This window comes from Microbispora sp. NPDC046973, assembly GCF_040644495.1.
Classification (GTDB): Bacteria; Actinomycetota; Actinomycetes; order Streptosporangiales; family Streptosporangiaceae; genus Microbispora.
In genome coordinates, this window is the sequence record NZ_JBEYWQ010000043.1 from 1 (window position 1) to 52,253 (window position 52,253).

At 72.1% G+C, this 52,253-nt stretch carries 49 protein-coding genes and 1 pseudogene; 32 read left to right on the forward strand and 18 right to left on the reverse strand.

The window, feature by feature from the left end:
* The first annotated feature begins 76 nt into the window (after positions 1-76).
* The 3 genes from ABZ860_RS39250 to ABZ860_RS39260 all read left to right on the forward strand — a co-directional run bounded on the left by ABZ860_RS39250 (position 77) and on the right by ABZ860_RS39260 (position 3,225).
* Complete coding sequence (locus ABZ860_RS39250; RefSeq protein ID WP_357230607.1) at positions 77-763, forward strand: hypothetical protein; 687 nt, start codon at positions 77-79, stop codon at positions 761-763.
* A 69-nt stretch (positions 764-832) separates the two neighbouring features.
* A complete protein-coding gene (pafA, locus tag ABZ860_RS39255) occupies positions 833-2,191 on the forward strand; it encodes a Pup--protein ligase (RefSeq protein ID WP_357230610.1) in 1,359 nt (452 codons plus the stop codon).
* A gap of 71 nt (positions 2,192-2,262) precedes the next feature.
* Positions 2,263-3,225 (forward strand): FKBP-type peptidyl-prolyl cis-trans isomerase, encoded by a 963-nt coding sequence (locus ABZ860_RS39260; RefSeq protein WP_357230613.1) that lies wholly within the window; start codon positions 2,263-2,265, stop codon positions 3,223-3,225.
* 66 nt (positions 3,226-3,291) lie between these two features.
* On the opposite strand, the gene ABZ860_RS39265 is transcribed toward ABZ860_RS39260, so the two are convergent.
* Positions 3,292-4,158: a chitosanase gene (locus ABZ860_RS39265; RefSeq protein ID WP_357230616.1), complete on the reverse strand. Its 867-nt coding sequence runs from the start codon at positions 4,156-4,158 to the stop codon at positions 3,292-3,294.
* Positions 4,159-4,350: 192 nt separating this feature from the next.
* Here ABZ860_RS39265 and ABZ860_RS39270 point away from each other — a divergent pair, with 192 nt between their 5' ends.
* Together ABZ860_RS39270 and ABZ860_RS39275 are read left to right on the forward strand one after the other, a co-directional pair.
* Positions 4,351-5,007 carry a transcriptional regulator gene (locus ABZ860_RS39270; protein ID WP_357230619.1) on the forward strand — a complete coding sequence of 219 codons (657 nt, stop codon included), beginning with the start codon at positions 4,351-4,353 and terminating at the stop codon, positions 5,005-5,007.
* 14 nt (positions 5,008-5,021) lie between these two features.
* Positions 5,022-5,498, forward strand: coding sequence for a DUF3291 domain-containing protein (locus ABZ860_RS39275; protein ID WP_357230622.1), 477 nt, complete (start codon positions 5,022-5,024; stop codon positions 5,496-5,498).
* Here the strand turns inward: ABZ860_RS39275 and ABZ860_RS39280 are convergent.
* A complete protein-coding gene (locus ABZ860_RS39280; RefSeq protein ID WP_357230625.1) occupies positions 5,444-6,511 on the reverse strand; it encodes a DUF3866 family protein in 1,068 nt (355 codons plus the stop codon). The genes ABZ860_RS39275 and ABZ860_RS39280 overlap by 55 nt on opposite strands.
* 39 nt (positions 6,512-6,550) lie before the next feature.
* Between ABZ860_RS39280 and ABZ860_RS39285 the strand changes: the two genes are divergently transcribed.
* The 7 genes from ABZ860_RS39285 to ABZ860_RS39315 all read left to right on the forward strand — a co-directional run bounded on the left by ABZ860_RS39285 (position 6,551) and on the right by ABZ860_RS39315 (position 13,724).
* Positions 6,551-7,492 (forward strand): WYL domain-containing protein, encoded by a 942-nt coding sequence (locus ABZ860_RS39285; RefSeq protein ID WP_357230628.1) that lies wholly within the window; start codon positions 6,551-6,553, stop codon positions 7,490-7,492.
* Positions 7,489-8,439, forward strand: a complete 951-nt coding sequence (locus ABZ860_RS39290; RefSeq protein ID WP_357230631.1) for a WYL domain-containing protein — start codon at positions 7,489-7,491, stop codon at positions 8,437-8,439. The genes ABZ860_RS39285 and ABZ860_RS39290 overlap by 4 nt, the downstream gene beginning before the upstream one ends.
* A 16-nt stretch (positions 8,440-8,455) precedes the next feature.
* Positions 8,456-8,599 (forward strand): hypothetical protein, encoded by a 144-nt coding sequence (locus ABZ860_RS39295; RefSeq protein ID WP_357230634.1) that lies wholly within the window; start codon positions 8,456-8,458, stop codon positions 8,597-8,599.
* 114 nt (positions 8,600-8,713) lie between these two features.
* A complete protein-coding gene (gene tatA, locus ABZ860_RS39300) occupies positions 8,714-9,037 on the forward strand; it encodes a Sec-independent protein translocase subunit TatA (RefSeq protein WP_357230637.1) in 324 nt (107 codons plus the stop codon).
* Between the two features lie 34 nt (positions 9,038-9,071).
* Positions 9,072-9,941 (forward strand): twin-arginine translocase subunit TatC, encoded by an 870-nt coding sequence (tatC, locus tag ABZ860_RS39305; RefSeq protein WP_357230640.1) that lies wholly within the window; start codon positions 9,072-9,074, stop codon positions 9,939-9,941.
* 48 nt (positions 9,942-9,989) lie between these two features.
* A complete protein-coding gene (locus tag ABZ860_RS39310) occupies positions 9,990-10,901 on the forward strand; it encodes a YegS/Rv2252/BmrU family lipid kinase (RefSeq protein ID WP_357230643.1) in 912 nt (303 codons plus the stop codon).
* Between the two features lie 105 nt (positions 10,902-11,006).
* On the forward strand, positions 11,007-13,724 hold the full coding sequence (locus tag ABZ860_RS39315; protein ID WP_357230646.1) for a DEAD/DEAH box helicase: 2,718 nt from the start codon (positions 11,007-11,009) through the stop codon (positions 13,722-13,724).
* Positions 13,725-13,746: 22 nt separating this feature from the next.
* Here ABZ860_RS39315 and ABZ860_RS39320 read toward each other — a convergent pair whose 3' ends face one another.
* From ABZ860_RS39320 to ABZ860_RS39335, 4 genes are all read right to left on the reverse strand, one after another.
* On the reverse strand, positions 13,747-14,226 hold the full coding sequence (locus ABZ860_RS39320) for a hypothetical protein (protein ID WP_357230649.1): 480 nt from the start codon (positions 14,224-14,226) through the stop codon (positions 13,747-13,749).
* Between the two features lie 93 nt (positions 14,227-14,319).
* Entirely contained in the window at positions 14,320-15,747 is a 1,428-nt protein-coding gene (locus tag ABZ860_RS39325; RefSeq protein ID WP_357230652.1) for an RNB domain-containing ribonuclease, read from the reverse strand.
* A 48-nt stretch (positions 15,748-15,795) separates the two neighbouring features.
* The gene (locus ABZ860_RS39330) at positions 15,796-16,686 is read right to left on the reverse strand and encodes a 5'-3' exonuclease (RefSeq protein WP_357230747.1); all 891 of its coding nucleotides are present in this window, start codon (positions 16,684-16,686) and stop codon (positions 15,796-15,798) included.
* Between the two features lie 25 nt (positions 16,687-16,711).
* Positions 16,712-17,614: a PP2C family protein-serine/threonine phosphatase gene (locus ABZ860_RS39335; RefSeq protein WP_357230655.1), complete on the reverse strand. Its 903-nt coding sequence runs from the start codon at positions 17,612-17,614 to the stop codon at positions 16,712-16,714.
* 230 nt (positions 17,615-17,844) lie between these two features.
* On the opposite strand from ABZ860_RS39335, the gene ABZ860_RS39340 reads away from it, so the two are divergent.
* The 7 genes from ABZ860_RS39340 to ABZ860_RS39370 all read left to right on the forward strand — a co-directional run bounded on the left by ABZ860_RS39340 (position 17,845) and on the right by ABZ860_RS39370 (position 25,797).
* Positions 17,845-18,963, forward strand: a complete 1,119-nt coding sequence (locus ABZ860_RS39340) for a Xaa-Pro peptidase family protein (RefSeq protein WP_357230750.1) — start codon at positions 17,845-17,847, stop codon at positions 18,961-18,963.
* 66 nt (positions 18,964-19,029) lie between these two features.
* Complete coding sequence (locus tag ABZ860_RS39345) at positions 19,030-20,805, forward strand: tetratricopeptide repeat protein (protein ID WP_357230658.1); 1,776 nt, start codon at positions 19,030-19,032, stop codon at positions 20,803-20,805.
* Between the two features lie 64 nt (positions 20,806-20,869).
* Positions 20,870-21,817 carry an STM4015 family protein gene (locus tag ABZ860_RS39350; protein ID WP_357230660.1) on the forward strand — a complete coding sequence of 316 codons (948 nt, stop codon included), beginning with the start codon at positions 20,870-20,872 and terminating at the stop codon, positions 21,815-21,817.
* On the forward strand, positions 21,814-22,863 hold the full coding sequence (locus tag ABZ860_RS39355; protein ID WP_357230663.1) for an STM4014 family protein: 1,050 nt from the start codon (positions 21,814-21,816) through the stop codon (positions 22,861-22,863). Before ABZ860_RS39350 ends, ABZ860_RS39355 begins: the two co-directional genes overlap by 4 nt.
* A complete protein-coding gene (locus tag ABZ860_RS39360; RefSeq protein WP_357230666.1) occupies positions 22,860-23,651 on the forward strand; it encodes an STM4013/SEN3800 family hydrolase in 792 nt (263 codons plus the stop codon). Before ABZ860_RS39355 ends, ABZ860_RS39360 begins: the two co-directional genes overlap by 4 nt.
* Positions 23,648-24,937 (forward strand): STM4012 family radical SAM protein, encoded by a 1,290-nt coding sequence (locus ABZ860_RS39365; protein WP_357230669.1) that lies wholly within the window; start codon positions 23,648-23,650, stop codon positions 24,935-24,937. The genes ABZ860_RS39360 and ABZ860_RS39365 overlap by 4 nt, the downstream gene beginning before the upstream one ends.
* Positions 24,931-25,797, forward strand: a complete 867-nt coding sequence (locus ABZ860_RS39370; RefSeq protein WP_357230672.1) for an STM4011 family radical SAM protein — start codon at positions 24,931-24,933, stop codon at positions 25,795-25,797. Before ABZ860_RS39365 ends, ABZ860_RS39370 begins: the two co-directional genes overlap by 7 nt.
* Here the strand turns inward: ABZ860_RS39370 and ABZ860_RS39375 are convergent.
* Both ABZ860_RS39375 and ABZ860_RS39380 read right to left on the reverse strand, forming a co-directional pair.
* Positions 25,773-26,852: a DUF6745 domain-containing protein gene (locus ABZ860_RS39375; RefSeq protein WP_357230675.1), complete on the reverse strand. Its 1,080-nt coding sequence runs from the start codon at positions 26,850-26,852 to the stop codon at positions 25,773-25,775. The genes ABZ860_RS39370 and ABZ860_RS39375 overlap by 25 nt on opposite strands.
* A complete protein-coding gene (locus ABZ860_RS39380; RefSeq protein WP_357230678.1) occupies positions 26,852-27,130 on the reverse strand; it encodes a hypothetical protein in 279 nt (92 codons plus the stop codon). The genes ABZ860_RS39375 and ABZ860_RS39380 overlap by 1 nt, the downstream gene beginning before the upstream one ends.
* Before the next feature lie 141 nt (positions 27,131-27,271).
* Here ABZ860_RS39380 and ABZ860_RS39385 point away from each other — a divergent pair, with 141 nt between their 5' ends.
* The 3 genes from ABZ860_RS39385 to ABZ860_RS39395 all read left to right on the forward strand — a co-directional run bounded on the left by ABZ860_RS39385 (position 27,272) and on the right by ABZ860_RS39395 (position 30,021).
* Positions 27,272-27,742, forward strand: a complete 471-nt coding sequence (locus tag ABZ860_RS39385; RefSeq protein WP_357230681.1) for an Lrp/AsnC family transcriptional regulator — start codon at positions 27,272-27,274, stop codon at positions 27,740-27,742.
* A gap of 141 nt (positions 27,743-27,883) precedes the next feature.
* Positions 27,884-29,098, forward strand: a complete 1,215-nt coding sequence (locus ABZ860_RS39390) for a S8 family serine peptidase (protein WP_357230684.1) — start codon at positions 27,884-27,886, stop codon at positions 29,096-29,098.
* Between the two features lie 140 nt (positions 29,099-29,238).
* Positions 29,239-30,021, forward strand: coding sequence for a trypsin-like serine protease (locus tag ABZ860_RS39395; RefSeq protein WP_357230687.1), 783 nt, complete (start codon positions 29,239-29,241; stop codon positions 30,019-30,021).
* Between the two features lie 40 nt (positions 30,022-30,061).
* Here the strand turns inward: ABZ860_RS39395 and ABZ860_RS39400 are convergent, their stop codons facing one another.
* Genes ABZ860_RS39400 through ABZ860_RS39425 form a run of 6 tightly spaced genes read right to left on the reverse strand, consistent with a single transcriptional unit; the run spans position 30,062 to position 36,642 of the window.
* Positions 30,062-31,072 carry a BadF/BadG/BcrA/BcrD ATPase family protein gene (locus ABZ860_RS39400; protein WP_357230691.1) on the reverse strand — a complete coding sequence of 337 codons (1,011 nt, stop codon included), beginning with the start codon at positions 31,070-31,072 and terminating at the stop codon, positions 30,062-30,064.
* Positions 31,069-32,331 (reverse strand): 6-phospho-beta-glucosidase, encoded by a 1,263-nt coding sequence (locus ABZ860_RS39405; protein ID WP_357230694.1) that lies wholly within the window; start codon positions 32,329-32,331, stop codon positions 31,069-31,071. Before ABZ860_RS39405 ends, ABZ860_RS39400 begins: the two co-directional genes overlap by 4 nt.
* Positions 32,328-33,152, reverse strand: a complete 825-nt coding sequence (locus ABZ860_RS39410; protein WP_357230697.1) for a carbohydrate ABC transporter permease — start codon at positions 33,150-33,152, stop codon at positions 32,328-32,330. Before ABZ860_RS39410 ends, ABZ860_RS39405 begins: the two co-directional genes overlap by 4 nt.
* Positions 33,149-34,066: a sugar ABC transporter permease gene (locus ABZ860_RS39415; RefSeq protein ID WP_357230700.1), complete on the reverse strand. Its 918-nt coding sequence runs from the start codon at positions 34,064-34,066 to the stop codon at positions 33,149-33,151. The genes ABZ860_RS39410 and ABZ860_RS39415 overlap by 4 nt, the downstream gene beginning before the upstream one ends.
* Before the next feature lie 7 nt (positions 34,067-34,073).
* The gene (locus tag ABZ860_RS39420; RefSeq protein ID WP_357230703.1) at positions 34,074-35,411 is read right to left on the reverse strand and encodes an ABC transporter substrate-binding protein; all 1,338 of its coding nucleotides are present in this window, start codon (positions 35,409-35,411) and stop codon (positions 34,074-34,076) included.
* A 13-nt stretch (positions 35,412-35,424) separates the two neighbouring features.
* Complete coding sequence (locus tag ABZ860_RS39425; RefSeq protein WP_357230706.1) at positions 35,425-36,642, reverse strand: ROK family transcriptional regulator; 1,218 nt, start codon at positions 36,640-36,642, stop codon at positions 35,425-35,427.
* Positions 36,643-36,806: 164 nt separating this feature from the next.
* On the opposite strand from ABZ860_RS39425, the gene ABZ860_RS39430 reads away from it, so the two are divergent.
* The 4 genes from ABZ860_RS39430 (at position 36,807) to ABZ860_RS39445 (ending at position 42,445) form a co-directional block, all read left to right on the forward strand.
* The gene (locus ABZ860_RS39430) at positions 36,807-39,101 is read left to right on the forward strand and encodes a PhoH family protein (protein ID WP_357230709.1); all 2,295 of its coding nucleotides are present in this window, start codon (positions 36,807-36,809) and stop codon (positions 39,099-39,101) included.
* A gap of 466 nt (positions 39,102-39,567) precedes the next feature.
* Positions 39,568-41,124, forward strand: a complete 1,557-nt coding sequence (lnt, locus tag ABZ860_RS39435) for an apolipoprotein N-acyltransferase (RefSeq protein ID WP_357230712.1) — start codon at positions 39,568-39,570, stop codon at positions 41,122-41,124.
* On the forward strand, positions 41,124-41,867 hold the full coding sequence (locus ABZ860_RS39440) for a polyprenol monophosphomannose synthase (protein WP_357230714.1): 744 nt from the start codon (positions 41,124-41,126) through the stop codon (positions 41,865-41,867). Before lnt ends, ABZ860_RS39440 begins: the two co-directional genes overlap by 1 nt.
* Positions 41,868-41,932: 65 nt before the next feature.
* Complete coding sequence (locus ABZ860_RS39445) at positions 41,933-42,445, forward strand: FxsA family protein (RefSeq protein ID WP_357230717.1); 513 nt, start codon at positions 41,933-41,935, stop codon at positions 42,443-42,445.
* 120 nt (positions 42,446-42,565) lie between these two features.
* On the opposite strand, the gene ABZ860_RS39450 is transcribed toward ABZ860_RS39445, so the two are convergent.
* The gene (locus ABZ860_RS39450) at positions 42,566-43,351 is read right to left on the reverse strand and encodes a PRC-barrel domain-containing protein (RefSeq protein WP_357230720.1); all 786 of its coding nucleotides are present in this window, start codon (positions 43,349-43,351) and stop codon (positions 42,566-42,568) included.
* A gap of 434 nt (positions 43,352-43,785) precedes the next feature.
* Here ABZ860_RS39450 and ABZ860_RS39455 point away from each other — a divergent pair, with 434 nt between their 5' ends.
* Both ABZ860_RS39455 and ABZ860_RS39460 read left to right on the forward strand, forming a co-directional pair.
* A complete protein-coding gene (locus tag ABZ860_RS39455; RefSeq protein WP_357230723.1) occupies positions 43,786-44,028 on the forward strand; it encodes a hypothetical protein in 243 nt (80 codons plus the stop codon).
* Between the two features lie 373 nt (positions 44,029-44,401).
* Positions 44,402-46,462: a DUF222 domain-containing protein gene (locus ABZ860_RS39460; protein ID WP_357230726.1), complete on the forward strand. Its 2,061-nt coding sequence runs from the start codon at positions 44,402-44,404 to the stop codon at positions 46,460-46,462.
* Between the two features lie 15 nt (positions 46,463-46,477).
* Here the strand turns inward: ABZ860_RS39460 and ABZ860_RS39465 are convergent, their stop codons facing one another.
* On the reverse strand, positions 46,478-47,179 hold the full coding sequence (locus tag ABZ860_RS39465) for a CBS domain-containing protein (RefSeq protein WP_357230729.1): 702 nt from the start codon (positions 47,177-47,179) through the stop codon (positions 46,478-46,480).
* A gap of 233 nt (positions 47,180-47,412) precedes the next feature.
* On the opposite strand from ABZ860_RS39465, the gene ABZ860_RS39470 reads away from it, so the two are divergent.
* The 4 genes from ABZ860_RS39470 to ABZ860_RS39485 all read left to right on the forward strand — a co-directional run bounded on the left by ABZ860_RS39470 (position 47,413) and on the right by ABZ860_RS39485 (position 51,603).
* The gene (locus ABZ860_RS39470; RefSeq protein WP_357230732.1) at positions 47,413-48,072 is read left to right on the forward strand and encodes a CBS domain-containing protein; all 660 of its coding nucleotides are present in this window, start codon (positions 47,413-47,415) and stop codon (positions 48,070-48,072) included.
* A gap of 31 nt (positions 48,073-48,103) precedes the next feature.
* Positions 48,104-49,093 (forward strand): hypothetical protein, encoded by a 990-nt coding sequence (locus ABZ860_RS39475; RefSeq protein ID WP_357230735.1) that lies wholly within the window; start codon positions 48,104-48,106, stop codon positions 49,091-49,093.
* 130 nt (positions 49,094-49,223) lie between these two features.
* On the forward strand, positions 49,224-49,835 hold the full coding sequence (locus ABZ860_RS39480; RefSeq protein ID WP_357230738.1) for a hypothetical protein: 612 nt from the start codon (positions 49,224-49,226) through the stop codon (positions 49,833-49,835).
* 55 nt (positions 49,836-49,890) lie between these two features.
* Positions 49,891-51,603 (forward strand): GAF domain-containing protein, encoded by a 1,713-nt coding sequence (locus tag ABZ860_RS39485; RefSeq protein ID WP_357230741.1) that lies wholly within the window; start codon positions 49,891-49,893, stop codon positions 51,601-51,603.
* On the opposite strand, the gene ABZ860_RS39490 is transcribed toward ABZ860_RS39485, so the two are convergent.
* Both ABZ860_RS39490 and ABZ860_RS39495 read right to left on the reverse strand, forming a co-directional pair.
* Positions 51,604-52,035 (reverse strand): hypothetical protein, encoded by a 432-nt coding sequence (locus tag ABZ860_RS39490; protein WP_357230744.1) that lies wholly within the window; start codon positions 52,033-52,035, stop codon positions 51,604-51,606.
* 103 nt (positions 52,036-52,138) lie between these two features.
* Positions 52,139-52,253 (reverse strand): annotated as a pseudogene (locus ABZ860_RS39495) (DNA-binding response regulator); the annotation flags it as partial.

Genomic DNA, 52,253 nt, shown 5'->3' on the forward strand with positions numbered 1-52,253 from the left:
GCCGGCACGCAGCGCACCGCCGAGCACTTCCGCCTGGACGGCGGCAAGATCGTCTCGATCATGCTCTCATCCGGTTATGACGACTATTGATCTCTTTCGGCGCGCGGGCGTTCCGGCCGTCGCCGTCGCCCTCCTGTCGCTGACCGCATGCTCCGGAGCCTCCGGCACCTCGGCATCGCCCACCGTGACGGCCACCGTGACGGTGACGGCCCCGGCGTCGCCCGCGGAGCCGTCCGCCGACCCGGCGGCCTCCGGCACCCCGGCGGCGGACACGCCCACCGACCCGGCCACGACCGCGCCGACGCGGAAGCCGGGCAAGGCCGGGCCGCCGATCACCGGCAAGACGCCGGCCCCCTTCGGCGGGACCATCCAGTCGGACCCCGGGCACGACTTCACCAAGGGGCTCAGCCCCAGCAGGGACGGCGTGGTACGCGGCCAGCTGGTCGCCATGCACGACGAGAACGTGGCGGAGTACCGGCCCGTCAAGTTCGTCAAGGAGTACGGCGGCAGCACCAGCGGCCACTTCGAGGGCCCGCCGGAGGGAGACGGGACCGCCTTCGCCGCGCCGATCGCGAAGAACGTCGTGTTCCTCAGCGCGGTCGGCTGCGACGGCAAGGACCAGACCATCGACAGCGACTACCTCGGCACCCAGCGCTGCTCGCGGGACAAGCTGATCCTGCGGGCCGACAAGGGCGACCTGCGGGCGCTCATCACCGTCCAGGGCGGGCAGATCGTCAAGGTGACGGAGATTTACGCCGCCTGACCGCTGCTTCTCGGCATTCCACCGCCTGATCACTGTTCGGCCGCCGGTTTATGGGAATAGTGTGAGGTGATGGATCGACGCATATTCGGGCTGGAGAACGAGTACGGCGTCACCTGCACGTTCCGCGGGCAGCGGAGGCTGTCGCCGGACGAGGTGGCGCGGTACCTGTTCCGGCGAGTGGTGTCCTGGGGCCGATCGAGCAACGTCTTCCTGCGCAACGGCGCACGTCTCTACCTGGACGTGGGCAGCCATCCCGAGTACGCCACCCCTGAGTGCGACAACGTCGTGGAGCTGGTCACCCACGACAAGGCAGGGGAGCGGATTCTCGAGGGTCTCCTCGTGGACGCCGAGAAGCGGCTCCGCGAGGAGGGCATCGCGGGAGACATCTACCTGTTCAAGAACAACACCGACTCGGCCGGCAACTCCTACGGCTGCCACGAGAACTACCTCGTGGGCCGGCACGGGGAGTTCGGGCGGCTGGCCGACGTCCTGATCCCTTATCTGGTGACGCGCCAGATCATCTGCGGCGCGGGCAAGGTGCTGCAGACCCCGCGAGGAGCCGTCTACTGCGTCTCGCAGCGGGCCGAGCACATCTGGGAGGGCGTCTCGTCGGCGACCACCCGGTCCCGCCCGATCATCAACACCCGCGACGAGCCGCACGCCGACGCCGAGCGGTTCCGCCGGCTGCACGTCATCGTGGGCGACTCGAACATGAGCGAGACCACGATGCTGCTCAAGGTCGGCGCCACCGACCTGGTGCTGCGCATGATCGAGGCCGGTGTGGTGATGCGCGACCTTTCCCTGGAGAACCCCATCAGGGCGATCCGGGAGGTGTCCCACGACATGACGGGCCGGCGCAGGGTGCGCCTGGCCAACGGCCGCGAGGCCTCGTCACTGGAGATCCAGCAGGAGTACCTGACCAAGGCGCAGGACTTCGTCGACCGGCGCGGCGGGGACGCCACCGCCAAGCGGGTGCTGGAGCTGTGGGAGCGCACGCTCCGGGCGGTCGACACGGGCGACCTCGACCTCGTCTCGCGGGAGATCGACTGGGTCACCAAGTACCAGATGATTGAACGTTACAGACAGAAGTACGACCTGCCGCTGTCGTCGCCGCGCGTCGCGCAGCTCGACCTGGCCTACCACGACGTCCACCGCAAGCGCGGGCTGTTCTACCTCCTGCAGAAGCGGGGGGCCGTCGAGAGGGTGGCCGACGACGTCCGCATCTTCGAGGCCAAGTCGGTTCCGCCGCAGACCACACGGGCCAAGCTGCGCGGGGAGTTCATCCGCAAGGCCCAGGAGAAGCGGCGCGACTTCACCGTCGACTGGGTCCACCTGAAGCTCAACGACCAGGCCCAGCGGACGGTGCTGTGCAAGGATCCGTTCCGCAGCGTGGACGAGAGAGTCGAGAAGCTCATCGCGGGCATGTGATCTCTTACACCGCTCTGACGGCGGGTTCGGGTAGCCTGGCCCGGACCCGCTGTCTGTTTGAGGATTCCCATATGCGCCGTAGTACGGCACTCGTCGCCGCCCTACCCTTGTTGCTCGCCGCCGCCTGCGGAACCGCGCAGAAGACCGCGTCCAGCGCGAGCCCCGCCTCCAGTGGCCAGGCCGCCGCCTCGGCCATCAAGGTGACGGGAGAGGTCGGCAAGAAGCCCACCCTGACCTTCCCGGCGGGCAAGCCCTCGCTCACCTCCGCCTCCATCAAGGTCGTCGAGGGTCAGGGCACCCCGGCCAAGGACGGCGACGTCCTCACCGCCAACGTCACCGTCTACAACTGGGACGGCAAGGAGAACAAGGCGGCCGGCTCCGACTACGACCAGGGCAAGTCGGAGTTCGTCTCGGTCAGCCCGCAGCTGCCCAAGGCGCTGCACGAGGCGCTGGTCGGCGCCAAGCCGGGCGGCCGGGTGATGGCCGTGGTCGCCAAGGACAACCTGAGCACGGAGCAGGTCGACCAGGCCAAGCAGCAGGGCCAGGACTTCAACACCACGTCCCAGGTGCTGGTCATCGACGTGCTGTCGGCCGCGATGAAGTCCGTCCAGGGCACCGCCGTCGACCCGGGCGTCACCGGCGTGAAGGTCGAGAACGCCAGTGGCGACAAGGCCCCGACGCTGACCACCAAGACCAGCGAGAAGGCGCCCAAGAAGCTGGTCGTCAAGACCGTGATCAAGGGCGGCGGCCCGGAGGTGAAGGCCGGTCAGACGGTCCTCGCCCACTATGTCGGCAAGATCTGGGGCACCGACAAGAAGTTCGACTCCAGCTGGGATCGCGGCCAGCCCGCGACGTTCGCCCTCGACCAGGTCGTCAAGGGCTGGGCGCAGGGCCTGACCGGCGTCCCGGTCGGCAGCCGCGTCCTGATGACGATCCCGCCGGACCTCGGCTACGGCAAGGAGGGCAACGCGCAGGGCGGCATCAAGGGCACCGACACGCTCGTGTTCGTCGTGGACGTCCTCGGCGCGGCCTGAGGGCCATGGACGGACAGCAGGGGCCCCTCTCACCGGACGGTGGGAGGGGCCCCTGCCGTACGGGCGTCAGCCGAGGATCTGGTAGCTGTCGCCGTAGACCTTCCAGCGCAGCGGCGGGTCGAGGTCGAGGTTGCCGTTCTTGAGGAACACCCGCTGCGCGGTGTCGACCCTGCTGGTGTCGCTGTGCGCCTCCTCGGTCTTCATCGCGGCCTTGCGGGCGTCGAGGAACGCGTTGAGGTAGGCGACCTCGTCGCCGCCCTGCGCCGGAGTCCTCGCCTTCTTCATGGCCGTCTTGCGGATGCCCCCGAAGCTGACCGGGTCGGTGCCGGGGCCGTGCATCACCATGGCGTCGTAGTAGACGAACTGCCCGAGCGCGCGCAGCCCGTCGGCCTTGGCCTGGGCCACGGCGGGGTTGAAGTAGACCCGGTCGCGCTCGTCGTTCTGCGCCTGCTGGAACACGGGATCGGCGGCGGCGGCGCGCCAGTCCTTGGGGAAGCTGGGGTCCAGCCCCTGGTGCGAGTCGGTGCCGTTCACCTTGCGCAGCGCGGGCAGATACCTGGCCAGCACGTTCCCGGGCTTGCGCGCGGTGTAGAGCTCGACCAGGTCGAGCATGTCGCCCGTGCCCGAGCAGAAGCCGATGATCCCGGCGGTGTAGCCGCGCCCGTCGTCGATGTCCTCGATGTACTTGTACTGGGCCTTCCAGTCGAGCGAGGAGTTCTCCGCGCTGGAGACGAGCTCCATCGCGATCTCCTTCTTCTTCGGCTCGGTGAGGTCGACCGGCGCCGCCTTGACCGTCACCTTCACGGTCTCCCCGGTGGCGGCCGGGCCGCCGGCGGCCGCTCCCGCGGCGTTCGCGGGGAGTACGGCCGCGGCGGCGGCCACGAGCAGCGCAGCCGCGCGCCGGGAAGTGCGCCTGGTCAGCGGATCTTTCACGTGCGTCGCTCCGTTCTCCGCCCGCGGCCGTGCGTCGTGGCGGGAAGGGGGCGCGGGGCGGGGGTGAGCCCTCCGTGAGGGGGTTTAGTTAGGAAGGTTTCCTAATGAAAGCAGCACTCCGCGGCGGTGTCAACAACTCCCTTGACCGGCCGTCTCGACCGGCGTCCGGCCGCCCCGGCCTAGACTCCGGCTGTGACGAGCGACGACCTGGAGTCGATGAGCGTGCTCGGCGATCCCGTGCGGCGGGCGCTGTACCGGTTTGTGGCCGAGCAGGGGCGGGACGTGGGCCGCAACGAGGCGGCCGAGGCGGCCGGCGTCCAGCGCACGCTGGCGGCCCACCACCTGGACAAACTGGTGGACGCGGGGTTGCTGGAGGCGGGCTTCCGGCGGCTCAGCGGCAGGGCCGGCCCCGGCGGCGGCCGCCCGGCGAAGGTCTACCGGCGGGTGCGCGAGGAGCGGACCGTGAGCCTGCCGCCCCGCGACTACCGCACGCTCGCGCTCGTGCTGGCGGAGACCGTCGACCTGCTGGGCGGCGAGGAGAAGGCCGAGGAGGCCGCCCGGCGGGCGGGGGAGCGTCTGGCCGCCTCCGATTCCGCCTCCGGCGATCTCCTGGAGGTGCTGCGTGCGCGCGGCTACGAGCCGTACGAGGAGGACGGGCGGGTGCGGCTGCGCAACTGCCCCTTCCATGTGCTGGCCGACAGTCATCCGCTGCTCGTGTGCTCGATGAACCTCGCGCTGTGCGAGGGACTGCTGGCCGGTCTGGGCGAGACCGGGGTCGCCGCGACACTTGACCCGAGACCCGAGGAGTGCTGTGTCGCTTTCAAGCCTTCTAAAAACAACGTAGATTGACTTAGAATCGGAGCATGCATCTCGCCCAGCTCAACGTCGCCCATCTCAGGGAACCCCTCGACTCCCCCGCGCTGACCGACTTCCTCGCCGCCCTGGCGCCGATCTACCAGGTGTCGGACGCCGCGCCCGGCTTCGTCTGGCGCATGAAGGAGAGCGACGAGCCCACGGAGTTGATCCAGCACGACTACGGACCGATGCTGGTCGTGAACCTGTCGGTCTGGGAGTCCCGCGAGACGTTGTGGAACTTCGTCTACCGCAGCGCTCACCTGGAGGTGATGCGGCGCCGCCGGGAGTGGTTCCATCGGATCGCCGAGCCGTACACCGTGATGTGGTGGGTGCCCGAAGGCCACCTGCCGCCGCTCGACGAGGCCACGGCCCGTCTGGACCTGCTCCGGGCTCAGGGACCGGGCCCGGAGGCGTTCACGTTCAAGGATTTCTACGACAGCAGTGACGCCGCGTGCCTCCCGGCGGCGGCGGAGGTCACGAAGTAGGCCAGGTCCTCCTCCAGGCCGCGGCCCATGGTGGACAGCCGCACCGGGGACGCCTTCAGCGCCTCGTGCAGGCCCTCCACCGGCACGGTCACGATCTCGTGACGCGTGGCCAGGGCCGCGGCCTGCTCGCGCACCGTCGCCCCGAACGCGCCGGGCAGGTCCGGCACGGCGACCTGGGCCGGGGCCAGCGCGACCCGGCCGTACGCCGTGAGCGAGTGGTGCGACACCCCGACATGCCGCTCGCGGCGATCGCCCTCGCTGACCCGCAGCGCGGCCACGGGCCGCCCGGCCAGCACGGCGGCGGCGTTCACGGCCTCGCCCGCGGCCACGCCGGAAAATCCCCAGCGGGTGCCGGTGCCGAGGTTGCCCGGCCCCTGCGCGACGACGGCGACGTCGGCGCCGAGCACGTGGCGGGCGGCCAGCAGGCCGGTGTGGAGCGTGACCGCCTCGACGTCCCCGCCGAAGGACTGCCCGGTCGTCACCACCCCGCACAGCCAGTCGCGCTCACGCAGCGTCGCGCACGACATCGAGAACCAGGCCGGCAGCGCCCCGCCGTCCTGCATCACGTACGCCACCCTGATCCCCGGGAAGTCCGCGTACAGGCCACACAGGATCGCGGGCAGGGCGGAGTGCAGGTCGGCCACCACGACGGGCATCCCGTCGACCGAGTCGGCCTCCCGCAGCGCCTCGTGGTGCGGGGACCCCTGCTCGTCCGCGCCGAGCACGGTGGCCTGCAACGGGGTGTAGCGTGCTTTAACCAGGTGGCCGGGGCCGGAAGGATCTTGCGGTAAACGGTCCGGGACGGCCACCACCATGGCGTACCCTCCCGTACCGAGACCCATGGCGAGGGCGGTCGTGTTCAGCAGCACGGTGTCGCCCACTTCAGGGCGTCCCACCAGCGGGGGATAGGCGAGTGCCCGGCACTCGCCCTCGGCGACGGCGACGTCGAGCTCCACCGCCCCCGGCCACTCGCGCCGGACCCGCACCACTTCGCCCTTGCGCCATCTGATCACGCCGAAAAGGGTAGCGTTCTCCACTGGAAGGGAGGCCCGATGTCGCGGCGGAAGACCGAGCGGCTGCTCAACCTGGTGATCTGCCTGCTCGCGACGCGGCGGCCGTTGAGCGCGGAGCAGATCCGGCAGGCCGTCCCCGGGTACGACCCGGACAACGACGAGGCCTTCCAGCGCATGTTCGAGCGCGACAAGAACGAGTTGCGCGAGATCGGCATCCCCATCGAGGTCCACAAGGACCCCTGGGAGGACGACCCCGGCTACCGGATCGTGCGCGAGGCGTACGAGCTGCCCGAGATCACCCTGGAGCCCGACGAGGCCGCCGTCATCGGCCTGGCGGCGCAGGTGTGGCAGCGGGCGAGCCTCGCCGAGGCGGCCGGCGGGGCGCTGCTGAAGCTGACCGCGGGCGGCGTGCACGCCGGCCTCGCGGAGAGCCCGCTGGAGTTGCGGGTGGACACCCGCGACCCCGCGTTCCCCGCGCTGTGGGAGGCCGTGCGGGACCGGCGCGCGGTCGCCTTCGACTACCGGTCGGCCGGCAGCGAGTCGGTGCTGCGGCGGACGGTCGAGCCGTGGGGGGTCGTCAGCCGGCGCGGCCGGTGGTACCTGGTCGGGCACGATCGCGACCGCGGCGCCGCCCGGGTCTTCCGGCTGAGCCGGATCACCGGGGCCGTGTCCACGCTCGGGCGGCCGGGGGCGTTCACCGTGCCCGAGGGGCTGGACCTGCGCGCCATGGTGGGCTACCAGGAGCTGCCGAACGAGCGGGTCGCCCTGGTGCGCGTGCGCAAGGGCACCTGCCTCGGCCTGCGGCACGCCGCCCAGGCCGTGCGGAGCGGGCCGGGAGAGTGGGACGAGGCCGAGGTGACCTTCGCCGACGCCGAACGGCTCGCCGGGTGGCTGGCCAGCCTCGGCCAGGACGCCGTCGTGCTGGACCCGCCGGACGCGCGCGAGGCCGTGATCCGCCGTCTGAAGGGGGCGTTGCAGTGAGCTCGGACCGGCTGCCGCGGCTGCTGGCGCTCGTGCCGTACCTGATGTCGCATCCGGGCGCGCAGGTGCCCGAGGTGGCGCGCCTGTTCGGACTGACGGAAAAGCAGCTCATCGACGACCTCCAGCTCGTCTGGATGTGCGGCCTGCCGGGGCACACGCCCGGCGACCTGATCGACGTCTCGTGGGACGGCGGCGAGATCCTCATCGACAACGCCGAGGCGATCGCCCGGCCGCTCAAGCTCGGCGTGGACGAGGCGAGCGCGTTGCTCGTCGCGCTGCGCATGCTCGACGAGCTGCCCGAGTTCCAGGGCCGCGACGTGCTCGGCCGGGTCATCGCCAAGCTGGAGCAGGCGGCGGGCGAGGGCGCGGCCACGGTGAGCAGCCAGGTCCAGGTGGAGATCGGCGCGGCCCCGGACGCCCACGCCGTCATCACCGACGCCGCCCGCAGGGGCCGCAGGCTGTCGCTGCGCTACTACGTGCCGGGGCGCGACGAGATCACCCCCAGGGAGGTCGACCCGCTGCGGGTCGTGCTCGTGGACGGGCGGCACTACCTGGAGGGCTGGTGCTACCGCGCCGAGGCGATGCGGATGTTCCGCGTCGACCGGATCCTGGACGTCGAGATCCTCGACGTGCCGGTGGACCCCCCGGCCGGGGCCGAGCCGATGGACGTCACGCAGGGCGTGTTCCGGCCGTCGGACAGCGACGAGCTGGTGGAGCTGGAGCTGACCCCGGCGGGCCGCTGGGTGGCGGAGTACTACCCCTGCGAGGAGGTCGCCGAGCTGGGCGAGGGCCGCCTGCGCGTCTCGCTGCGGGCGCGTGACCAGTCCTGGCTGGTACGGCTCGCGCTCCGGCTGGGCGACAGCGGCCGGGTGCTGTCGCCGTCGTCCCTCGCCGAGCGGGTCACGGCCACCGCGAAGCAGGCGCTGGCCAACTACGAGACCGTCTAGCCCGCGGGAGCCCGGCATGACATGGATCTTCGCCCTGTCCACGATTGCCGTGGCCGGGCTCGCCGTCCTCGCGTGGCCGGCCGCCCGGGTGCTCGCCGCGGCGCGGGACCTGCACGCGGAGGTCAAGCGGGCCAGGGGGCGGCTCAGGGTGCCCGAATAGAGGACTTTGCCCACGATTGATGTGATTTTGAGGCCCGAGGACAGGTGAACTTTGGCGCGTGGTGCGCGTACGATCGGGGAGTAGTACCCACGGCCCTCGCGGTAAGGACACGACATGCCCAACCTCGGACCCATGGAATGGATTCTGATCCTCCTGGTTCTGATCCTTCTCTTCGGCGCCAAGAAGCTCCCGGACACCGCCAGGGCCCTTGGGCAGTCGCTGCGCATGTTCAAGAAGGAAACCAGCAAGATGAACGAGGAGGACGAGGAGCGGCAGACGGTCAAGGCGCAGGCCGAGCCCGTCGCTCCGCCGGCGGCGCAGATCCCGCCGGCCACCCCGTCCGTCGAGGAGCGGCTGCGTCTCCTGGAGGAGGAGAACCGGAAGCTGCGGGAGAGCCAGCAGCCGGTGAGCTCGCAGAACGAGCAGCGCTCCAACTAGGCGCCACACCCCCACTGACCCCAGGACGAGCTAGATGGCCCTGCTGAAACGGTCGACTCCCGCCGCCACGGCGGACGACGGGCGGATGACGCTCATGGAGCACATCCGCGAGCTGCGCAACCGGCTGATCAAGGCCATCCTGGCGGTGGTCGTCGGGACCGCCGTCGGGTTCATCTACTTCGAACCCATCTGGAACTTCCTGAAGCAGCCCTACTGCCGGCTGCCGCAGGCCCATCAGTTCAACAAGGACCAGTGCCTGCTGGTGGTGAACGGGGTCTTCGACTCGTTCTTCGTCAACCTCAAGGTCGCCGTGATCTTCGGCGTGGTGGTCTCGGCCGTGTTCTGGATCTACCAGATCTGGGCGTTCGTGACCCCGGGCCTATACCAGAACGAGCGCCGCTACACCATGGCGTTCCTCGGGCTCTCCGTCCCGCTGTTCACCGCGGGCTCGGCCCTGGCCTACGTCACTATGGACAAGGGCCTGTCCCTGCTGCTCAGCTTCGCGCCCGAGGGCACGCTGACGCTGGTGAGCATCAACGAGTACCTCAGCTTCGCGCTCGCGATGCTGATCATCTTCGGCGTCTCCTTCCTGATGCCGTTGCTGCTGGTGTTCCTCAACGTCATCGGGGTGCTGCGGTTCAAGACGGTGTCCAAGCACACCCGCATGGTCGTGTTCCTGATGTTCGTCTTCGCGGCCGTCGCGACGCCGAGCCAGGACCCCGTCACCATGCTGGCGCTGGCACTGCCGATGGTCGCGCTGTTCTTCGTCGCGGAGGCGTTCATGTACTTCCACGACAAGAAGCGCGACGCCGCCGACGCGGCGCACGCACGGGCCATCGAGGAGGAGCTCGACGGGCCGTCCGCCGCCGAGGGCACGGCGGACTCGGTCGATGTGAGGGACTGACCGAACATCCCTCTGGTGTCGCATGGTGGGCGGCGGTAGGTTCCGCGTATGGCCGATGAGATCGTCGTCCTGGTGAATCCCGCCGCCCGCGGCGGTCGTACGCTGCGCCTGCTCGACCCGGTGCTGCGACGGCTGCGGACGGGCGGCCGCCCGGTCTCGGTGATCGTCGGGACCTCGGCGGCGGACGCCCTGGGCCGGGCCCGCGAGGCCGTCGCCGCCGGTCCCGCCGCGCTCGTCGCCTTCGGCGGCGACGGTCTGGTCCACCTGGCCGTGCAGGCCGTGGCAGGGACGGCGGTGCCGCTCGGGATCGTGCCGGCCGGGACCGGCAACGACATCGCCGACGCCCTCGGCATCCCGCGCAAGGATCCGCTCGCCGCCGCGGACATCGTGACCGCGGGCGACCGCCGGACGATCGACGCGGCCAGGCTGGGCACGGGCGGGGCCGGCCCGGACGAATGGTTCGCCGGGGTCCTCGCCTGCGGGTTCGACTCCCGCGTCAACGAGCGGGCCAACGCCATGACCCGGCCGCCCGGCATGGCGAAGTACCTGGTCGCGCTCGTGCACGAGTTGCGGTCGTTCACCCCGATCCCGTTCCGGATCACCCTCGACGGGGAGACCGTCGAGCGCGAGGCGATGCTGGTGGCGGTGGCCAACACCCGGTCGTACGGCGCCGGGATGCGGGTGTGCCCGGACGCCCGGCCCGACGACGGACTGCTCGACGTGCTCGTGCTCGGGGCGGTGCCCAAGGGCGACTTCCTGCGCACGTTCCCCCGCGTCTACCGGGGCAGCCACACCGGGCACCCCGCCGTGACCATGCGGCGGGCCCGGCGCGTCGAGATCGAGGCCCTGGACGGGGACGTCGTCGCGTACGCCGACGGCGAGCGAGCCGGCCCGGCCCCGCTGACCTGCGCCGTCCAACCGGGAGCGCTGCGGGTCCTGGCACCTGGTCGACGACGCTGATCGACAGGACAGATCGACAGGACAGATCTACGGCGTAAAGGCGTCCGCGTAAAAGGATCACCGATGACGGACGCCCGGAATCCCGTTATCGGTAGGGTTGACGGTATGAGTACGCCAGCGGAACGCTATGCCGCCTTCCGTGAGGGGCAGTCCGGAGCCGGACCCGCTCTCGCCTCGTTCCGCGAACTTTACGACTTCGAGCTCGACGAGTTCCAGATCGACGCCTGTCAGGCGCTGGAGGCCGGGGACGGCGTGCTGGTGGCCGCGCCGACCGGGTCGGGCAAGACGGTGGTGGGGGAGTTCGCCGTCCACCTGGCGCTGGAGCAGGGCCGCAAGTGCTTCTACACGACGCCGATCAAGGCGTTGTCCAACCAGAAGTACAACGACCTGGTCAGGCGGTACGGCGCGCGCAAGGTCGGCCTGCTGACCGGCGACAACAGCGTCAACGGCGAGGCCCCGATCGTGGTCATGACCACCGAGGTCCTGCGCAACATGCTGTACGCGGGCTCGAACACGCTGGCCGGCCTCGCGTACGTGGTGATGGACGAGGTCCACTACCTGGCCGACCGGTTCCGCGGCGCGGTCTGGGAAGAGGTCATCATCCACCTGCCGGAGTCGGTGCGGGTGGTGGCCCTGTCGGCCACGGTCAGCAACGCCGAGGAGTTCGGCGAGTGGCTGGGCGAGGTCCGCGGCGACACCACGGTCATCGTGGACGAGCACCGGCCGGTCCCGCTGTGGCAGCACATGCTGGTCGGCAACAAGATGTTCGACCTGTTCGTCGACGAGGGCGACGGCACCCTGCGGGTCAACCCGTCCCTGATGCGGATCGCCCGCGACGAGATGCGGCTGGCCCAGGCCAGGGGCAGGCGGGGCTACTCGCGCCCCGGCCGGGGCACGACCCCGAGCCGGTCGGACGTGATCGAGAAGCTCGACGCCGAGGGCCTGCTGCCGGCGATCACCTTCATCTTCTCCAGGAACGGCTGCGACGCCGCCGTCATGCAGTGCCTCTACTCGGGGCTGCGCCTCACCACGGAGGCCGAGAGCCACGAGATCCGCCAGATCGTCGACGAGCGCACCGCGCACCTGCCCGACGAGGACCTCGCGGTGCTCGGCTACCTCGAATGGCGCGACTGCCTGGAGCGCGGACTGGCCGCCCACCACGCGGGCATGCTCCCGGCGTTCAAGGAGGTCGTGGAGGAGCTGTTCACCAAGGGGCTGGTGAAGGCGGTCTTCGCGACCGAGACGCTGGCGCTCGGCATCAACATGCCGGCCAGGTCCGTGGTGATCGAGAAGCTCGACAAGTGGAACGGCGAGACCCACGCCGACCTTACCCCGGGGGAGTACACCCAGCTCACCGGCCGGGCCGGGCGGCGCGGCATCGACATCGAGGGCCACGCGGTGGTGGTCTGGCAGCCGGGGATGGACCCGCTCGCGGTCGCCGGTCTCGCCGGCACCCGCACCTATCCGCTGCGCTCCAGCTTCAAGCCGTCGTACAACATGGCGGTCAACCTCGTCGGGCAGGTCGGCCGGGAGCGGGCGCGGACCCTGCTGGAGGACTCCTTCGCCCAGTTCCAGGCCGACCGGGCCGTGGTCGGGCTGGCCCGCCAGCTCCGCAAGGCGGAGCAGGCCCTCGAGGGCTACGCCGAGGCCATGACCTGCCACCTCGGCGACTTCGAGGAGTACGCCGCGATGCGCAGGCGCCTCTCGGACCGCGAGGCCGAGCTGTCGCGCCAGCGAGGGGCGGCCCGCCGCGCCCAGGCCGTGCAGTCCCTGGAGGTGCTCAAGCCCGGCGACGTCATCCGGGTGCCGGGCGGACGCCGCGCCGGCATCGCGGTCGTGCTCGACCCGGGCGTCAACGGCCGGGGACACGAGGGCCCCTCGCCGCTCGTGCTGACGATCGGCAAGCAGGTCAAGCGCCTGTCGGCGGCCGACTTCCCGGTGCCGGTCGAGCCCGTCGACAAGATCAGGATCCCGAAGGGCTTCAATCCGCGCTCGCCGAAGGAGCGGGCCAACCTCGTCTCCACCGTGCACGCGAAGCTGGGCGACCGCGACCTCGGCAAGCCGCCGCGGGCGCGCGACCACGCCGCGGAGGACGAGGAGGTCACGCGGCTGCGGCGGGAGCTGCGCCAGCACCCCTGCCACGGCTGCGACGAGCGTGAGGACCACGCCCGCTGGGCCGAGCGTTACCACAAGCTGCTCAGGGAGACCGAGGGGCTGCGCCGCCGGGTCGAGGGGCGCTCCCACGTCATCGCCCGGACCTTCGACCGGGTCTGCGGCGTGCTCGACCAGCTCGGCTACCTGGACGGCGAGACCGTCACGGAGCAGGGCCGCAGGCTCGCCTCGCTCTACACCGAGCTGGACCTGCTCACGGCCGAGTGCCTGCGGGCGGGCGTGTGGAACCGCCTCGACCCCGCCGAGCTGGCCGCGTGCGTGTCGTCGCTGGTGTACGAGTCGCGGCAGGCCGACGACGTCCGCAGCCCCAAGATCCCGGCCGGAGCCACGCGCGAGGCGCTCGGGGAGATGGTGCGGCTGTGGGGCGAGCTGGAGGGCATCGAGCAGGACCACGGCCTGTCGTTCGTCCGCGAGCCCGACGTGGGCTTCGCCTGGGCGGCCTTCCGCTGGGCCAAGGGCCACAGCCTCGACGCCGTGCTGACCGACTGCGATCTCGCGGCGGGCGACTTCGTCCGCTGGGTCAAGCAGCTGCTCGACCTGCTCGGCCAGCTCAGGGACGCCGCGCCCAAGGGGAGCAAGGTCGCGGAGAACGCCGTCAAGGCCATCGACGCCATGCGCCGCGGGGTCGTCGCCTACTCCTCCGTCAACTGAGCCGCCCCACAGGCCGGCGAACTCAGCGGCCCGCCGTACGATCCCGTAGCCAGGCGAACGCGACGTGGACGAGACCGGCGGCGCCCGGCAGGGCGGTGCCGAGCAGCACGCCCATCGCGACATAGTAGGCGACGGCGTTCGGCGCGATCACCAGTCCGCCCGCCAGCGTCAGCAGCGCGACGCCGAGCAGCGTGAGGCACATCGCGAGGTACTGCCGCAGCGGGCGGGTGGTGCGTAGCTCCTGGCACATGAACAGCACGGCCGGCGCGGCGCCGACTCTGAGGCCCTCGGCCGCGTATCCGAGGGCGCGCAGCGGGTTGGCGGCGAAGAACCGGACGACGGCGGGGATGCCCGCCGCCCACACGGCGTTCGGCGGTTCGCAGGTCTTCTTCAACCAGCTCGAACCGCCCCACAGGACCGCGAGGCCGGCGATCATGAGGGCGTACTCGCCCCACGGGCGGGGGCCGCGGCCGGAGTCCGGCGCGGTGTCGTCCGTCGTCATGTGTCCTCCGCCGGCATTCGCGATCAGCGGCAGAATAACGACGGCCGTCATCCGAAGACGGCGAATCGTTCGGAAAGCGGCCCGCGCGGCCGCTCAGGCGGCGGTGAAGCGGACCTCGCGGGTCGCGGGGTCGGCGCGCGTGAGCCGTACGGGGACGCGCTCCCCGAGCGGCAGGTGGTCGCCGTCGCAGCGGGCGATGACGGCGGGCTCGGTGACCTGCACCTGCCCGCCCGGTTTCCCGTCGGCGACGTCGACGACGACCGCCTCGAAGACCTCGCCGATCCTGGGCCGCAGCACGGCCGCCTCGACCAGGTCCACGCAGGCCCGCTCCACCGCGCCGGCCCGCCTGCCGCCCGCGGCCATCTGCTCCGGCAGGCCGGGAAGCGCCCCGGCGACCTCCTCGGGGACCGGGCGGCCCGCGGCCACGGCCAGGCAGACCTCGGTGCCGTAGCGGTCGACCAGCCGCCGCAGCGGCGCGGTGACGTGCGCGTACGGCGCTCCCAGGGCGGCGTGCAGCACCTGGCCGGGCGGCGTGCCGTCGAAGGCGACGTAGGCCGCGCCGCGCAGCAGCACCGTCGACTCGTGCAGGAAGGCGGCGTGGCCGGGGATCTTCGGGTCGAGCCCGTGCACGACCTCGGCGTACGACGTGCCGTCGGGCCAGGGCACGCCGAGCGCCGCGGCGACCCTGCGGACCTTGCCGACGTCCTCCGGGCCCGCCTGAGGGAGGACCCGCAGCACGCCGACGCCCGCGTCCAGCATCATCCGGGCGGCCGCCATGCCGGTGAGCAGCGAGATCTGGGCGTTCCACGCCTCACAGGGGTGGTTCGTGCGGAACTCCACCCGGTAGCCGCCGTTCCCGTCGGGGATCACCTGCTGCTCGGGGGTCGGCAGCGACAGCCCGCCCCTGGCCCGCTCCCGTTCCAGCCGCAGCGGCCCCACCTCGGCGAGCAGCGCGATCGTCCCCTCCGCCCGGCCGGTGTCCACGGCGGCCTGGACCGTCTCGTAGTCGAGCCGTTCCCGGCTGCGTACGAGCGCGCGGCGCAGGTCCACCGCCTCGATCTCCCCGTCGGACCCGAGGTCGAGCCGCCACAGGGCGGCTGGGCGGGTCTGCCCGGGCAGCAGGCTGGCCGCGCCCTCCGACAGGACAGGCGGGTGCAGCGGCACGCGCCGGTCGGCCATGTAGACGGTCTCGGCGCGGACCCGCGCCTCGGCGTCGATCGCCCCGCCGGGCCGGACGAACGCCGCGACGTCGGCGATCGCGTACCAGACGCGGTAGCCCGTCCCGCGCCGCTCGATGCGCAGCGCCTGGTCGAGGTCCATCGATCCCGGTGGGTCGATCGTCACCAGCGGGAGATCGGTCCGGTCCTCCTGCGGCACGGCGGGGGAGGCGGCGGCCCGCTCGGCCTCCTCCTGCACGGGGGCGGGGAAGCCGTCCGGCAGGTCGAACTCGCTGCGGATGCGGGCGAACCCGTCGCGGAGCCCGTCCGCGGTGTCCGGGAGGCGGATCGTCGTGTGCGGCACGCGATCAACCTACCCGAGTGCGGACATACCAGGCCGTAAACGGCCTTCCTAGGTCAGTGCGGCGAGCAGGCGGTTGAGGGGGCTGTCGAGGCCGTACTTCTCCGACAGCGCGACCAGCCGCTCGGGGTCGCGCGGCGCGGCGGGCAGGGTGATGTCGACGTCCGGCACCGGGACGTCGTGGGCCACTCGGACCACGGCAGGGGCGACCTCCAGGTAGTCGCGGGCGGCGGCGAGCTTGTTGCGTGCGCCCGCGGGGAAGCCGTCGGCTCCGCCGTCGTCCAGCGCGGCGAGCAGCGCGGACAGCGACCCGAAGCGCGTGATGAGGGCCGCCGCCGTCTTCTCGCCGATGCCGGCGACACCGGGCAGTCCGTCGCTCGGGTCGCCGCGCAGCGTCGCGAAGTCGGCGTACGCCCGGCCCGGGATGCCGTACTTCTCGCGGACGAACGCCTCGTCGATGATCTGGAGGTTGCGGATTCCCCTTACTGTGTAAAGGGCACGGCAGGGCTTCTCGTCGTCGACGAGCTGGAACAGGTCGCGGTCGCCCGTGACGATGTCCACGGCCCCGGTCGCGGCGGTCGCGTAGGTGCCGATCACGTCGTCGGCCTCGTATCCGGCGACGCCGACGCGGGCGATGCCGAGCGCGTCCAGGACCTCCTCGATGACCGGGACCTGCGGGGCCAGCGTGTCCGGCACCTCCTCCTCGTCGCCGCTCGCCACCCGGTGCGCCTTGTACGACGGAATGGCGGCCACCCGGAACGCCGGCCGCCAGTCGGCGTCCATGCACGCCACGACCTGGGTGGGGGAGTGCTGCCGGACCAGGGTGGCGATCATGTCGAGGAGCCCGCGCACCGCGTTGACCGGCATGCCGTCCGGCGAGGTCACCGACTCCGGGACTCCGTAGAAGGCGCGGAAGTACAGCGACGGGGTGTCGAGAAGCATCAGCACCCTGCCATTGTCACGCCTGTCAGGGGTGCCGCGGACCCTCTCCGGTCACCGCCACGGCCAGCAGGCAGGTGTCGTCTTCGGGGTTGGGGCCGCCGATCGCCTCCAGCAGGCGGTCGAGGCCCGTGTCGAGGTCGGCTCCGGCCGTGCCGAGCCCGGTCGCCACGGCCGCCTCCAGGATGAGGGACACTCCGGCGCCGATGTCGCGCGAGCGGCGCTCGACCAGGCCGTCGGTGAACATCAGCAGCAGGTCGCCGGGCTCGAGGCGGACGTCGGCCGCCCCGTACGGCAGGCTCGACGTCGCCCCGAGCACGACTCCCCGGGGCGCCCCGAGCTGGCGCGCGCCCCCGCGACGCACCAGGATCGGGGCGGGGTGACCCGCCTGTGCCCACGTGAAAAGGCGGGTCGCCGGGTCGAAGTGGCCGCACACGGCGGTCGCGGTGGTGTCGCCCAACCGGGTGAGGACCAGGGCGTTCAGCCACGTCAGCAGCACGCCGGGGCAGGCCCCCGTCATGCTCAGGCCGAGCAGCGCGTGACGCAGCTGCGCCATCTCGGCGATCGCGGGCAGGCCGTGCCCGGACACGTCGCCCACCGCGAGGAACATGCGTCCGTCGGGCAGCGGCGCCGCGTCGTACCAGTCGCCGCCGAGGCTCGAGGCCCGGCCCGCCGGGACGTACCGGACCGCGATCCGGGCGTAGGGCAGGTCGATCGACGCGCCCGGCTCGGGCAGGATCGCCTCCCGCAGCGCCAGGGTGACGCGGCGCTCCTCGGCGGCGCGTTCCCGGCGCTCCGCCCACCGCCGTCCGCCGATGTCCTGGACCATGCCGATGTCCTGAACCATGAGGGTGCCGGCGGGGGCGGCGCCGGGCGTCGTGTCCGGGTCGCGGTCGTCCGCGGGGGGAAGGGCGGGTCTGGTGCCGCCCACTACGCCGACCATTTGTCTCGCTCTCGATGCCGCTCTTGCACTGCCGTACGGACGTTCTGTGATCGCCCTGACGCGGAGCGTAGCAGTCCTGCATTCCGCAGGGGTTGGTTTTCTTCTATGGCGTGGAATAAGGCAGAGCCCCGCGAAGGTCGCCCGCGTGGCGGCTGTGGTATGCGCACCTGAGTACGTCGTGAGAGCCGGCGCTCGTTAGATTAGGTCGCGTGACGACGATGTCCCCGGAGCCCTCCGACCTGTATCCCACGACCCGCCCGGCCGCAGTGAGCGAGGCCGTCGACCGCGCCGGCCTCGACGCGCTGCTGCTGACGCCGGGCCCCGACCTGCGCTATGTGACCGGCTACGACGCGATGCCGCTGGAGCGCCTGACCTGCCTGGTCGTGCCGGCGTCCGGCGAGCCGTTCCTGATGGTGCCGCGCCTGGAGCTGCCGGCCGCCGAGCACTCGCCCGCCTCCCGGCTGGGCATCGAGTTCGTCCCGTGGGACGAGACCGACGACCCGTTCGCCGAGGTGGCCCGCCGTCTCGGCCCGGTCGCCCGGGTCGGGCTCGCCGACCGCATGTGGGCGCTGCAGTCGCTGCGGTTCCGCGCGGCCATGCCCGGTGCCGAGCAGGTGCTGGCCGGCAGCGTCCTGCGCGAGCTGCGCATGCGCAAGTCGCCCGTGGAGAAGGCGGCGCTCGCGGAGGCGGGGGCGGCCATCGACGCCGTGCACAACCTGGTGCCCCAGTTGCTGAAGGCCGGTCGCACCGAGCGCGAGGTCGGCAAGGACATCGCGGAAGCGATCATCGACGCGGGGCACGCCCGGGTCGACTTCGTGATCGTGGGCTCGGGGCCGAACGGCGCCAGCCCGCACGCCGAGCTGACCGACCGCGTCATCCGGCCCGGCGAGCCCGTCGTCGTGGACATCGGCGGCGTCATGCCGAGCGGCTACTGCTCCGACTCCACGCGGACCTACTGCGTGGGCGAGCCCCCGGCCGACTTCGCGGCGTACTACGAGGTGCTCAAGCGCGCCCAGGAGGCCGCCTGCGCCCACGTCAGGCCCGGCGTGAGCTGCGAGTCGGTGGACGCCGCCGCCCGTGAGGTGATCACGGAGGCGGGGTACGGCGAGTACTTCGTCCACCGCACGGGGCACGGCATCGGCCTGGAGACGCACGAGGAGCCGTACATCGTCGCGGGCAACACCGAGGAGATGCGGCCGGGGTTCGCCTTCTCCGTCGAGCCGGGCATCTACCTGCCCGGCCGGCACGGCGCCCGGATCGAGGACATCGTCGTCTGCGGCGAGACCGCCGGAGAGCGGATGAACAACACCACCAGGGACCTGGTCGTGGTCGACTGATCCCCGCGGCCGTGCTCTCCGCCGCTCTGGCAGAGTGACGATCACGACTGCCGGATCGGAGGACGCATGACGCACGAGGGCATCGACGAGGGTATGGACGATCCCCGCGCTCAGGCCGAGGGCGAGGTCAGCATGGCGCGGCTGGCCCTCGGCGACGGGGAGACCGGGCACGCCGCCGCGCACGTCGCGGCGGCGCTGGCCCACGATCCCGCCCTGCCCGAGGCGCACGAGATGCTGGCGCGGCTGCTGGCCGGGCCCGGCGGCGGGCCGGACCTGTTTCCCCTGGACGAGCCGGTCTTCCTCGGCACCGCGCTGGCCCGCGCGCACGCGCTGGCCGCCCGCGGCGAGCACGTGCCCGCGCTGCGCCTGCTGATCTCGGTGCAGCGGCACGAGCCGGGGGGACGCTGGGCGCACGTCCCGTGGGTGCTCGACCCCGACCTGCCCGGGCGGATCCCGCCCGGCGAACTGTGCTCGCTCGTCTCGCTGCTCGCCTCCGGGCTGCCCGGCACGGTGCCGGAGGACGGCCGGGAGGCGCTGCTGCCGTACGTCGCCCTGGTGCGGGGCGCGCTGCGCGCCCACCCGGGCGACGCGTCGCTGCTCTGGCTGGCCTCGCTCCTGCTGCGCCGGGTGGGGGAGGCCGAGGAGGCGGTGGAGCTGGCCGCCCGCTCCTATGCGCTGGCGCCGTCCTTCCAGGCCGCCCTGGCCGAGGGGTACGCGTGCCGCGACCTGCAGCGGTGGCCCGAGGCCGAGCGGGCGATGGTGCGGGCGCTGGAGCACGACCCCGCCAACCTCGCGTTGTACACCGACATCGGCGAGATGCTGCACAGCAGCGGCCGCCCGGAGGAGGGCCTGGAGTGGGTGGAGCGCGCGCTGCGGCGCGAGCCCCGGCACCCGAACGCCTATCCGACGGCCTGCGGGATGCGCTTCGAGCGGGACGGGGACGTCCGGCACCTGGTGGAGCTGGCCGACCACCTGCGCGACGACCCCGGCAACGAGCACGGCGACGCGGTCCTCGGCGAGCACTGCGGGCTGCGACTCTGGCTGGGACGCGTCCCTGGCCCCACGGAGTCGGTGATCGACGTGCTCTACCAGGTGGTGGAGCAGGAGGAGGCCCCGGCCGGCGGTGAGCTCACCGTCTCCGCCCCCGAGCCGCCGAGCGCGCTGCTCGCCTTCTCCCTGGTCGTGCCCGGTTTCACGGTGACCGTCGCCGGCGCGCCGGGACCCGACGCGCGGCTGACCGTGCCGGAGGTGTACGGCCACGGCCCGGTGCGGAGCGTGGCCCGCCGGGTATGGCGTTACGAGGGCATGACGGCCGTGCCCGCCGTGCCGCCGCCGTCCCGGGAGGCGCTGGAGGCCGTCGCCGCCGTCGCGACGCTGCGCTGGCCGCACCTGCCGGCCGCCTACGACCACGCCGTACGCCTGTCGGGCCTGTCTCTTGAGGACCTGCTCGGCGTGCTCGCCCACCCGCCGCTGTCGCCGTACGGCGAGCCCGCGGCCGTGCCGCTGTGGATCAGGCAGGTCCAGGCGTGGGCCTGCCTGGGCATGGCCCACCACCAGGCCGGCCAGCCGTGGGCGGCGTCCGAGCGCAGGAGCGTGCTGGCCGACCTGGCGTACGGGCCGGAGGACTGGGTGACCGAGGCGGCCCTGCTGGGGATGATCGCGACGGCCTGGGTGGACCCGGACGCCCGCGACGACGTGGCCGAGCTGGTGGCCTGGCGCTACCTGGCCGCCGTGGAGGCGTCGCGGACGCGGCCCGTGACGATCCTCGGCTCGCTCGCCGCCCTCGTAGTGGCGACCCCCCGCATGCACCCCGACGTACGGGCGCTGGCTGCCGAGGCGTGATCGCGGAATTGTCACCAGGGTCTGGTAGGACGGACCCGCCGGTTCCCCCAGCCAAGGACAGCTCATGATCCCGCACGACACCCGCTTCGACGAACAGCATCGGTACGAGGACAGCTACGCCGGGCTGCCGGTGATCGAAGTCGTCCCCGAGGAGGACGAGGAGATCCCCGACCCGGCTTCGGTGGCGGTGCGGATCAGCGCGGAAATCGACGACTATGACGTCGATGAGGCGTTCGACGCCTTACTGAAGCGGGTGGACACGGCCAAGGTGCCGGCGCTCGTGATCGGCGCATGGGAGGACTGCTACGAGGAGTCCTCCGAGCAGATCGTGGGCCTGCTCGTCGACAACGCCGCCCGGTTCCCCGGGCTGCGCTCGCTCTTCCTCGGCGCGATGAGCTCAGACGAGTCGGAGATCTCCTGGATCACGCAGTCGGACGTGACGCCGCTGCTGGAGGCGTTCCCCCGGCTGGAGCGGCTGGAGGTGCGCGGCGGCACGGGCCTGGAACTCCGCCCGGTGCGGCACGAGTCGCTGCGCATGCTGCGGTTCGAGACCGGCGGACTGCCCGCCGAGGTGGTGCGCGCGGTCGGCGCCTGCGACCTGCCCGCCTTGGAGCGTCTGGACCTGTGGCTCGGAGTGCAGAACTACGGCGGGAACGCCACCGTCGCCGACCTGGCGCCGATCCTGTCCGGCGAGCGGCTGCCGGCGCTGCGTCACCTCGGTCTGCAGGACAGCGAGATCCAGGACGAGATCGCGGCGGCCGTGGCCTCCGCGCCGGTCATCGCCCGGCTGGAGTCCCTCGCCCTCTCGATGGGCGTGCTCACCGACGAAGGGGCCGAGGCCCTGCTCGGGGGTCAGCCGCTGACCCATCTGCACACGCTCGACCTGCACCACCACTTCCTCACCGACGCGATGGCCGCCCGGGTGGCCGAGGCGCTGCCCGGTGTCCAGGTGGACCTGTCCGGCAAGGAGAAGCCCGTACACGACTGGCGTTACGTGGCGGTGAGCGAGTGACGCCACACCTGGCCGTGGTCGGGGTGCCGGGCGACCGGCGGGTGGTCATGTTCCGGGACGCGGTCGTCGCCAGGGGTCTGCCCGAACCGCGGGTCGTCCCGTGGCGTGACGTGCTGACCGGACGGGAGATCGGCCTGCCGCCGGGGACGCTCGTGCGGATCGACTCGCCGGGCGAGGACGCGGAGACCGACGCGCTGCTGCGCGGCCCGGGAGACCCCACCCGGGTCGGCGGGGGAGCGGCCTGGTACGCCGCCTTCACGGCGGGGCTGCGGAGGATCGCCGATCTCCCCGGCGTCCGCCTGCTGGGGGACGTCGCGGAGATCGCGGTGATGTTCGACAAACGCCGCTGTCACGCCCGGCTGTCCGCGGCCGGGGTGCCGGTGCCGCCCGCCTTCGAAGCCGGCTCGTACGGCGAGCTGCGCGAGCTGATGGCCGAGCGGGGCTGGGCCCGCGTGTTCGTCAAGCCCGCCCACGGCTCGTCGGCCTCCGGGGTGGTCGCCTTCCAGGCCCACGCGGGCCGGGTCAAGGCGGTCACGTCGGCGGCGTGGATCGGCGGCACGCTGTGCAACTCGCTGCGGGTCCGCTCGTACGAGGACGAGGCCGACGTGAAGGCGCTGGTCGAGACGCTCGCCCCCGACGGGCTGCACGTGGAGCGGTGGTTCCCGAAGGCGTCGGCGGGCGGCAGGACGTTCGACCTGCGCGTGGTGACCGTGGCCGGAAACCCGACCCACGCGGTGATGCGCACGAGCAGGACGCCGATCACCAACCTGCATCTCGGCGGCCTGCGGGGCGACCTCGGCGTGGTCAGGGCGCGGACCGGCCTGTGGGAGCGGGTGCTCGACGTGGCGGCCCGGACCTCCGCGTGCTTCCCCGGCAGCCTGAGCACCGGGGTCGATGTCATGGTCGGGGCCGACCGGCGGTCGGTGGCCGTGGCGGAGGTCAACGCGTTCGGCGACCTCCTGCCCGGCCTGGGCGACCTGGCGGGCACGGGCAGGGACACCTACGCCGAGCAGGCCGAGGCGATCTCGGGCCGGTCATGGACATGAACGAGATCGTGGGGACCCACGACATCCTCCTGGTCACGCTCGACACGCTCCGCTACGACGTCGCGGCCGAACTGGCCGACGCCGGGCGGCTGCCCAACCTGCTGCCCGGCGGCCGCAGATGGGAGCGGCGGCACAGCCCCGGCAGCTTCACCTACGCGGCGCATGCCGCGATCTTCGCGGGGTTCCTGCCCACGCCGGTCACGCCGGGGCCGCACCCGCGCCTGTTCGCCGCGACCTTCCCCGGCAGCGAGACGACCGCCGAGGGCACCTGGGTGTTCGACGCGCCCGACCTGCCCACCGGGCTCGCCCGCGCCGGCTACCACACGGTCTGCGTCGGCGGGGTCGGGTTCTTCAACAAGCTGACTCCGCTGGGCTCGGCCCTGCCCGGGCTGTTCGCGGAGAGCCATTGGGAGCCGGCGTTCGGGGTGACCGCCCCCCACGCGCTGGAACGGCAGATCGACCGCGCCGAGGAGGTGCTGGCCCGGCGGGACCGGCCGGTCTTCCTGTTCGTCAACGTGTCGGCGCTGCACCAGCCGAACCACTTCTATCTGCCCGGCGCCACCCGGGACGGCCTGGACACCCACGCCGCCGCGCTCGAATACGTCGACCGGCACATCGCCAGGCTGTACGCGCTGATGCGCCGGCCCTGCCTCGTCATCGTCTGCTCCGACCACGGGACGGCGTACGGCGAGGACGGGCACGTCGGGCACCGCGTCGGCCACGAGGTCGTCTGGACAGTGCCCTACGCCGAGTTCATCCTGGTTCATCCCGATAGGGAGCACGATTGACGCCTTACGAGGGATACGTCTACGCCTACCCGCACAAGACCGCCTACCGGCCGCTCGATCCGCGCCCGGCGCTGAGCGAGGTGTGGGCGGGGGAGCGGGCGGGCGCGCTGTACGTCCACATCCCGTTCTGCGAGATGCGGTGCGGGTTCTGCAACCTGTTCACCCGCACCGGCGCTCCGGAGGGCCTGACCGGGGCCTACCTGGACGCCCTGGAACGGCAGGCGCGAGCCGTACGGGCCGCCCTTGACGAGCCGCGCTTCACGACGGCGGCCTTCGGCGGCGGCACGCCCACCTACCTGGACGCCCGGGAGCTGACCCGCCTGTTCGACCTCACCGAGCAGGCGATGGACGTCGACCTGCGGCAGATCCCGCTGTCGGTGGAGACCTCCCCGGCCACCGCCACGCCCGACCGTCTCGCCGTGCTGGCCGAGCGGGGCGCGAGCCGGATCTCGATCGGCGTGCAGAGCTTCGTGGACGCCGAGGCCCGCGCGGCCGTACGGCCCCAGAAGCGCGCGGAGGTGGACGCGGCGCTCGACGCGATCCGGGCGTCGGGCATCGCGACGCTCAACATCGACCTGATCTACGGCATCGACGGGCAGACGCCGGACTCGTGGCGCTACTCGCTGGACGCCGCGCTGACGTGGAAGCCGGAGGAGCTGTACCTCTACCCGCTGTACGTCCGGCCGCTCACCGGGCTCGGCAGGCAGCCGGGCAGGCAGGACCGCGCCTGGGACGACCAGCGGATGGAGCTGTACCGCCTCGGCCGCGACCACCTGCTCGACGCGGGGTACGAACAGGTGTCCATGCGGATGTTCCGGCTGCCCGGGCTGCCTGACGCTACGGCGTCCGCGGACTACTGCTGCCAGACCGACGGCATGGTCGGCCTCGGCTGCGGGGCCAGGTCGTACACGAGCACCCTGCACCACTCCTTCGAGTACGCGGTGGGGGCCCGCCACGTGCGGACGATCATCGACGACTACGTGCGGCGCGACGACTTCGGCGCGGCCAACGTGGGGTTCGCCCTGGACGAGGAGGAGCGCAGAAGGCGGCACCTCATCCAGTCGCTGCTGCGCACCGAGGGACTGTCGCGGGACCTCTACCGGTCCAGGTTCGGCACCGACGTGCTCGACGACTTCCCCCTGCTCGATCGGTTCCCGGGCCGGCTGACGGCGGACGCGTCCACCGTGCGCCCGACCCCCGAGGGGCTCGCCCACTCCGACGCCATCGGCCCCGCGCTGTTCTCACCGCGCGTCAGGGCGCTCATGGAGGGATACGCCGCGTGCTGACCATCCTCTACCGCGGGCCGCTGGCGAGCTGCGACTACGACTGCGGCTACTGCCCGTTCGCCAAGCGCAGGGACACCCCGGAACAACTGCGCGCCGACCGGGCCGCCCTGGAGCGGTTCACGGCGTGGGTGGCTGGGCAGGACGCCGAGATCTCGGTGCTGTTCACCCCGTGGGGCGAGGGGCTGGTGCGGTCCTGGTATCGCGAGGCGCTGGTGCGGCTGTCCTGGTTCGGCAACGTGCGCCGGGTGGCCATCCAGACGAACCTGAGCTGCCGCACCGGCTGGCTCGCCGACGCCTCGGACCGGGCGGCGCTGTGGGTGACCTACCACCCCACCCAGGTGGCCTACGAGCGGTTCCTGCCCAAGGTCCGCTCGCTGCCCGTACGGCACAGCGTCGGCATCGTCGGCGACCCCGCGCATCTGGAGCACGCCCGCAGGCTCCGGGCCGACCTGCCGCCCGAGACCTACCTGTGGGTCAACGCGCAGGAGGGCCGGGTCTACAGCGACGCCGAGGCCGCGGACTGGACGGCCGTCGATCCGTTGTTCGGCTACAGCCGGCACGCGCACCCCAGCCTGGGCCTGCCGTGCCGCACCGGGGACAGCGTGATCTCGGTGGACGGCGACGGGACGGTCAGGCGCTGCCACTTCGTGCCTGAGGTCCTGGGCAACCTCTACGACGGCTCCTACCGGCCCGCCCTGCGGCCCCGCGCCTGCCCGCTGCCCGTCTGCGACTGCCACATCGGGTATGTCCACCTGGAGCCCCTCGGCCTCTACGACGTCTTCGCGGGAGGAGTGCTGGAACGCGTCCCCGCCGCCTGGAACGCCGCCTGGCCGGCTCAGGTCTCCCGCTCGGGGCGGTAGTCCTCCTCGCGGACGCCGAAGGTCCACGCCACCCCCTCACACGCCCTGGTCACCCACGGCGGGACCCGCAGGAAGTAGGTGCGACGGGTGCCGTCCGGCTCGGGCGTCGAGTTGACCACCTCGACCATCACCACCGGCTCGTCGCCCGGCAGGTCGATCCGCCACAGGACGCCGGTCTCGTCGGAGTGCCACGGCCGGGCGCCCGACTCGGCGAGGTAGCGGTCGAGGCCGAAGTGCTCCAGCATGACCCGGCGCAGCTCGGCGTTCTCCTCCGCGCGGATGCGCTCGGGGGTGAGCGCGGCCATGGTCGCGCCGAACCCCGCGGGGACGGGCATGCCGTGCCAGGCGTGCAGCGCGAAGCCGTCGGCGTACGACAGGGCCGCGCCCTCGGCCGCGGAGCCGAAGGGAGAGTGCAGCCGTCCCGCGTCGTCCAGGTGCAGCTCCACCGGACGGTCGGTGACGATCGCGACCCGCTCGTACGGCCACCACCAGCCCGCGTGCCGCGCGGCCCGCCTGAGTCCCTCCAGTCCCTCGTGCCCCTCGAAGGCCGACAGCCAGGGCGCGTCGTGCTGGCCGAGCACCGCGTCGAGCGTGGCCTGCCGCAGCACGTCGCCGCCGAGGTCGCCGACGGCTCTGCGGATCTCGGTGACCAGCCGGTCGACGCGCGGCCACAGCCGGCCGCCCGTCTCCTCCCACAACCGGGCCCAGCCGGCGGGCCCGGCGGCGGCGCTCGCCTCCGCTCTGGCGCTCTCCCAGGGCACGGTGCGGACCTCGTAGCGCACCGAGACCCCGGGGTCGATGCCGTCGAGGGCCCGCAGCCGCCCGAAGCCGATCTCCTCCATCGCCGCCCGGACCTCGTCGGTGCCGAGCAGCCACACCGCCGCGATCGCCCCGGCGGCGGGGGAGGCCAGCCGTACGATCACCTCCGGCTCGCGCAGGCCCGCCTCCCGGTAGGCCAGCCGCACTCCCGCCGACGCCTCGTCGTGGTCTCCTGCGCCCGTGGCGAAGGCCACCCGCTCCCACGTCAGCGTCTCCACCGTCTCCATGGTCTCCATCAGTCGGCCACCGTCCGGAACGAGCCGGGCACGTACTCCCGCTGGCGGATCACCCGGAACCAGCCCTTCGGCAGCGAGATCGGGTCGTGCTCCTCATGGACGAGGCGTCCGCCGGCGGGCAGGTGCAGGAAACCGGGATACAGCGTTCCCGGGCCCGGGATCGCGTGGCAGTGCCCGGTCGCCTCGCCCTCCGCCAGCACCAGCCTCCCGCGCGGGTCGCGCGACACCGGGCGAAGCCCGCGCGGCACCGACTCCTCCGCCACGGGCACGATCAACACGTCTCCCTGCCGATACATCAGTCGACCTCCGGTCTCGGCGATGATGATCGCAAGCTAGCCAGGCCCACTGACATTCCTGGCAACGCGGCATTTCGGTGGCTTCGGGACGAGGCAGTCTCGGGCGGCGCTACCGTTGCTGGGGTGGAGGAGATCGATCGCCGAATCGTCACCCTGCTGGCGACTGACGGCCGGATGAGCTTCACCGATCTGGCCAAGGAGACCGGGCTGTCGGTCTCCGCCGTGCACCAGCGGGTACGCAGGCTGGAAAAGCGCGGTGTCATCCGCGGATACGCCGCTCTCGTGGACTACGACGAGATCGGTCTTCCGATGACCGCGTTCGTCTCGATCAAGCCGATCGACCCCTCCGCGCCGGACGACGCGCCGGAACGGCTGAGCCATCTGACCGCCATCGAGGCGTGTCACAGCGTCGCGGGTGATGAAAGTTACATTCTCAAGGTTCGTGTCGCCTCCCCTCTGGCGCTGGAGGAGCTCCTCCAGCACATCCGCGCCTCGGCCAACGTCAGCACGCGCACGACCGTCGTCCTCAGCACGCCGTACGACTACCGCTCCCCGGTGATCGAGAAGGAGCCGGAAGAGGACGCCGCCGGCTGACCGGCTGTGGATCACGGCGTTGTGACAGCCTTTGCTCGGTTTGTCAATGAAGCGTCACAATTTACGGCAGATATGGTAGATCGTGACTATGCGTGTCACCCTCGCTCTGTTGTCGTGAGGACCAGAGCGGAGGGATCCCCCGTGCGTAAGTACCTCCTCACCGTCCTGTTCGCCGGCGCACTCGCAGCGGCCACCATCCCCGCAGCAGGCGCCAGCGCCGAGCCCGCCCGCGATTACATCGTGGTTCTGCGGGACGGCGCCGACTCCCCGTCCATCGCGAACGAGCACGCCCGCGCCCACGGCGCCGCGCTCGGCCGCATCTACAGCCACGCGCTTCGCGGCTACTCCGCGAAGATGACGCCCGGCGCCGCCGCGGCCGTCGGCCAGGACTCCCGCGTGTTGTGGGTGCAGCCCGACGGCGAGGCGCACATGGACGCCCAGACCCTCCCGACCGGGATCAACCGGGCCGACGCGGAACTCAGCTCCACCGCGAACATCAACGGCGCGGACGATCGGGTCAACGTGGACGTGGCGGTCATCGACACCGGCATCGACCTCGACCACCCCGATCTGAACGTCTACACGGCCGGGGCGAAGAACTGCTCGACCGGCAACAGCGCGGACGACGGCAACGGCCACGGCACCCACGTGGCGGGGACGATCGGCGCCCTGGACAACGCCAACGGGGTCGTCGGCATGGCGCCCGGCGCGCGGGTCTGGCCCGTGCGGGTGCTGAACAACGCGGGCAGTGGCAGCTTCTCCGCGATCATCTGCGGCATCGACTACGTCACCGCCCACGCGGACCAGATCGAGGTGGCCAACATGAGCCTGGGCGGCTCGGGCACCGACGACGGCAACTGCGGCAACACCAACAACGACGCCATGCACCGGGCGATCTGCGGATCGGTCGCCGCCGGTGTGACCTACGTGGTCGCCGCGGGCAACGAGACGGACAACGCGGCCAACCACGTGCCGGCCGCCTACGACGAGGTCATCACCGTCAGTGCGCTGGCCGACTTCAACGGCGCTCCCGGCGGCGGGGCCGCGCCCACCTGCCGCAGCGACGTCGACGACACGCTGGCCGACTTCTCCAACTTCGGTGCCGACGTCGACATCATCGCTCCCGGCGCCTGCATCCTGTCCAGCTGGAAGGGCGGCGGCTACAACACCATCTCGGGCACCTCGATGGCGTCTCCGCACGTCGCCGGTGGTGCGGCGCTCTACAAGGCGACGCATCCGAGCGCGAGCCCGGCGACCGTGAAGTCCGCGTTGCAGACGGCGGGCACCACGGACTGGAACGCGGCGGGCGACCCCGACGGCATCAAGGAGAAGCTGCTCAACGTCGCCGGCCTCTGACCACTCGCCCTGTTCGCAGAACCGCCCGCCGTGCCGCGCGAGAGCCGGTACGGCGGGCTCCAGGACGCCCGCCGCGCCAGCCCATGCCCTCTCGTCCGGATCCCCTTCTCGCCGGGATCGGCGGGCGCTAGCGTGCCGCCATGCGAATCCGTACCACCCTCCTCGCGGCCACCCTCGCCGCGCTGACCGCCGCCGTCGCCGTCCCGGCCCTCGCCGTCACCTACGGCGTGCCGGACGGGAACGCCCACCCGCAGGTCGGAGCCCTGATCGCCGATGAGGCGTACTCCGACGGAACCTGGGCCTACTGCAGCGGCACCCTCGTCTCCCCGACGGTCTTTGTCACGGCGGCGCACTGCGGAGAACCCGGTCAGACGACCGCCCCGGTGTCGTTCTCCAGCCGGTACGAGCCCGGCGACAGGCTGTACACCGGCCGCTACGTGCCCGACCCCCGCTACGACGCCAGCCAGTCGGACCCGCACGACATCGCCGTGGTGGTCTTCGACAAGGCGATTGCGGACATCACACCCGCGCGGCTGCCGGCCGCGGGCCTGCTCGACCGGATGAAGGACGACGGCACGCTGTCGACGGCCACCTTCACCTCGGTCGGATACGGCTCGCTCGAGCCCGTCAACGGCCCGGGCGGCAAGACCTACGCCTACACCGACACGCGCAACCGGGCGTCGGGCTCGCTCAACAGCCTGAACAAGGCCTGGCTGCGGTTGTCCCAGAACCCCGCCACCGGCGACGGCGGAACTTGTTACGGCGACTCGGGCGGCCCGAACTTCCTCGGCGACGCCACCTCAAACCTGCTCGTGGCGACCACGATCACCGGCGACAGCGCGTGCCGGTCGACCAACGTCGACTACCGGCTGGACGCGCCGTCGGCCCGCGAGTTCCTGGGCCGGTTCGTCGCGCTGCCCTGACCCTCTGACCCCCCGACCCGGGCCGGCCGGGCCGCGCCGATCAGCTCGCCGGAACGGCCTGTTCGCCGGTCCTCGCCGCCCGGCCGAGAAAGTGCGCACGCACCCGGGCGTACGCCTCGGGGGGCGCGCCGAGGCGGTCGAGGCCGAGCAGGGCGGCGCCCACGATCGGCGGCACGTCGGCGACGGCGAGCCGGGCGAGCGGCGCGCGTTCGGCGTAGTGCCGCTCGACCAGCGACGTCAGCAGGGGGTGCCTGGCGGTCAGCACGCCGCCGCCGAGCACGACCTCGCAGGGCGTGGCGAGCAGGCCGAGCCGCCGCATGGCGACGACGCCGAGCAGCGCGATCTCCTCGGCCTGCCGCTCCACCAGCGACCCGGCGACGGCGTCCCCGCCCGCGGCGGCGGCCAGCAGGGATGGCACGAGGGCGTGCAGCCGGTCGGCCGGCAGGTCGCCGAAGTGCAGCCCGACGACGACCTCCTCGACCGTGGCGGCGCCGAAGCAGGAGCGCACGACGTCGGTCAGCACGGTCGCGGGACCGCGGCCGTCCTCGGCGCGCACGGCGTGCCAGAGGGCCTCCTCGCCCAGGTGGTGCCCGCCGCCCCAGTCGCCGCTGAGGCGGCCGAGCGCGGGGAAGCGGGCGATCTGCCCGGCGGGGGAGACGCCCACCGCGTTGATCCCCGCGCCGCAGACGACCGCCACACCCCACCCCGTGCCCGACCCGGCCCGCAGCAGGGCGAAGGTGTCGTTGCCGACGACCACGCTCGCGCCGTACCCGCGGGCCAGCAGCTCGGCGCGCAGCAGCTCCTCCTCCACCGGCAGGTCCGCGCCCGCGACGTACGCCGCGACGTGGTCGGCGTACGGCGGCGCGGCGGTCTCGTCGGCGAGGGCACGCCGCACGGTCCGGCCGATCACCTCGACGGCGGCGGCGGCTCCGGCGCTCTGCGGCAGGAACGCGGGCCCGCGCGCGGTGGCGAGCACCGTGCCGTCCTCGCGGACGAGGGCGACGTCGGTCTTGCTGTTGCCGCCGTCCACGGCGAGCACCGTACGGATCACCGGGCCACCGCCCACGGCAGGAAGGCGCGGTTGGCCGCCACGAGGCGCGCGGCGAGGTCGTCGGCGAGGGACGCCTGACCGACCAGCGGATGGGCCAGCAGGGCGTCCCTGACGCGGTCCTCGCCGCCGTGCAGGGCCGCCTCCAGGGCGAGCGACTCGTACGCCGACACGTGGGCGATCAGGCCCCGATACAGCGGCTCCACGGGATCGACGGGCAGCGGAACGGCCCCGGCGGCCCCGACGGCGGCCGGGACCTCGATCACCGCGTCGTCGCCGAGGAACGGCATCGTGCCGTTGTTGCGGGTGTTGACGACCTGCACGTCCCCGCGGTCGCCCATGAGCGAGGCGACCAGGGCGACGGCGGCCTCCGAGTAGAAGGCGCCGCCGCGCCTGTTCAGCAGGCCGGGCTTGGTGTCCACGGCCGGGTCGTCGTACATCTCCAGCAACGCCGACTCCATCGCCGCCACCTCGGCGGCCCGCGACGGCGAGGTGCGCTGCTCGGCCACCACCCGGTCGTGCTCGTAGAAGTACCGCAGGTAGTACGACGGCACGGCGCGCAGGTGGCGGACCAGCCGCACCGGCAGGCCGACGGCCTCGGCGATGCCCTCGCCGTGCTCGTCCAGCAGCCGGGGCAGCACGTCCACGCCGTCGAGCAGGACGGACCGCTCCCAGGTGAGGTGGTTGAGCCCGACGTGGCCGAGCGCGATCCGCTCGGGGGCCACGCCGAGGAGGGCGGCGAAGCGGCGCTGGAACCCGATGGCCACGTTGCACAGCCCGATGGCCCGGTGCCCGGCGTCGAGCAGCGCGCGGGTGACGATGCCGACGGGGTTGGTGAAGTCGACGATCCACGCGCCGGGCGCGTGCGCCCGCACCTTCTCGGCGATGTCGAGCACCACCGGCACGGTCCGCAGGGCCTTGGCGAGGCCCCCGGCGCCCGTCGTCTCCTGCCCGACGCAGCCGCACTCCAACGGCAGGGTCTCGTCGACGTTCCTGGCGGCCTGACCGCCGATGCGCAACTGCAGCAGCACCGCCGCCGCCCCGGCGACGCCGTCCTCCACGCGGGTGGCGGTGGTCAGCGCGGCCGGGTGGCCGGCGCGGGCGAGCATCCGCCGGGCCATCCCGGCGACCGTCGCGAGCCGCCGCTCGTCGGGGTCGACGAGCGCGATCTCCGACAGCGGCAGTTCGCCGCGCAGGCGGGCGAAACCGTCGATCAGCTCCGGCGTGTACGTGGAACCGCCCCCGACAACGGCCAGCTTCATTTGACTCCCGTCAGCTTGACGCCCTCGATGAAGACCTTCTGGGCGAAGAAGAACACGACGATCACCGGGGCCATGGCCAGCAGCGTGGCGGCCATCGTGAGGTTCCACTGCACGCGGTGCACCGACCGGAACGCCGCCAGCCCCAGCGACAGCGTCCAGTTGTCCAGGTCGGTCCCCGCGTACAGCAGGGGTCCGTAGTAGTCGTTCCAGCAGTAAAAAAACTGGAAGAGCGCCACGGCGGCGATGGCCGGGCGGGCCATCGGCAGGATCACCCGCACGAGCGTGCGGAACTCGCCGCAGCCGTCCACCCTCGCCGCGTCGGAGTACTCGCGCGGGATCGTGACGAGGAACTGACGCAGCAGGAAGATCGAGAACGCGTCGCCGAGCAGCATCGGCAGGATCAGCGGCCACAGCGTGCCGGTCAGGTGGAAGCGGGCCCAGATCAGGTAGATCGGCACCGCCACGACCTGCGGCGGCAGCATCATCGTGGTGATCACCAGCAGGAACGCAAGCCGGCGGCCGCGGAAGCGGAACCGCGCCAGCGCGTACGCCACGGGGATCGACGACACCAGCATGAACGCGGTCGCGAGCACGGAGTAGAGCAGCGTGTTGCGGATCCAGGTCAGCAGCGGCGCCTTGTCGAAGATCTCGGCGAAGTTGCCCCAGTTCCAGGTGTGCGGCCACAGGTCGGAGGTGAGCGCCTGCCGGTCGCTCATCAGGGCCGTGAGCGCGATGAACACCAGCGGGCCGAGGAACATCAGCGCGAGCGCGATGGCCAGCGCGTGCCGGGCGACCCACAGCAGTACCGTGCGCCTCGTCATACGTTCTCCCCGTCGAGGTCCTGGCCGAGGCCGCGGAACTGCCGCAGCAGGATGAGCGTGAACACCATCGCGACCGCGAACAGCACCAGCGCGAGCACGCAGGCGTAGCCCATCGCGTAGTCGCGGAAGCCCTGCTGGAACAGCCACTGCGGGAACGTCAGCGTGGACTGGTCGGGGTAGCCGGGGGTGAAGACCGACCCGGCCGAGTCGGTCGCCCCCGACGCGACCCGGGCGGCGACCTCGGCCTGGGTGAAGTACTGCAGCGTCTGGATCACCCCGGTGACGAGGGCGAACATCAGCACCGGCCGGATCACCGGCAGCGTGATCGACGTGAACTGCCGCCAGCCGTTCGCGCCGTCGATCGCGGCGGCCTCGTAGAGCTGTTTCGGCACGTCGAGCAGGGCGGCCATGAAGATCACCATCAGGTCGCCGACCGACCACAGGCCGAGCAGGGTCAGCCCCCACTTCGACCACGCCGGGTCGCCGAACCAGTCGGGAGCGGGCAGCCCGACCGCCGACAGGATCGCCTGCACCGGCCCGGTGCCGGGGTTGAGCAGGAACACGAACCCGAGCGTTCCGGCCACCAGCGGCACCAGGGCCGGCAGGTAGAAGATCGTGCGGTAGACACCGGCGCCGGCCTTCAGCCGGGTCACCAGCTGGGCGACGCCGAGGCCGAACAGCACCCGCAGCGGGACCATCACCACGACGAGCCACATCGTGTTGCGGATCGCCGTCCAGGCGGCCTGGTCCTTGAGGAAGTACTCCCAGTTGAGCAGCCCGACGGGCTCCAGGGTGAACAGGTCGTACCGCTGGAAGGAGAAGTAGACCGTGGACACCAGCGGGTAGACGAAGAAGATCGCGAATCCGGCGAGCCAGGGGGACAGGTAGAGCAGGGCGCGCAGATTTCCACGCATCGGGGGCTCAGCCGCCCGCCGTCAGCTTGAGCTTCTCGTCGATCTTCTTGTCGACCTCGGCGAGCAGCGCGTCCAGGTCGGACGCGCGGCCCGACTCCCACTTGATCTGCGCCTCCTGCAGCGTCTGCTGGTTGAAGACGGAGTTGACGTGGGCGGGCAGCGTTGTGCTGTTCGGGTTGGCGAAGACGTCGAGGAAGGTCTGGAAGTTCGGGTCCTTCTTGAGGTCCGGCGACTGGAGCGCGGGCAGCGTGCTCGGCACGTTCCTGATCGCGTTCGACAGCGTCACCAGCGTGCCGGTGTCGGTGGTGAGGTATTTCACCAGCTCCCAGGCGGCCTCCGGGTGCTTGGCGCCGCGCGGGATGCCGATGACGGTGCCGGTGATGTAGCCCGCGCCGTACCGCTGGGCCTGGTCGTCGGCCACCGGCAGCGGCGCGGTGCCGTAGTCGAGGTCGGGGGCGTCGGCGGCGAGCATGGCGGTGCGCCACTCGCCGTCGATGGCCATGGCGACCTTGCCGGTGGTGAACGGGTTCTCGGCCGACCACTCGTCGCCGAAGCTCTTGCGGAACTTCTCGAGCTTGTCGTAGCCGTACCAGTCGGTGAGGTCCTTCTGCCAGGTCATCAGCGTCTTCCACTGAGGGTCGGAGCCGATGGCCGACGTGCCGTCGGGGTTGGTCCACTTCGCCCCGACCATCACGCCGGTGTGGATGGGGGCGTTCTCGTACATCTGGCTGGTCGGGACGAACCCGGCGACCTTGATGTCGCCCTTGTCGTCCTTGACCGTCAGCTTCTTGGCGAGGTCGGCCAGCTCGCTCATCGTCTTCGGCGGCTCGTGGCCCTTCATGAGCGTCTTGTTGTAGTAGAGGCCGTACGCGTCGGCGAGCATGGGCATCACGCAGCGCTTGCCCTGATACTGCGTGTATTCGGCGATCACCTTCGGGAACAGCGACGCCGGGTCGATGCCGCTCGCCTTCAGGTAGGGGTTGAGGTCCTGGAAGATCCCGGCCTTGCAGAACTCGGCGACGCTGTCGGTGGTGAACGACAGGGCCACGTCGGGCGGGTTGCCGCCGCGCACGGACTGGAGGATCTGGCTGTCCTGGATGGCCTTGGTCGGCTTGACCGTGATCCAGGGGAACTTCTTCCGGAACCCGGTCAGGGTCTCGTCGAAGGCCTTGAGCTCGTTGTCTGCGCTGAAGCCGTGCCAGAACTCGATGGTGACCGGCTCGTGGCTCGCCCCGCTCCGGGCCACCTTGGGGGGCCCGCTCTCGGTGCCGGCCGTACAGGCGGTGAGCGCGGCCAGGCCGGCCGTGGCGGACAGTGCGGCGGACAGGACCAGAAGGCGTTTCATGGGGGGTGCCTCCCTAGCGCATAGAAGGGGATTTGCTCACGGCGCCGAACAGCTCCTCGCGTACGGCGCCGAGCGCGAGGTCGAGGGCCCCGGCGAGGACCGGGTTGCCCTCGAGGGTGGACAGCAGCACGCGGGGCCGGGGGATGGTGAGCGCGTGCAGCTCCCGCTCGACCGTCTCCCGCAGGAGCTCGCCGCCCGCCAGCAGCACGCCGCCGGACAGCACGACGATCTCGGGGTCGACCACGGCCGTGATCGCGGCCAGCCCCATCGCGAGGCGGCCGGCGAGGTCGCGGAGGGCCTCGCGCGCGCTCTCGCCGTCCGGGCCGCCGCGTCCGGCCACGGCGACCGCGGCGCGGACGGCGCCGCTCGGCGTGGAGCCGCGCACGCCGTGCGCCCGCAGGAGGCCGAGCACGGCCGGGCCGCCCGACAGCGCCTGAAATCCGTGGTTGGCCCGCCTGCCGACGTCCCGCGCGGTGGGGGCGCCGACCACGGGCATGTAACCGACCTCGCCCGCGCCGCCGGTCGCCCCGCGATGGAGGCGGCCGCCGATGACGAGGGCCGCGCCGATGCCCTCGTCGGCCCACAGCAGCACGTAGTCCTGGTGGCCCCGGGCGCTGCCTCTGGACCGTTCGGCCTGGGCGACGAGGTTGACGTCGTTCTCCACGTCGATCGGCACGCCGATCCCGTCGCGAAGGGTCCCGATCAGGTCGGGGATGTGCCAGCCCGGGATGTGTGCGGCGTAGCCGAGCCTGCCCGTCGAGGGGTCGACGGCGCCGCCGATGCCGACGACCACCCGGCTCAGCTCCGTCGGGTCGAGCCCGGCCGGGCCGCACGCCCCCGCGAGCGTGGCCCGGACCCGCTCCACCACGTCGCCGCCGGTGCGCCCGGGGGTGGCCAGCCGGTGCTCGGCGACGACCGCGCCGGTGACGTCCGCCACCGCCGCGGCGATCCGCGCCGGCGTGACGTCCAGCGCCGCCACGTGCGCGGCGCCGGGGTTGATCCGGTACAGCTCGGCCGTACGGCCCGGAAGGCCCTCGCGGATGCCGTCCAGGACGACCAGGCCGGCCTCCTGGAGACGGGCCAGCAACTGGGAGGCGGTCGGCTTGGACAGGCCGGTGAGCGCCCCCAGCTCTGGCCGGGTCAGCGGGCCGCGTTCGAGCAGAACCATCAGCGCGGCGCGGTCGTTGATCGCGCGCAGCAGGCTCGGCGTCCCCGCGATGGGCCGGGTCATACGTTCTCCCACAGAGCCGGTTAGGAAAGTTTCCTAACTTTTGGTGCGACCGTACGAACGGCCCCGGACGCCGTCAAGAGCGTGATCCGCGCCGAGATCCAGCTGTGACCGCGCCGTGCCCGATGCGGGAGAAGCGCGGGACGGCACGTAGAATCTGGCGGCCTATGCCAGAGTCTTCGACGGGCGAGCTGGCCCGGGAGCAGAAGTACGTCGCCGCGCTGTACGAGCGCCTCGACGTGCTGCGGGAGCGCACGCGCGGGCAGCTCGACGCCGTGCTGGCCCAGGGGGCCTTCGGCACCCACCAGAACCGCTCGGAGCGCGACAACTTCGCCGTCATGTACACCCAGCGCCTGGCCCGCCTGTGGGCGGTGGAGAACGGCCTGTGCTTCGGGCGGCTGGACCTTGCGAAAGAGGGCCCGGCCGAAGAGAGCCCGGCCGAAGAGAGCCGGGCGGACGCGAACCGGCTGTACATCGGCCGCATCGGCCTGGCGGACGACGACCAGCACCGGCTGCTGATCGACTGGCGGGCCCCGGTGGCGCAGCCGTTCTACCGGGCCACCCCGGCCGCCCCGATGGGCGTCACCCGGCGGCGTCACCTGCACACGCGGGGCCGCAGGGTCACCGCGATCGACGACGACCTGCTCGACCTCGACGGCCTCACCGACGCCGACCGGGCCTCGCTGAATGGCGAGGCGGCGCTGCTGGCCGCACTCGGCGAGAAGCGCACCGGCCGCATGCGCGACATCGTGGCCACGATCCAGGCCGAGCAGGACAAGATCATCCGAAGCGACCTGAACGGCGTGCTCGTCGTCCAGGGCGGCCCGGGCACCGGCAAGACCGTGGTGGCCCTGCACCGCGCGGCCTACCTGCTGTACACCTACCGGGAGCGGCTGGAACGCCGGGGCGTGCTGATCCTCGGGCCCAACCCGACCTTCATGCGCTACATCGAGCAGGTGCTGCCGTCTCTCGGCGAGACCGACGTGCTGCTGTCCACCGTGGGCGAGCTGTACCCGGGTGTCACCGCGATCCGGGAGGACTCGCCCGAGGCCGCCGCGGTCAAGGGCCGGATCGCGATGGCCGACGTGATCGCGCGAGCCGTACGGGAGCGCCAGCGGATGCCGCGCACGCCCGTGGAGATCAAGCTCGACAAGTTCACGCTGAAGCTCGACCGGCAGACGCTCGAGGCGGCCAGGTCGAAGGCCGGCCGGTCCCGCCGCCCGCACAACCAGGCCAGGGCCGTCTTCGTCCGGCACCTGCTGACCGTGCTCACCCGGCAGGCGGCCCGGCACCTGGGCCGCGGCGCCCTCGACGACGCCGACTTCGCCGACCTGCGCGAGGACCTGCGCACCGAGGAGCCGGTGCGGGTGGCCCTCAACCGGCTGTGGCCCTACCTCACGCCGCAGCAGCTGCTGATCGGCCTGTTCACCGACCGCGACCGGATGGCGGCGGCCGGGCTGGGCGCGCCGGAGCGCGACCTGCTGCTGCGCGAGCCGCCCAGAGCGGGGGAGAAGCCGGGGGAGAGCTGGTGGAGCGCGGCCGACGTGCCGCTGCTCGACGAGGCCGCCGAGCTGCTGGGGGACATCGACGAGGGGGTGCTGCGGGCGGCGCGCCGGGCCGAGCAGGAGCGCGAGGAGCGCATCGCCTACGCCCGCGAGGTTCTGGAGCTGACCGGCCTGGCCGACATCATGGACGCCGAGCGCTTCGCCGAACGGCAGCAGGCCGAGGAGACCTACCTCACCACGGCCGAGCGGGCCGCCAGGGACCGCACGTGGGCCTTCGGCCACGTGATCGTGGACGAGGCCCAGGAGCTGTCCGAGATGGCCTGGCGGATGGTCATGCGGCGCATCCCCGGCCGGTCGATGACGATCGTGGGCGACATCGCGCAGACCGGGTCGGCCGCGGGCGCGGCGAGCTGGGCCCGGGTCCTCGATCCGTACGTCGCGGGCCGCTGGCGCGAGGAGCACCTCACCGTCAACTACCGCACCCCCGCCGAGCTGATGGAGGTCGCGGCCCGCGTGCTCGATCTGGTCGGCCCCGACCTGAAGGCGCCGGAGTCGGTGCGGGAGACGGGCGAGCGGCCGTGGGCCCTGCGGGTCGCCGCCCTCGCCGAGGCGGGGCCCGTGGTCGCGGCGGAGGTCGTCGGGGAGGGCCGCCTCGTGGTCATCGCCCCGGCGGGGATGACCGAGGAGATCGGGACGATCGTCCGGGCCGCCGTGCCCGACGCGGCCACCGGGCCCGGGCCGGCCGCGCTGGACGCGCCCGTGGCGGTGCTGTCGGTGACCGAGGCCAAGGGGCTGGAGTTCGACTCGGTGATCGTGGTCGAGCCCGGCCGCATCCTGCGCGAGTCGCCGCGCGGCCCGAGCGATCTCTACGTCGCCCTGACCAGGGCCACGAGCCGCCTCGGCGTCGTCCACGTGGAGGAACTCCCCAAGGTCCTGAACGGTCTGGAACGGCGCTGAACGGGCACCGCTCCTACCTGCGGAAATGTGGTATTTCCGCTGATCGGGACGCGGTTGACATCTGCGCTGAGGTCGGTAGTTTGCTGCGCAGTCCAGCACGGGACTGACCGGTTGGCCGCTCTATGGCGCCGCCGACCTCTGCGTCGATGACGGAGCGTGACCCCGTCAGCACACCAGGCGCAGGGCGGCGTCCCGCCGAGGCGGGGCACCCCATCCGGCCGGGGGGTTGGACCCAGGAGGGGCCCGGGCACCCAGTAGACAACGGAGCTCCGCGCCCGCCGCCGACGGGACGGAACCGGTCCGAAGGGCCGCCCGGGCCTTCTTCCCTTCCTCTCTCCTCCTCCATCCGCCCCTCGCCGCCGTACAGTGGCTGAGGCCGGTTTGGCGGCCTGCGCCGCCGTCTGCGACCCTGACCTGGAATGATTTTTGGCGTCAGGACCATCGACACGCGAGGAGAGACTGTTCCGTGGCACTGGAGACGGCACAGGAGGCGGCGCCGGCCGCCGACGCGGCGCCGAGGCCGCGGGTGCCGGGCGCGCTGATCCGCCTCGCCGGCTCCGTCGCTGGCGGCCTGGTGCTCTACCTCGCCTTCCCGCCCATCGGATGGTGGTTCTGCGCGCCGGTGGGCGTGGCGCTGCTCGCCCTCGCGTTGCGCGGCACCCGGCCGCGCCGGGCGGCGTGGATCGGGTACGCCGGGGGGCTGGCGTTCCTCCTGCCGACGCTGGCCTGGGTCCGCCCGATCGGGGACGACGCCTGGCTGGCCCTGTCGGGCGTCGAGAGCCTGTTCTGGGCCGCGCTGGCCTGTGTGGCCGTCCTCGTCATGCGGCTGCGCCTGTGGCCGCTGTGGGTGGCCTGCCTGTGGGTCGCGCAGGAGTGGGCCCGGGGGCTGTTCCCCGTCGGGGGCTTCCCCTGGGCGCGGCTGGCCTTCAGCCAGGGCGAGTCGCCGTACACCGGCTTCGCCGCGCTGGGCGGCGCCCCGCTTGTAAGTTTCACGGTCGCCCTCACGGGGGCCCTGCTCGCCGCGCTGGTCACACGGCGTTCGCCGAGATGGCGGCCCGACCGGGTGGTTGCCGGAACGCTCCTCGCCGCGATAGCCGTACCGGTGCTGGGGCTCGTCGTGCCCCGGCCCGGCGACGAGGGCAGGACAGTGCGGATCGGTGTCATCCAGGGCAACGTCCCTGGGCGGGGGATGTACTTCCTCGGCGACGAGCCCGCCGTCGTGCTGCGCAACCACGCGGACGAGACGCACCGGATGGCCGAGGCCGTGCGGGCGGGGAAATTCCAGCGGCCCGACATCGTGGTGTGGCCGGAGAACTCCACCGACATCGATCCCTACTCCAGCGCGTACGCCCGGCAGGTGATCGACTCCGCCGCCAAGGACATCGGCGTGCCGATCCTCGTCGGCGCGGTCGTCAAGATCGGCACGGAGAACCGGGCCACCCGCGGCGTGGTCTGGGACCCGGTCACCGGCCCCGGCGCGTACTACGACAAGCGGCGGCTGGTGCCGTTCGGCGAGTACACCCCGATGAAGGAGCTGTTCCTGGCGCTGTCGTCGCGGGCGCAGCTCGTCGGCCGGCAGTCGGTCCCCGGCGACAAGCCGGGAGCGCTGCGCATCGGGCCGGTGACGATCGGCAGCGTGGAGTGCTACGAGGTGGCGTTCGACAGCACGGTGCGCGACACCGTGCTGGCCGGAGGGACGCCGCTGGTGGTGCAGACCAACAACGCCAGCTACGCGCTCACCAACCTGCCGCCGCAGCAGCTCGCGATGTCGCAGCTGCGCGCGGTGGAGTTCAACCGGGCCGTGGTCACCGCGGCGACCACGGGCATCTCCGCGTACGTCGGCCCCGACGGCCGGGTCGGCTGGCGTACCGGCGAACTGGTGGCGGGGATGAACGTCCTGGACGTCCCCGTCAGGACGAAGAACACGGTGGCGGCGGAGGTAGGTGCGCTGCCGGAGTGGATCATGATACTCATGGGGGCCGGAGCGACGGTGGCGGCCATCTCTGGGCGGAGGAAAACCTGATGGAGCGGACCCCGGGCCGGGTGCTCGTGATCGTCCCCACGTACAACGAGAGGGAGAACCTCCCGTTGATCACGCGGCGGCTGCGTGAGGCGCTGCCCGACGTGCACCTCCTCGTGGCCGACGACAACAGCCCCGACGGCACCGGCCGGATCGCCGACGAGCTGGCCGAGGCGGACGACCACGTGCACGTCCTGCACAGGACGAGCAAGCAGGGGTTGGGCGCCGCCTACATCGCCGGATTCCGGTGGGGCCTGGCCGAGGGCTACGACGTGCTGGTGGAGATGGACGCCGACGGCTCCCACCAGCCCGAGGAGCTACACAAGCTGCTCGACGCGGTGACCGACGGCGCCGACCTGGCGATCGGCTCGCGATGGATGCCCGGCGGCAAGACCGTCAACTGGCCGTTCTCACGCGAGCTGCTGTCCCGGGGGGCCAACACCTACGTCCGGCTGGTGCTCGGCATCCCGGTGCGCGACGCGACGGCGGGCTTCCGTGCCTACCGCGCGGCCACGCTGGAGAAGATCGGGCTGGACGACGTCGAGTCGCAGGGCTACTGCTTCCAGGTGGACCTCACGCTCCGCACCGTACGGCAGGGCCTGCGGGTGACCGAGATGCCGATCACGTTCGTCGAGCGCACCGTGGGCAGCAGCAAGATGAGCCGGAAGATCATCTTCGAGGCCTTCTGGCGCGTGGCCATCTGGGGGGTCGCCGGGTTAGGCGAGCGGTTTCGCCCGAGGCGATAGGCGCGATCCACAGGAACCCCAGCGGCCGCGGGGACGTTGACGCAGACGTACGAGTGCCGGGGTGAGTGGGGCAGGACATGGTGCGGATCGGGTTGTTCCTCGGGTTCCTCGTGGTTCCCGTCCTGGAGATCTGGGTTCTGATCCGGGTGGGGTCCGTGATCGGCGGGTGGGAGACGGTCGCCCTGCTCATCGCCGACAGCATCCTCGGCGCCTGGCTGGTGCGCCGCGAAGGGCGGCGGGCGTGGGCGGCGCTGCGCTCGGCCATCGAGTCGGGACGCATGCCCGACCGGGAACTCGCCGACGGTGCGCTGATCGTCGCCGGTGGCGCACTCCTGCTCACCCCCGGCTTCCTGACCGACGTGTTCGGGTTCTTCATGATCCTGCCGTTCACCCGGCCGATCGCCCGGCGCTGGCTGTCGTGGTTCCTCGGCCGCCGCGTCCGGTCGCTCGCCGCCCGCTCGCCGTACGCGCCCCTGTTCGAGCGGACCGGGGGGTTTGACGAGGCGGGTGGCTCCGGCGGGCCCGCCGGAGCGGGCCGGCGCCGCGTGGTGCACGGCGAGGTCGTCGACGACGACTGAAAGACGACTGTAAGCGCGGTAGGGCATGCCGTTGCCCCGGCGGCGGAGGCACACCGGGGCAACGGGGCTGGTTTCCGGGTTCTTCCGGATCCTTTCCGGGTTCTTTCCAGGTTTTTCCGGTTACAGGTGCGGCTCGTCCGAGTCGGGGATGTCCCGGCGACGGATGTCCCGATCACGGGCGTCCGGGTCGGTGACGAACCGGTCGCCGGCGCCCGTCAGCGGATCGCCGGTGCCGAACCGCTCCTGTGACCGGGCCGCAGGGTCTTCGGTGCCATACGGCTCGCTCGACGTGCGCGCGGGGTCGCCCTGGCCGAACAGTTCCCCAGACCGCGTCTCGGGGTCCCGCCACGCCATCGGCTCACCCGGGCGCGTACCGGGGATCTCGGCGTCCAGCCGGTCCCTGGAGCCGAGCGCCGGGTCGTCGGTGCCGTACCGCTCCCCACCGTGGGTCACGGCGTAGTCCGCGTCGCCCGTGTAGTCGCCGGGGTCGTCGGCGCCGAGCCCCAGCCGTTCGCGCTCGCGCCGCCCTCCGCTGTCGGCCCAGCCGGTGAGGCTGTCGGGCCGGTTGGCGCGTTCCCAGGCGGCGTCCCAGTCCATGTCGTAGTGACGATAGAGCTCACGCTCCTGCTCGGCGGACAGGTGCCCGTCGGCGTCCAGGTCCACGTCGGGCGCGCTCTTGACGTGCTCCTTGTCATACGGGACCTCGACATGGCCGGCCGTCAGGTTCGCGTCGTGCAGCGGGACGAAGGTCTCCTTGGTGTGGAGAAGTCCCGTCTTGACGCAGAGCCACTTCGGCCGTCCCGTCGCATCGTCGAGGAAGACCTGCGCGACCTCGCCGATCTTGTCGCCGTTGAGGTCGTGGACCGGGTTGTCGAGCACCATCGGGATCTGCTCGTGAGTGATCACGTGCTTCTCCTTGTCTCTCGCTTGGTCGGTCCCTTACTGGGCTACCGCCGATGCGAGGACGGAAACCACCTTTTCCGGAATTCGCCTCTGCCGTGCCCGGACGGCTACGCCGGGGCATCCGGCATCGTCCCAGGTGAAGGCCGGGTCTCGGCGTTCACCGTCGCTGCGGAAATTCGTCGTATTGGCCCGGACGGGGCAGGGCCCCTTCGGCCTGCCACGGCGGGACCGACCGGCCCTGTCTCCTCGTGAGGCGGGGTGGAGGCTGAACGAGTGAGGCGAACCGTGTTGCCCGCTCTTTCACCGGCCCTGATGCCCGCCCTGTTGCCCGCCGCCACGGTCGCGGCGCTGGTCATCGGGGGAGTGCTGCGCCTTCTCGGCCTGGGCGACGCCGTCTGGGCCGCCGGCACCGGCGTCGCTCTCGTCCCCGCAAGCTGGTGGATGATCTCTGGCTGCGCGCGGGCCGGTTCGGCGTCGACGCGATCGCCGTGCTCGCGCTGGCCGGGGCGCTGGCCGTACGGGAGTTCCTGGCTGACGCCATGGACAGTGCCCGCCGCACCAGGTGCGTCGCCGTGCGGAGCGCGGGGGCGGGTGAGGACGGCGAGCCGGGTGTGAAACGGATTTATGCCGCGAATTGTCTTTGCGCCTGTGACTCCATTCAATTTCGCATCCGCGCTTGAGGAGGGTGAGCGGCGCGTGAAAGAATTCATACAGGTTTTCGAATGAGCGCGAGGAGGTGTCATGGAGTTTCCGCTCGCTGATCCTGGCAGCCTCGGTCGTTCGAATATTTCCGATGAGGATTGGTGGGAGCGGCTGACTTCCCGATCGCCCCTCTGGTCCTCTGGAAGTGCGTCTTCTGGCAGCGAGCACGTTCGGGGACTTTTCGGTGATCCGGGTCAGGATCCTCGCGTCGCGCATAGGTGGAATTGCCTCCTCGGGCAAATGCGACTGCGTCCAAATACCGCTGCCGGACGCCGTTCATCTGCGACCCCGCATGCCGGTGCCTTCGCCGGTGGCGGCAGCGCTGGTGCCGGGGGAGCTGAAAGCCCGGGCATGGATGCCGCCGGTGCGGGTGATCGCCGAGTGCGGTCGTCGTGGGTGTTGGTGGGTGGTTTGCGTGAGTCGGCGCAGGAGTTGGCGCTGGCACCTTTGCCTGAGGACGTGGACGTGTGCCTTGCTGAGGCTGAGGAGTTGATGTTCGTCCGGGATCGGATCACGTGTGCTCTTGCTGGTCGGGTGGGGCGGGTGCATGGTGCGGGGCGGGCCAAGGAGCATGGGCATGCCTCGACCCGTAGTTGGCTGCGCACGGCCGGGGGGATGACCGTGGCAGGGGCGGGCCGCCTGCTCACCCTGGGCGTGGAACTGGCCCGTCTGCCGCGGGTGCGGGAGAGGTTCGCCGCCGGGGGGTTGGCGGCGGGGGTGGTGGAGGCGATCTGCATGGCCGCCGCCCAGTTGAGCGATGAGCAGGCTGCCCTGGCTGAGCCGATCTTGCTGGAGCTGGCGGGCAAGGCGGGTGCGGCGGAGGTGGCCAAAGCCGGCCGCTACCTGCGGGCGGTGCTCGACCCCGACGGGGAAGACCGCGATGAGCAGGCCGACTACGCGCGGCGGTTCTTGCGGGTCCGCCCGACCCGGGGCGGCGGGCTGGAGGGGGAGTTCTGTCTGCCGCGTGAGGCCGCCGCCCGGCTGCGGGCCCTGCTGGACGCCTACGCCAAGCCGCGGGCGGAGGGTGATGACCGCCCGCCGAGCGTGCGTAACGCGGATGCGTTCATCGCGCTGCTGGAGGAGAAGATCGCCACCGAGCTGCTGGTCCTGGTCACCGCCGAATCCCTCCCCACCGACCCCCAGCCCACCGACCACCAACCCACCGACCACCCCGAAGCCGCCCCTCCCGCCGCCGGCACCGACCCTGCCGCCGACCGCTTCGAGGCCGCTGTCCGGGGCGAGGCCGGAAGCGCTGACGCCCCTGGCGAGGCCGAAAACACCGGCGACCGCGCCTCCCGCGATGCCGGAGGCGTCGACGGCGTGGCGGGCACTGACGCTGCCGAGAGCGCCGCCTCTGCCGAGGGCGATGACGGTGCGGAGGGCGACGACACCGGGCACGCCAAGGGCGGGGACTGCGACCGTGCTGCGGCCCATCCTGGAGCAACGCACCCGAGCCCAGCAGCATGGCCTGCATGGGGTGGTAGCGCACCCCCGCCCACAGCACCCCCTTCCGCAGCGCAGCCGGATCCTCCTCCCGAGGACGCCTCTGCGCATCACGCCCACGCCGGGCATCGGCCTGCGGGGGAGTGCCGGCATGGGCAGGGCACGCTTGAGGACCACGCCGACGTGCACTGTGAGCAGTGCCAGGAGCCGGGTGGCGATCAGCAGGGCCGGGCTCAGCAGGACGCGGCGGATGGCCAGGGCGCGTGTGAAGGCGGCGGCGGGGCCCGATGGTGGGGCCGAATGCCTGAGACGCCGCCGAGGCCGACGCCGGGCGTGCCGAGGAGGCCGTCGGGAACGGCGTCCGGCGCACTGGGATCGGAGCGGGGCGTCCCGAGATCGGAGCGGGGGACGCCACCGACGACAACACAGGGGAGGCCATCGGGAATGGCGCCGGGAAGGGCGCAGGGAGCGTCACCTGGTGTGTTGCCGGGAGCGTCACCTGGTGTGTTGCCGGGTGCGTCGCCAGGGGTATCGCTGGGGACGGCGCCGGGGCTGTTGCTGGCGACCGGGCAGACGCTGCCGGTCACCAGCGTGCACCGCCTCGCCCGCACCAGCACCCTGGTGCGCCTGGTGATGGACGCCGGCGGGCAGGTGCTGGACATGGGCCGCAAGGTCCGCCTGGCCACCCCCGCCCAACGCAGGGCCGTGTTCGCCCGCTACGCCACCTGCTGGATCGACGGCTGCCCCCTGCCGGCAACGATGTGCCAGATCGACCACGCCGACAACTGGAGCACCGGCGGCCTCACCGACCTGAAACTGCTCGGCCCCGCCTGCCAGTTCCACAACCGCGACCGCTACCGCCACCCCGACCGCTACACCCGCCGCAAGGTAGGCACCGACCGCTGGGCCTTCACCTACCACCCGGCGCACACCAGAGCCCGGAGCCCCCGACATGAACCGGGAACATGAGGCCGGGCCTCGGGATCAGGCCCCTTCCCAGGGGCCGACGTCGTCCTCCTTCCACTCCAGGCGGTCGACGACCCCGATCACGCCGTTGGTCCGCTCGATCATGCGTGTGAGCACCCGCGCCTGCGAGCGGCGCTCCAGGGCGCCCGTGAGCGTCACGACGCCTTCCGACACCGACACCTCGACGCCCGACAGGTCGGCCCACAGACAGTTCTCGATGATGTCCTCGCGTACCTCACGGGCGATGTCGGCGTCCGCACGGGCGAGGACCTTGAGCAGGTCGTGGCGGCTGATGATGCCCACGAGCACGCCCTCGTCGTCCACGACGGGCAGGCGTTTGACACCGTGCTGGCTCATCTGCCGCGCCGCGCTGACCACGCTGGTGTACGGGCGGGTGGTGACGGCGGGGGCGGACATGAGTTCGGCGGCGGTCACCCCACGGGCCCGCTCCTGGGTCCTGGCGGCCCCGTGGCCCATGGCCTCGCGCAGGCGGGCACGCAGCGGCGGCCGATAGCCCTCGCGGTAGAACTGCTCACGGAACTCCTCCTTGCGCAGCAGGTCGGCCTCGGAGACCACGCCGACGACGTGGCCCTCGCCGTCGACGACGGGCACCGCGCTGACCTCGTGCGCGATGAGCACCTCGGCCACGTCCCTGAAGGGCGTGCTGCCGTTGACGGAGGCGACCTCGCTCGTCATGACGTCCCGCACCTTCATGTGCATGATCGACTCCCTTCCGGGGCGTCTTTCTTCCGTTTCTTCCATTCCCAGTTCCATCGCACCGCCGTACGGGCCGGATGCGAAGGGACGGACGACCCTGACGGCGGGGCCCTTCGCCATGCCCTGCCCCGGCGGCGCGATGGGTGGCCGAAAGTCCCGGGCGGTCAGGACCTTCACCGCTGACCTCGGAAGACGCGGCGAGGCACGCTGGGCACTGAGAGATGGGAGGCGTCGACATGACGGCGAAAGTGAAGGATGTCATGGGCAAGGTCGCCATCGCGGTGCCTATGGACGCGTCGTTCGCAGACCTTGTCGCCACCATGCAGCGGTTCAAGGTGGGCGCGGTCACGGTGATCGACGCCGACCGGCGCCCGGTCGGGGTGGTGTCCGAGGACGACATCCTGCTGAAGGAGATCGATCCGGGCGAGAGCGTGCTCGACGGTCCCCGCAGGCGCGAGGAGCACCGGAAGGCGGCGGGCACGAAGGCCGGCCAGATCATGACGCGCCCCGCGATCACGGTCACCGGCGGCACGTCCGTGCGGGACGCGGCCCGCCTGATGCACCGCAACCGCATCAAGCAGCTGCCCGTGATCGACGCCATGACCGGACGCATCGTGGGCACGGTCCACCAGGGGGATCTGCTGCGTGTGTTCGTCCGCCCGTCGGAGGACATCCTGGCCGACATCGAGGAGATCGCCGCCCGGCTGAACCTCGGCCCCGACGACATCCGGATCAGCGTCTCCGGCGGCGTGGTCGCGATCCACGGACAGGTGCCCCGCAGGTCGGACGTCAAGCCACTGCTGCACGCCGTACGCCGGGTCGAGGGCGTCGTCGAGGTGGACGCCGACCTCGCCTTTCTCGTGGACGACCTGCTGATCGCCCCGCCGTTGCTGTGACCGAGCCCCAGGAGCCGCAGGGGAGGAGACCGTGAACACTCGGACCGCTGAAGGGATCGTGCAGGCCGCGAGGACGGCGGTGGAGGCGGCCCTGTGGGCGCCCTCGATCCACAACACCCAGCCCTGGTCGTTCGGCGTCTCGGGCGATGAGATCTGCCTGCGCGCCGACCCCGACAGGAAGCTGCGGGTCTCCGACCCCACCGGCCGGCAGATGACGGTCAGTTGCGGCGCGGCGCTGTTCAACGTGCGGATCACCCTGCAGGCCCTCGGCTACGAGCCTCAGGTGCGGCGCTTCCCCGACCCGGAGCGCCCGCTGCTGCTGGCCACCGTACGCGTGCGGCCGGGGCGCGAGCCGGGCGAGCACACCCGCCTGCTGCACGCCGAGATCGAGCGCCGCCGCACCCACCGGTCCGGGTTCACCGCTCTGCCGGTGCCCGACCGCCTGGTCGAGGCGCTGGTGGCGGAGGCGGCGGCGGAGGACGGCCACCTGATGCCGATCGGATCGGAGGCCGCCGCGCGGGTGCTCGCCGCGCTCACCGGCGCGGCGCAGGACGTGCAGTCGCAGAACCGGTTGTTCGTCCTCGAACTCATGCGCTGGGCCCGGCCGCCCGGCAGCTCACGCCGCGACGGCGTGCCCGCGGCCGCTTATCCGACCGATCCCCGGCGTACGCAGCCCCAGCACTTCGCGCAGCGGGACTACGGCCGGGGCCACGAGTGGGGGATGGCTCCGGACGAGCGGGTGTCCGCCTCGACGGGCCTCGTGGCGCTGCTCACCACCGCGGGCGACGGCTGGGAGGACTGGCTGCGCGCGGGCGAGGCGCTGCAGCGGACGCTGCTGCACGCCTCCGCGTACGGCCTGAGCGTCGCCTTTCACACCCAGGCGCTGGAGATGCCGGAGTTGCGGGAGTTCATCCGCAGGCACCTGTGCTCGGGAGAGGCGCCGCAGATGATCATGCGCATGGGGTTCGTCATCGACGAGAGCGAGAGCGTCCGCCGCGCCGCGTCCGACGTGATGGACTGATTCAGCGCAGTCCCCGGCGGTCTTCCCCGCTCGCGCCGCCGTCGACACCTGACCGCCCGGCTCTCGGGGCGGGCGTGGACGGGCCCGTCCGGGGAAGTGGGACCTCCTGTGGCCTGACAGGAGGTGCGCCATGAGGTCGGTCGCCCGCTGGGTCGTGTCGTGGTTACGCCGCTACCGGCCCGATCGCAACCCGCTGCGCCGCCGTTCCGACCGGATCGAGGCGGCGCTCGCGGCGGCGGCGCTGGCCGCCGTCCTGCTCGCGGCGTGGCCCGCGGCGCTGGCCGCTCGCGCGGTGTACGACGGCGGTGTCGCGGCCGAGCGGGTCGGACCGGGGGCACGGCAGCTGGTCGAGGCCACCCTGGTGGAGGCCACCTCGGTGGAGGAGGGCTCCGCCGTCCCGGCCGGCGGCCGCGGCCTGCCCGCGGTGAGCCCGGCGCGGTGGACGCTGCCGTCAGGCGAGGTCCGGGAGGGCATGGTCCCGGCGGCGCTTCTCCTGCGGGACGGCCCGGCGAACGCGCGGCTGTGGGTGGACGCGTCGGGCCGGCCGGCGGCGCCGCCGCCGCAGCGGGCCGAGACGGTGACGAGGGCGGGACTGGCCGCCGTCGGCGTCGTCGCGAGCGCCGCCGTCCTAACCTGGGCCTGCTTCGCGCTCGGGCGCCACTGGCTGGACCGCAGGCGCTATCGCGAATGGGAGGCCGCCTGGGCGGCGGCCGACCAGAGGTGGCGCCGCCACCACATCTGAGCGCACGCAGGTCCCCCGTGCCCACCGGCCCCCCAGGCTGCCAGACTTCTGCACTATGACGGAGAACGAGCCCCGGTCGCTGATTCCCAGCATGCGGTTGGACGATCTGCTGGCGGAGTTGCAGTCGCGTCTGGAGGCGGTGCTGGCCACCCGGGATCGGGTGCACGCGTTGCTGGAGGCGGTCGTCTCGATCGGCAGCGACCTCGATCTGGAGACGGTGCTGCGGCGCATCGTGGCCACGGCCACGACGCTGGTGGACGCGACCTATGGGGCGATGGGCGTGATCGGGGAGGAGAACACGCTCGTCCAGTTCGTTCCGGTGGGGCTGAGCGAGGAGGAGATCGCCAGGATCGAGCACTGGCCGCACGGGCTGGGCCTGCTCGGTCTGCTGATCAAGGAGCCGCAGACGCTGCGGCTGGCCGACATCTCCGGGCATCCCGAGTCGTATGGTTTCCCGCCCGGCCACCCGCCGATGGGCAGCTTTCTGGGGGTGCCGGTGCGGGTGCGTGAGGAGGTGTTCGGCAATCTCTATCTGACCGAGAAGCGGGGTGGGGGGAACTTCGACGAGGACGACGAGGCGATCGTGGTCGCCTTGGCCACCGCCGCCGGTGTGGCGATCGAGAACGCCCGGCTGTATGAGGAGAGCCGCCGGCGGGAGACCTGGCTGCAGGCGTCCTCGGACATCACCACCCGGCTGTTGTCGGGCGGCGAGCCGCAGGAGGTCCTCACGCTGATCGCCCGGCGCGCCCGCGAGATGGCCGACGCCGACGCGGTGGCGATCCTGCTGCCGCGCAAGGGCGGCGACACCCTGCAGATAGCACTGGAGGACGGTGCACTGGAGGACGGTGCGCGGGAAGACGGCGCGCTTGAAGACGGCGACGTGCCGATCGAGGGCTCGCTGTCGGGCCGAGCATACCTGAGTGGCGAGCCGCTCATGCTGGACGACCCCGTCGGCGGGGACGTCCGCCTCGCCGGCGGCCTGGACCCGGGGCCGGTGGCGGCCGTGCCGCTGGGCGCGGCCGGCGCCGTACGCGGGGTGCTGGCCCTGGTCAAACGCTCGGGACGGATGCCGTTCAGCCAGTCGGAACTGCGCACGCTGCACGCCTTCGCCGGACAGGCGGCCGTCGCCCTGGAACTGGCCGAGACCCGCAGGGACGCCGAACGGCTCGGCCTGCTGGAAGACCGCGACCGCATCGCCAAGGACCTGCACGACGTCGTCATCCAACGCCTGTTCGCCGTCGCCATGACCCTCATGAGCGCCGTACGCCTGGTCGAACGCCCCGAGGCGTCCTCCCGCCTGCAGAGCGCCATCGACGAGCTGGACACCACCATCCGGCAGATCCGCTCGACCATCTTCGCCCTGCAGACCCCTCGCGAGGACGCCTCGCCCAGCCTGCGCGCCCAGATCGTCGACCTGGTCGAAGGCGCCCGCGGGCACCTGGGCTTCATGCCCGGCCTGAGCCTGGAGGGCCGGCTCGACAACGACGTGCCCGCCGAGATCGCCGAACACCTGCTCGCCGTCCTGCGCGAGGCCCTGTCGAACCTCGTCCGCCACGCCAAGGCCAGCCGCGCCGACGTCGCCGTCCACGCCGCAGACGGGCGCCTCACCCTCGCAGTCGAGGACAACGGCGTCGGCATCCCGGCCCAAGGCCGCCGCAGCGGCCTGCGCAACCTCGCCGACCGCGCCGAACGACTCGGCGGCGCCCTCACCCTCACCACTCCCGACGCCGGCGGCGCCCGCCTGGAATGGACCGTCCCGCTGAGCTGATCACCTCATGTTCTGCGAGATGTTGCAGGAGCGGCTGCCGGGGGCGCAGTAGGCGCCCTGGCTGGTGATCTTCCCGGCGGACGTGACGGCGGTCGACTGGGGGCCGCTCAGGAGCGAGGGTGTGTAGACGCCGTTGAGGTTCTGGATGTGCCTGCCGCGGCCCGACCTGTACTGCCTGGCGCTGGTCCGCCCGCCTCGGGCCATCTGGTAACCGCGCGGGCCGGGTCTCGGTCTGGCCTTCGCCTTCGCTTGGGCCGCCGCCTTCGCAGCGGCCGCGGCCGCGTGCGGTTTGCGGCGCAGCGGAGCGGAGGCCGCGTCCGCCGATTGCGAGGCGGCGAGGCCGGCCAGCGAGACGACGAGCGCGGCCACCGCAAGCCGCCGCACCGCCGTGACGAGATCGGTTCTGAAGACGTCCGCGCAGTGACGAGACACCTGGCAACCACCTGCCCATGCGCCAGTGGATATAAGCGACATAGGCCATATGCCCGTATCGCTGGGGTCCCGTCGGCGTCCTGGGGAACTCCGGCACGGATGATTACCCTGTCCCGGCGCGTCGCCCGGCCTTGAGGCGGGCGGCGAGCGCGGCGGCCTGGGTGCGGCGCTGCATGTCGAGCTTGCTCAGCAGGTTGGACACGTAGTTCTTGACCGTC

What these genes read in the sequence shown, in the direction of transcription:
- ABZ860_RS39250 (WP_357230607.1), top strand. Translation starts at nt 77, where the DNA reads ATGACGACTATTGATCTCTTTCGGCGCGCGGGCGTTCCGGCCGTCGCC.
- pafA (WP_357230610.1), top strand. Translation starts at nt 833, where the DNA reads ATGGATCGACGCATATTCGGGCTGGAGAACGAGTACGGCGTCACCTGC.
- ABZ860_RS39260 (WP_357230613.1), top strand. Translation starts at nt 2,263, where the DNA reads ATGCGCCGTAGTACGGCACTCGTCGCCGCCCTACCCTTGTTGCTCGCC.
- ABZ860_RS39275 (WP_357230622.1), top strand. Translation starts at nt 5,022, where the DNA reads ATGCATCTCGCCCAGCTCAACGTCGCCCATCTCAGGGAACCCCTCGAC.
- ABZ860_RS39285 (WP_357230628.1), top strand. Translation starts at nt 6,551, where the DNA reads ATGTCGCGGCGGAAGACCGAGCGGCTGCTCAACCTGGTGATCTGCCTG.
- ABZ860_RS39295 (WP_357230634.1), top strand. Translation starts at nt 8,456, where the DNA reads ATGACATGGATCTTCGCCCTGTCCACGATTGCCGTGGCCGGGCTCGCC.
- tatA (WP_357230637.1), top strand. Translation starts at nt 8,714, where the DNA reads ATGCCCAACCTCGGACCCATGGAATGGATTCTGATCCTCCTGGTTCTG.
- tatC (WP_357230640.1), top strand. Translation starts at nt 9,072, where the DNA reads ATGGCCCTGCTGAAACGGTCGACTCCCGCCGCCACGGCGGACGACGGG.
- ABZ860_RS39310 (WP_357230643.1), top strand. Translation starts at nt 9,990, where the DNA reads ATGGCCGATGAGATCGTCGTCCTGGTGAATCCCGCCGCCCGCGGCGGT.
- ABZ860_RS39315 (WP_357230646.1), top strand. Translation starts at nt 11,007, where the DNA reads ATGAGTACGCCAGCGGAACGCTATGCCGCCTTCCGTGAGGGGCAGTCC.
- ABZ860_RS39320 (WP_357230649.1), bottom strand. Translation starts at nt 14,226, where the DNA reads ATGACGACGGACGACACCGCGCCGGACTCCGGCCGCGGCCCCCGCCCG.
- ABZ860_RS39330 (WP_357230747.1), bottom strand. Translation starts at nt 16,686, where the DNA reads ATGCTTCTCGACACCCCGTCGCTGTACTTCCGCGCCTTCTACGGAGTC.
- ABZ860_RS39340 (WP_357230750.1), top strand. Translation starts at nt 17,845, where the DNA reads ATGTCCCCGGAGCCCTCCGACCTGTATCCCACGACCCGCCCGGCCGCA.
- ABZ860_RS39345 (WP_357230658.1), top strand. Translation starts at nt 19,030, where the DNA reads ATGACGCACGAGGGCATCGACGAGGGTATGGACGATCCCCGCGCTCAG.
- ABZ860_RS39350 (WP_357230660.1), top strand. Translation starts at nt 20,870, where the DNA reads ATGATCCCGCACGACACCCGCTTCGACGAACAGCATCGGTACGAGGAC.
- ABZ860_RS39360 (WP_357230666.1), top strand. Translation starts at nt 22,860, where the DNA reads ATGAACGAGATCGTGGGGACCCACGACATCCTCCTGGTCACGCTCGAC.
- ABZ860_RS39375 (WP_357230675.1), bottom strand. Translation starts at nt 26,852, where the DNA reads ATGGAGACCATGGAGACGGTGGAGACGCTGACGTGGGAGCGGGTGGCC.
- ABZ860_RS39395 (WP_357230687.1), top strand. Translation starts at nt 29,239, where the DNA reads ATGCGAATCCGTACCACCCTCCTCGCGGCCACCCTCGCCGCGCTGACC.
- ABZ860_RS39405 (WP_357230694.1), bottom strand. Translation starts at nt 32,331, where the DNA reads ATGAAGCTGGCCGTTGTCGGGGGCGGTTCCACGTACACGCCGGAGCTG.
- ABZ860_RS39410 (WP_357230697.1), bottom strand. Translation starts at nt 33,152, where the DNA reads ATGACGAGGCGCACGGTACTGCTGTGGGTCGCCCGGCACGCGCTGGCC.
- ABZ860_RS39415 (WP_357230700.1), bottom strand. Translation starts at nt 34,066, where the DNA reads ATGCGTGGAAATCTGCGCGCCCTGCTCTACCTGTCCCCCTGGCTCGCC.
- ABZ860_RS39420 (WP_357230703.1), bottom strand. Translation starts at nt 35,411, where the DNA reads ATGAAACGCCTTCTGGTCCTGTCCGCCGCACTGTCCGCCACGGCCGGC.
- ABZ860_RS39425 (WP_357230706.1), bottom strand. Translation starts at nt 36,642, where the DNA reads ATGACCCGGCCCATCGCGGGGACGCCGAGCCTGCTGCGCGCGATCAAC.
- ABZ860_RS39430 (WP_357230709.1), top strand. Translation starts at nt 36,807, where the DNA reads ATGCCAGAGTCTTCGACGGGCGAGCTGGCCCGGGAGCAGAAGTACGTC.
- ABZ860_RS39440 (WP_357230714.1), top strand. Translation starts at nt 41,124, where the DNA reads ATGGAGCGGACCCCGGGCCGGGTGCTCGTGATCGTCCCCACGTACAAC.
- ABZ860_RS39460 (WP_357230726.1), top strand. Translation starts at nt 44,402, where the DNA reads ATGGATGCCGCCGGTGCGGGTGATCGCCGAGTGCGGTCGTCGTGGGTG.
- ABZ860_RS39465 (WP_357230729.1), bottom strand. Translation starts at nt 47,179, where the DNA reads ATGCACATGAAGGTGCGGGACGTCATGACGAGCGAGGTCGCCTCCGTC.
- ABZ860_RS39470 (WP_357230732.1), top strand. Translation starts at nt 47,413, where the DNA reads ATGACGGCGAAAGTGAAGGATGTCATGGGCAAGGTCGCCATCGCGGTG.
- ABZ860_RS39480 (WP_357230738.1), top strand. Translation starts at nt 49,224, where the DNA reads ATGAGGTCGGTCGCCCGCTGGGTCGTGTCGTGGTTACGCCGCTACCGG.
- ABZ860_RS39485 (WP_357230741.1), top strand. Translation starts at nt 49,891, where the DNA reads ATGACGGAGAACGAGCCCCGGTCGCTGATTCCCAGCATGCGGTTGGAC.